Genomic DNA, 57,136 nt, shown 5'->3' with positions numbered 1-57,136 from the left:
ACGCCGGCGACCAAGACACCGGCGGTGCGCTCGAATTGAGCGTCGCCACCGGACCCGAGCGCGCCCCGCCCCGACAGCCACCCGCGCGCCGCCAGTCCGCCGCCGGCGAGCGCGAGCAGCGTCCCGAGCGGCCCGGCGACGACCCACCGCGTGGCGAGGTACCACAGCGCATATCCGTTCGATCGAAGCGCCAGTTCGGGCGTGTACTCCTCGCTGTGGCCGAGGATCCGGCGCTCGCCGAATCCGGGGCCGTCCATCGGCGCGAACGCCTCGTAGGGGAAGGTCAGCGGGGAGCCGGTCATCCGGAGGTTGTACGCGAGGGTGACGCCGACGAACAGCGTCCCGAACAGGGCGGTGAGGCCGTGGCGACGGACCGTGCCGGGGAGCCGGAGCGACGGACTCCCGACGTCCCGGACCGCGACGACCTCTCGGGTCGCGACGACCGCCCTGACCGCGGCGACGGTCCGGACGAGCGCGTGCAGGATGAACGGCGCCGCGAACAGCACCGCCGTGTACGGCCGGGCGAAGAAGGCGAGCCCGATCGCGACGCCCGCGAGCCCCGCGAGCGGGAGCGACCGGTCGCGGACGCTCCGGAGGTACGCGACCGCGAACAGGAGGTTCAGGAACGTCGTCGGCGCGTACGGGAGGAACACCGAGGAGGTGACGAGCGCCAGCGGCGAGGCGACGAAGCAGACGGCGGCGGCGAGACCCACCCGCCGCTCGAATATCGTCGACCCGAGCAGGTACACGAGCGCCGCGTTACCGGCGGCGACCGCCGCGAGCGTCACCCGCGGCTCGCCGAACAGCGCCATCGAGACGGCGTACATCGCGGCGGGGACGGGGTTATACTTCGGGTAGAGCCGCCCGCCGTCCTCGATGAAGAACCACGGCTGGACGGCGTCGGCCAGCGCGCCGGCGTGGATCTCGAGCTGGCCGGAGAGCAGCAGCGCGGCCTGCGTGAGGTACACCGCCTCGTCGTGGTTGACGGAGTGGTAGCGGAACAGCGTCGCGGCGACGAGGAAGGTGACCGCCCCCGTCGCGGCGGTGAGGAGGGCGGCCGCCAGCGTCAGGCGGTCCGCCTCGGCCAGCCGGACGCGGGCGCCGCTCGCGAGGCGGCGGGCGAGCCGGCGGGGACGGCGGAGGGCCGGAGGAGAGGCCACGGGCGGCGGCGCGGACCTACACCTCGACGCCGGCCTCGCGCATGAGGTCGATCGTCGGTTCGAGGTCGGACAGCTGCGTCAGGTCGATGTCGGGGACGTCGAGCTCGTCGATCGAGGGGAGGTCCCCGATCGGCTCCACGTCGGGGATGAGGGGGTACTCGAACGTCGTCCGGGCGAAGTAGTCCTGCGCCTCGGCCGACAGCAGGTGGCGGACGAAGTTCTGGGCGAGGGTCGCGTCGCTCGCCGTGTCGATGACCGCGGCGCCGGCGACGTTGAACACCGCGCCGGCGTCGCCGCTCGTGAACGCGGTGCCGATCGACGCGTCGGGGTTGCCGTCGAGGACGCGCTGAATGTAGTAGTGGTTCGTGAACGCCGCGTCGATCTCGCCGTCGGCGATCGCCTGACAGGCGGCGAACTCGTCGGGGTAGCTGCTGATGCCTGACTCGACGACAGACTCCAGCCAGTCGAGCGTCGCCTCCTCGCCCTCGATGAGCCGCATCGCGGTGACGAAGGCCTGACAGGAGCCGTACGAGGGCGCCCAGCCGAGGGTGCCGGCGAACTCCTCCGGGTAGGCCATGACGTCGTCGGGGAGGTCCCCCTCGGAGAACTCCTCGGTGTTGTACGGAACGGTGCGGGCGCGACCGGACGTGCCGATCCACTGCTCGGTGCGGAACTCCGATCGGATCATATCGGTGATCTCCGAGGGAAGCGCCTGCGTGCGTCCCTCGTCGGCCAGCGCGCCGAGCGACCCGGCGTTCACCGAGTAGAACACGTCGGCCGGCGACCCGTCGCCCTCGTTGGCGATCTGGTTGACGAGGTCGGTGGAGCCGCCGTACCTGACGGTCAGGTCGAAGCCGTCGTACTGGTCGTCGATGTACTCAACGAGCTCGCCGACGAGGAACTCCCCGCGGCCGGAGTAGACCGTGAGCTCGCCCTCCAGGTCGGGCATCTCGGCGATGGGGGTGCCGCCGGGGGCCCCGCGCCCCGCGCGGCCGGAGCCGATCTGTCCGATCGACCCCTCGGCGTCGCCGTCGCCGTCGTCGCCGCCCATGCAACCCGCGATCCCGGCCGCGCCGAGGGCGCCCGTCGCCGCGAGGAACCGCCGGCGGTCCACGTCGTCTGAGAAGTGGTGAGTCATGTGTTTTAGGCTAACCTAAATCGACTTAGTGGTGTCGGTTCAGTCGTCCGCGACCGCCGGCGCCCGGCGGATCGCGTCGAGGCAGTCGAGCCAGTCGCGCATGTGTTCGCCGACGTGGGTGAAGAACGCACCGTTCCGGTACTCCTCGAACTCGCCGTCGGCCAGTCGGTCGGCCATCGCGGCGTACACGGCGGCGTAGTCGCCGGCGTCCGCCCCCGCGTCGTCGATGAGCTCCCAGAGGTGCTCGTTCAGCTCCAGCCCGGCGACCTCGTTGTGGAGGTCGTCGAACGTCGAGCGGGCGGCCTTGTTGTGCTCGCAGAGGGGCCGGCCGTTGTAGATCCGCTTGCCGAGCACGTCGCAGGCGCGCTTGAGGAACACGCCGCTCCAGATGTCGTCGAAGCGGCCCACGTCCCACTCGTTGTCGTCCATCGGGAGCTGGTAGAACGCGGGGATCACCTCGCGGCGGAACGCGAGGTTCATCGAGCAGACGGTGAGGTAGTTGCCGCGCGCGGCGACGAAGTCCCCGCCGAAGTCGTCGGCGGTCGTCCGGGTCTGCGCCTGGCCCTCCAAGTCGCCGTCCATCAGGATCCGGACCGCGTCGAGGTCGGGGACGTTCGTCCACAGTCCCTGCGAGGCGACGACCTCGCCCGCCTCGATCTCGGCCGTGCCCGTTTCGACCGTCTCGTCCATCGCCGAGTACGGGTAGCCGCGGGGGTAGAGCCCGTGCTCGTCGGCGTTCTGATAGAGGACGTTCACCCAGCTCTCGTCGGAGCCGACGGACTCGATCGAACCCTCGAACGCGAGGTTCTCCATGTGGCGCCCGAAGTAGTCCTCGTCGTCGTGCGGGAGCGTGTCGTCGTCGATGAACAGGCCGTACTCGAAGGCGTCGTCGGCCCACATGTAGAGCAGTCCGAAGCTCGTCTCGGCGTGGCTGGCGGCCGGGACGACGTGGCCGTACTCCGCGACGCCGTTGGCCTCGTACCACTCCTCGCGGCGGCTGCCGTCGAACACTTCGCCGGAGACGTCGAGGTCGTCCAGCATCGCGCGCATCTCGTCGACGTCACAGAAGTCCTCGGTGACGAGCACGAAGTGGAGCCGGGAGACGTCGAACCCGTGCTCTCGGGCGTTCGCGACGTACTCGCGGAGGCACTCGTACTCTCGGATCGTAGGGACGATCACACAGATGTCCCCGCTCGCGGCGGCTGAGCGGCGTTTTTCCATACACCGAGGTTTTTAGGCTAACCTAAAAATCTGGCGGTCCGGCGCTCGGCGACTCTCCCTCGTCGGCCGCTTCCGGTCCGTCAGCGGGGATTCCCCCGTCGGCCTTCGCCGGGGGAGTCGGCTCGTCGCCCGTCGTCGGCCCGGCCGTCGGCGAGAGGCCGAGGGCGAGCGCCGCGACTCCGCCGCCGGCGAGCGTGACGGCGTTCTTCAGCGCGTGGTCGAGGATCGCCGCCGCGAGCGCCGTCTCGACGGGCAGCCCGGTCGCGCTCACGACGAGGCCGGTGAACGCCGCCTCGTACAGCCCGATCCCGCCCTGCGAGAGCGGGAGCACCTTCGCGAGGTTGCCGACGCTGACCGCGAGCGTCCCGACGACGAGCAGCGTCGGCGCCGGGACGATCCCACCGAGCCCGCCCACGAGCGCGGCGAGCACGAGCACCGCCGTGAGGACGTCGAGCGCCCAGATCCCGAGGCTCCAGAGGAACACCGCACCGAGGCGCCGGGGATCGGCGGCGACGACGCGGACGGACGCGCCGAACCGGACGGCGGCGTCGACGGCCCCCGCGAGTCGCGATCCGGATACGCGGTCGCGGAGCGCGCGGCCGAACCGCCGGTCGCTCCGGGCGACCGCGACGGTCGCGACCGAGAGCACCGCGGCGACGACCGCGATACCGGCCGCGGCCGCGAGCGCGGTCGACGGCGCGACGGCGCCGACGGACGCTCCCGACCCGGGCGACCGACCGGTCAGAAACAGGAGCGCGAGCGCGACGCCGCCCAGGGCGCCGATCGCCACGAGGTCGAACGCGCGCTCGACGGCCAGCGAGGCGACGCCGGTCGGGTACGGCACGTCCCGGCGCTCCTTGAGCAGGTACGCGCGGACGCCGTCCCCGGCCCGCGCCGGAACGGCGAGGTTCGCGGTCTGGCTGGCGAACACGGTCGCCGTGAGGAAGCCGGTCCGGCAGCGCCGGCCCATCGCCGCGAGCACGTCGCCGTACCGCCGCCCCCTGAGCGGCCACGAGAGCAGGTAGACGCCGAGCGCGGCGGCGAGGAGCGTCGTGTCCGCCGCCGTCACCGCGCCGACCACCGCGTCCGCGTCGAGGCTCCGAGCGATGATCGCCGCGCTGAGCCCGACGACGAAGAGCGTCCCGACGAGGGTGAGTCGCTTCCGCGAGAGCTCGGCGCGGAGCCGCGCCCGGAGGCCGGCCTCGGTCACGGGCGCGACCCCCGGCGTCGGGCCGTTCGGAACCGACCGGCTCTCTCACCGGTCCGCGGGCGTTCGAGGCGCCGTTCGACGGTCATGCGTTGATTTAGGTTGCCCTAAAACATATAACGCTGACGGTTCGGCGACCGTGTGCGACCGCCGCCACGGGACGGACCGGACCGCGTTCCCGCGAACTGCCGACTGCCGAAAAGCGCTTTTGTGCGTCTATCAAAATATCACACATGTCCGACTCCGTCCGAATGTGGCTCGTCGAGCGGACGTACTCCGACGACGAGCAGAACATGGTGATCCTCACTTACGCCACGCCCGACGGCAAACGCTACTTCCGGAAGGAGCGCGCCCTCACCTCCTTCACCGACGTCCGGGACACCACCGCCGCGGTCGACGCCGACCCGGAGAACGTCGGGAGCGTCGACGACCCCGCCGAACGCGAGCGGTACGCGGCCGAGGCCGACCGCATGGCGGCGGCTCACGCTCCGGACGACGTGATCTGACCGCCGCGATCCGACCGACGCGGCCGCGCTTAAGTCCGTCCGGCGCGAAGTCCCGTCGATGCGGGCCACCTTGGAAACCCTCGCGGCCGCCGCGCTCGTCGGAGTCGTGCAGGGCGCACTGCGCCTCGTCGGCCTCGCCGGGCTCCTCGCGCTGTCGACCCCGCTCTCGCTGGCGCCCTGGACGGTCGTCACCAGCGTATACGCGCACGGGTCGGTCGGCCACCTGCTGGCGAACGGCCTCGCGCTGCTCCTCGTCGGCCCCCTCGTCGAGCGCCGGACGACGCGACTGCGGTTCCACGCGTTCGTGGTGACGACCGGGGCGGTCGCCGGGATCGCGCAGGTGATGCTCGGCGGGCTGATCGGTCCGCCGACCGCCGTGTTGGGGCTGAGCGGCGCCGTCTTCGCGCTCGGCGGCTACCTTCTCGCCGGCAACGTCGTGACCGCGACGCTGTTCGACCGACTGCGGCTCCCGCCGCGCGCGCAGTTCGCGCTGTTCGGGCTCGCCGCCGTCGCGCTCACCGCGACGACCGCGGCGCCCGGCGTCGCGCTGATCGCTCACGCCGTCGGCGCGTTCTGCGGCCTCCTCTCGGGACGAGCCGGACTGCTGGACGTTCGGTGACGCGAGTGGAGAGGAGACCGCGGCGCCGTCGCTGACGGCGGTAGAAAATGCGGAGAGAGCGAAATACGCCCTAGCGCTTAGTCTTCGAGAACGATCTCGATGCTGACGTCGTTCGGCACTTGGACGCGCATGAGCTGGCGGAGCGCGCGTTCGTCGGCGTCGATGTCGATCAGACGCTTGTGGACGCGCATCTCCCAGTGCTCCCACGTCGCCGTCCCCTCACCGTCCGGGGACTTTCGCGACGGGATCTCGAGCGTCTTCGTCGGCAGCGGGATCGGGCCCGACAGGGCGACCCCCGTCGAGTCCGCGATCTCGCGGACGTCGTCGCAGATGTCGTCGAGGTCCTCGGGGCTCGTGCCGGCGAGGCGGACGCGTGCCTGCTGCATCGATTATCGCTCGTTGACTTCGAGCACCTTGCCGGCCGCGATGGTCTGACCCATGTCGCGGATGGCGAAGCTGCCGAGTTCCGGGATCTCGCCGGACGGCTCGATGCTGAGCGGCTTTTGCGGGCGCACGGTGACGACCGCGGCGTCGCCGGACTTGATGAAGTCCGGGTTCTCCTCGGCGACCTCACCGGACGACGGGTCGATCTTCTGGTCGATCGACTCGATCGTACAGGCGACCTGCGCCGTGTGGGCGTGGAAGACGGGCGTGTACCCGGCCGTGATGACCGACGGGTGCTGCATGACGACGACCTGCGCCTTGAACGTCTCGGCGACGCTCGGCGGGTCGTCGGCGGGGCCACAGACGTCGCCGCGACGGATGTCGTCCTTGCCGATGCCGCGGACGTTGAACCCGACGTTGTCGCCGGGCTCGGCCTTGGGCACCTCTTCGTGGTGCATCTCGACCGTCTTCACCTCGCCGCCCACGTCGGACGGCTGGAAGGAGACGTTGTCGCCGGTGTTGAGGATCCCGGTCTCGACGCGTCCCACGGGGACGGTCCCGATACCAGAGATGGTGTACACGTCCTGGATGGGGAGTCGGAGCGGCGCGTCCGTCGGCGGCTCGGACTCCGGCAGGTCGTTGAGCGACTCCAGCAGGGTGGGGCCGTCGTACCAGGGAGTGTTCTCGGAGTCCTCGGAGACGTTGTCGCCCTCGAACGCGGAGATCGGCACGAATGTCGTGTCGTCGGTCGCGAAGCGGACCTGGTTGAGCAGGTTCTTGACCTCCTCGATGACCTCGTTGTAGGTGGACTCCTGGTAGTCGACCAGGTCCATCTTGTTGACGCCGATGATGAGCTCGTTGATGCCCAGCGTGCGGGCCAGGAACACGTGCTCTCGGGTCTGGGGCGCGACGCCGTCGTCGGCCGCGACGACGAGCACCGCGTTGTCGGCCTGCGAGGCGCCCGTGATCATGTTCTTCACGAAGTCACGGTGGCCCGGGCAGTCGACGATGGTGAAGTAGTAGTTGTCCGTGTCGAACTCCTGGTGGGCGATGTCGATCGTGACGCCGCGCTCGCGCTCCTCGGCGAGGTTGTCCATCACGTAGGCGAACTCGAAGCCGCCCTTGCCCTTCTCTTCGGCTTCCTCGCGGTGCTGCTCGATTACGTGCTCGGGGACGCTCCCCGTCTCGAAGAGGAGGCGACCCACGAGCGTACTCTTGCCGTGGTCGACGTGGCCGATAATGGCCAGGTTCTGGTGCGGTTTGTCACTCATGGGGTAATCACGCGCTAAGGCGCTCTGTGAGTAAGTTTCGGTTGATTCCACTAAAACGGTTTCGATACGGTTCACAGACCATCGCGACGCAGTCAGGCGATTCTCGACAACGCGGGGCACGTCAGCGGGACACACGGTAGGGGTCCCGGTCACGCGGTTCGACTGCGAGAGGGTCGGTCGTCCCCCGAAACGGGGTGAAAATCGCTACTCCAGTCGCCCGACGTCCCCGAGCACCGCGCTGGCGGTCTCCGGGCCGCCGGCGCCGCGTCCCGAGATGTTGAGCCGACCCGCGTGCGAGGTCTCGATCTGGACGATGTTCTGGGTGCCCGAGACCGCGAGCGTCCCGTTCTCGGGGACGAGCCGCGGGGCGACCCGGACCGTCTCGCCGGTCGCCTCGCCGATGAGCCGGACCGTCCGGCCGTCCTCGGCAGCGAGCCGGAGCGCCGAGCCGGGGACGTCGCGGATCCCGGAGACGTCGGCGTCCTCGAGCGTGAACTCGCGAGCGTCGGCCGGGTCGTCGGCCGCGCCGAACGAGAGCACGTTCGCGAGGATGACGCACTTCAGCGCCGCGTCGGTCCCGTCGACGTCGAAGGAGGGGTCCGCCTCGGCGACGCCGAGGTCCTGCGCCTCCGCGAGCACGTGCTCGTAGTCGAGCCCCTCGGCGGCCATCCGCGTGAGGATGAAGTTCGCGGTCCCGTTGAGCACGCCGCGCACCGCCGTGACGTGGCCGGGCTCGATGTCCTCGACGGTCGAGACCGCCGGAATCGCGCCGCCGACTGTGGCCTCGAACCGGATCTCGCCCGCGCTGTCGGCGACGGCCGCCCGCAGGTCGCCGAAGCGCTCCGCGACCGGGCCCTTGTTCGCGAGCACGGCGTGGCGGTCGCGCTCCAGGGCGCGAGTCACGTGCGAGAAGCCGGGCTCGGCGTCGCCCAGCGTCGTCGGCGTCGCCTCGACGAGGACGTCGTAGTCGGCCGCCAGCGCGTCCGCGGGGTCGGCGTCGCCGACGATCCCCCGCTCCGCCTTCCGGGCCACCACGGCGTCGGGGTCGACGCCGGCGTCCCGGCCGCCCGTCCCGTCCGCGACGACCGCCGTCGAGGAGTCCGCGACGGCGACGACCTCGTGGCCGTACTCGCTCGCGAGATCGACGACGGAGCGCCCGACCGCGCCCGCGCCGATGACGGCGAGTCTCACGCCTCCACCCCCGTGAGCGGCTCGACCAGGCGCAGCTCCTTCTCCTCGGCCAGCTCCCGGACCGCCGCGAGCGCGGCCTCCGTCTCGCCGGCGCGGGCCTCCAGGCGGAGCCGAGCGCTCGACGCCTCCTCGGTCCCCTGCGGCGCCGCGAGCGACACGTCGGCGACCGACGCCGACGCGCAGGCCTCGATCCGGGAGAGCGTGTCGGAGAGGTCGGTGTCGATGAGGTGGCCGAACAGGAGCAGCGTCACCTCCTCGGCGTACCGCTCCGTCCCCGCCTGCATCACGTTCACGCCCTCGCTCCGGAGCGCCTCGACGATCCCCTCGAAGCGCTCTTGCGTCGCCTCGAAGTCGACCTCGACCGGGATTCGGCCCCGGGGCGTCTTGTTCCCCCGCTCGTGGTAGATCGAGAGGAGGTTCCCGCCGTTGTCGGCGATCGGCCGGAGGGCGGCGAGCAGCTGTCCGGGCTCGTCGACGAGTTCGAGCCGCACCGTGTGCGTCGACGGCGTCGCCGAGGCGTGCCCCCCGTCGGGGCTGGCGTCGTCGTCCGCCGCCTCCTCGGGAGCGCCGTCGCGGTCGTCGCTCACGCCGCCACCTCCGTGCGGCGCGCCGAGGCGGGTGGAGCAATTACTCCTGCGATCGCGATCCGGCACGGTCCTGTCGGCGACGCGGAGCGGTCGCTTGGTGGCTCCGTCGCGATGCGCCGAGCGGGAGTCGTGCCCGTCTGCATACCCGAAAGGAGTCGGGGGATCGGGTATAAGCCTTCGGCGATGGCAGGCGTTGCCTCGCCCGCCTCCGTGTGAACGAACCGCACGGGGGCGGCGGGGACGGTTCGACGGGGAGAGACGTGTTCGGTCGAGATCCGCGGGTACGGTGGGCGTTTCAGTCTCGAAACAGGCAAAAGACATTTTCGGACAGCAGCGGTACCGTCCGCGCTGATGCCCTCCACCGACAGAGAATCGGGTCCGACCGCCACCGACAGGCGACCGGTTCTGAAGTACGTCGCGCTCGCAATCGCGGGATTGATCGGGGCGGATCTGGCGATGGAAACGACCGGATCGCCGGACGAATCGCCCTCGTGGGGCCCTCCCGTCGAGGGCGGGCACGGAGACTGGGCGATCATCGACGAGGACACCGATCGGTTCGCCGGCGAGGGCGTCGACGCGACCCTCGTACTGACGGTGCAGGGACCGAACGACGGCTCCGACCGGTTCCACGACGGCGGGCTCCGCATCGTCAGCTACGAGGCGACCGTGGACGACGACAGTCGGGACTGGAACTACGCCCTCGGACGACCGCGCCTCTCGCTCCGTCTCAGACTGAACGGGGACGGTTCGGGAACGGCCTTCTTCTCGAACGCCAACGCCTACGGGGACACGACGGACGGGGACGTGTCCGGACGCACCGAGATCCGCCACGCGTTCGAGCCGGGGAGCGGCCGAGGAGCCGTGAATCCGATCCTGAACTACTCGGGGCCCGCCGACGGCGACGGGACCGGAGCGACCGCGACGATGGAGTCGAACGTTACCGTTCCGGTACGGAAAACGTGGCTACGGGGGATCGGCGGTCGGATCGAGGTCGGGACCCTCCGGTGCGAGATAACCGAGACGGTCACCTTCGTCGGGTGACTGCGGCCGCGAGAATCCGATCCGGATTCGGCGAGACGGCTCTCTCGGTCGCGAGGAAACGCCGCAAAATCGAAGAAGACCGCCAAACCGAAGAAGACCCCTTAACCGAAGAAAACCGCGACCGCGGGCCGACCGACGCTTAGAAGTAGTCGATCGACTGCGGCAGTTCCAGCTTCATCCCCTTGCGCTCGCGGATCTCCATTATCTTCTCGCGCTGGAGGTTGTCGACGAGGACGCGGAAGCCCGCGTTCTCGGTGTTCCACGAGGCGCGACCCTCGGTGGCCGAGCGGATGTCGGAGGAGAAGCCGATCATCTCCTCGACGGGCGCGATGCCCTCGACGACCATCAGGTCGCCCTCCTGGTACATGTCGTCGACGCGGCCGCGGCGGCCCTGGATCTCGCCGGACGCCGCGCCCATGTGCTCCGAGGGGACGTCGATCCGGACGTCCTGAATCGGCTCGAGCAGGCGGACCTCGCCGTCGATCAGCGCGCGGTGGACCGCGTCGCGGACGGCGGGGATGACCTGCGCGGGCCCGCGGTGGATGGTGTCCTCGTGGAGCTTCGCGTCGTGCAGGCGGAACAGCGACCCCTGGACCGGCTCGGCGGCGAGCGGGCCGTCGTCGAGCGCCTCCTGGAGGCCCTCTAAGACGAGTTCCATCGTCTCGTTGAGGTGCTGAATCCCCTTCGTGTCGTCGATGAGGATGTTCGTCCGGTGGATGTCCTCGACGTTCTGGGAGGTGTCCTTGTCCATGCCGGCCTCCTGCAGCGCCTCGCGGCGCTCCAGTTCGGGCATGTCCATCGAGACCTCGCCGAGCTGGATGGCGTCGACGATGTCTTGATCCATCGGCTGGACGGTGATGTAGAACTTGTTGTGGCGGTTCGGCGAGACCCCCTCGACCTCGCGGGACGCCTCTTGGGGCTGCTCGCGGAAGACGACGATCGGCTCGCCGGTGATGACCGGGATCCCTTGGTTGTCGCGGATCCGCTGGGTGATCACTTCGAGGTGGAGCTCGCCCTGCCCGCTGATGAGGTGCTCGCCCGTGTCCTCGTTGATCTCGATCTGGATCGTCGGGTCCTCCTTCGCGACCTGCTGAAGCGTCTCGATGAGCTTCGGCAGGTCGTCCATGTTCTGCGCCTCGACGGACTTCGTGATGACCGGCTCGGAGATGTGCTCGATCGACTCGAACGGCGTCATCTCGACGGAGGAGACCGTGGAGCCGGCGATGGCGTCTCGCAGCCCGGTGACGGACGCGATGTTACCGGCCGGGACGTGCTCCACCTCCTCGCGCTCCGACCCCATGAAGAGGCCGACGCTCTGGATGCGGTTCTTGCCCGCGGTGCCGGAGACGTACAGCTCCTGGCCCTTCTCCAGCGTGCCGGAGAAGACGCGGCCCGTCGCGATCTCGCCCGCGTGCGGGTCCATCGAGATGTCGGTGACCATGAAGACGACCTCGCCGTCCTCGTCGACCATCCGCATCGTGTCGGCCAGCTCGGAGTCGGCGTCACCGCGCCAGATGCGCGGGACACGACGGGGCTGTGCGTCGACCGGGTTCGGGAAGTGCTCGCAGACCATGTCGAGCACGACGTTCGACAGCGGCGTGCGCTCGTGGAGCTCGTCGCGTTTGTCGGCCTTCTCGAGGTCCATGATGTCGCCGAAGTCCATACCGGTCCGCTGCATCGACGGCATCGAGACGCCCCACTTGTACAGCGCGGAGCCGAAGCCGACGGTGCCGCCCTCGACGGAGACGGTCCAGTCCTCGGGGATGTCGTCCATGTTCTCGGCCATCCCGCGAATGAGCTCGTTGACGTCGGCGATGACGGACATCAGCCGCTCCTGCATCTCCTGGGGCCCCTCTTGGAGCTCGGAGATGAGGCGGTCGACCTTGTTGATGAACAGCGCCGGCTTCACGCCCTCGCGAAGCGCCTGCCGGAGCACCGTCTCGGTCTGGGGCATCGCGCCCTCGACGGCGTCGACGACGACCAGTGCGCCGTCGACCGCGCGCATCGCGCGGGTGACGTCGCCCCCGAAGTCGACGTGGCCGGGCGTGTCGATGAGGTTGACGAGGTGGTTCGTGTCCTCGTACTCGTGCGTCATCGAGACGTTCGCCGCGTCGATGGTGATACCGCGCTCCTGCTCGTCCTCCTTCGTGTCCATCGCGAGCTGTTCGCCCGCGGTGTCCTGGGAGATCATGCCGGCGCCGGCCAGCAGATTGTCGGAGAGGGTCGTCTTGCCGTGGTCGACGTGGGCGGCGATGGCGATGTTCCGGATGTTCTCCGGGCTGTCCATCAGCCGCTCGCACTCTTGAACGATCTTCTTGCGTCGGCCCATTATACCGTTCGTTACCGACAGCAGGGTCAAAAGGGTAGTGTTTCTCCGCGGCCGTTTCGGCGGTAGTCACCCCCGATCGCCGGCGATTTCGTGTCGATCGCTCGCATGGTTCGGGCGTGACGGAAGCCGACGACCGCCGTGCGGCCGCGACCGTCTCCACGCGGATTTAAGTGCCCGGTGCGGAACCGGGGCGTATGAACGAGACGCTCTCGCGGCTCGCCGACACCGGCGTCGTCGCGGTGCTGCGCGGAGTCGAGGCCGACCAGCTCATCGGGATCACGGAGGCGCTCCGCGAGGGCGGGGTCACCGCCGTCGAGATCACCGCGGACACGCCCGGCGTCGCCGAGAAGCTCCGCGAAGTGACGGGGTCGTTCGGCGACGAGGTGGTCGTCGGTACCGGTACCGTCCTGGACAGCGAGACCGCCCGAACCACGCTGATGGCCGGCGCGGAGTTCGTCGTCTCGCCGAGCCTCCACGAGGACGTGATCGAGACCTGCAACCGCTACGGCGCCGTGACCGCGCCCGGCGTGATGACCCCGACGGAGGCGATCCGCGGCTACGAGGCCGGCGCCGACTTCGTGAAGGTGTTCCCCGCGAAGACCGTCGGCCCGGCCCACCTCGGAGCGATGAAGGGGCCGCTCGGCCAGATCCCGATGATGCCGACCGGGGGCGTCAGCCCGGACAACGCCGGCGACTACGTCGAGGCGGGCGCGTTCGCGGTCGGCGCCGGCGGCGCCCTCGTCGACTACGACGCGGCCGAGCGCGGCGACTACGACGAGATCACCGAGACCGCCCGAGAGTTCACGCAAGTCGTCGAGGAGGCGCGGAGCGACGGCTGAGGAGCGGACCGGTTCCTCGGTCCAGTTCAGTGACATGCCATACCATGCCTGCCGAACAAGTGTGCGGAGACGCAAATACAGATGACTTCCACCCCGCCCGCTCGGCGAGAGGCACACTCACTTGGAAGTCACCCGAGAACCCTGCCGATGTCATCCCCCGGTCCGCCGCCGGGAGCCCCCCTTCCCGGCGGGACCGGACGCGTGCCGTTGCGTCCCGCGCTGCGGCGGCACGCGTGCCGCGGCCGCGACCGTCACATGAAGTCCGCGATACCGGACTGCTTGTTCGTGTCGTCTTCGAAGATCGATTCGAGCGACTCCTCTAACACCTTCAGTCGCTGTTTCGTGTAGGGCCGGCAGCCGAACCGGTCGGCGACCTCGATGGCGGTGTCGACGTACTTGTTCACCGACCCCTGGTGGACGGTGAGGTTCACGCGCCCGCCGCACTCGCGGCAGTCGCCCGAGAGGGGCATCCGACGGTACTTCTCGCCGCAGTCGAGACACCGCGTCTCCTGCCGCGAGAACGCGCGGAGGTTCCCGATGATGTCCGGCAGGAAGTGGTACTCGATGACCCGCTCGGCCACGTCGGTCTCGTCGACCGCGCGGATCTTCCGAGCGAGCGCCAGCTGCGCGTCCATCTTCTCCATCATGTCGCCGAGCGTCTTGTACGCCGACAGGTCCGGCCCCATCGCGATGTCCGTCGTGTCGTGAGTGTGGTCGAACCCGTGGTACTCCTCGTCGGTCCCGAGCGTGTCCTCGCCGAGCTGGATCCGATCCTCCAGCTCCTCCGGGTCCGTCAGCTCGAGCGTCGCCTCGTAGAACTCGCGCGGGTACTCGCGCACGATGTCCATGTTGTGCGCCTCGTCGTCGATCTCCGAGGGATCGATCCGCGAGGACATCACGAGCGGCGCGTCCATGCGCCCCCCGCGCTGGTCCGGCAGAAATTCTTTCGAGAAGTTGAGAAGTCCGTCCATCAGGAGCATCACGCAATCCTCGTCGCCGTCGCATTGATCGACCGACAGATCGTTCGCGACTAACGAGTGCGTGTCCTCAACGGTGAGACAGTAGACGTGGTCGGTGTCGCTCTCGACGGTGTCTATCTCGGCGATGGCTTCGGTACCGTAATCGCCGGCACCGCCATCCGACACCGTCGAAGCGTACGGTTCGACGGATGAGACGTTCTCGGCCAATCGGTCCGCTTTCCGGGAGAGGTGGAACCCGGCGACTTCGGCAAAACGGACGGCGTCACGCGAAGACACGCTGAGCACGTACGTCTGTGCGTTCAGTCGGGGGTCGTCCTCGTCATAGAACTCCGGGAACTTGTCGTGGAGGCGCACTCGATCCGGTCGATCGACGGTCGCGTGGATACCGAGTCGTCTGAGCAGGCCGAGCAGGTCCTCGCGAAGTTCTTCGCTCACGGTCGTCGCCGTGATCCGAAGCGAGCCCTCGTCGACGCCGCCGTCGCCGCTGAAGTAGCCGCGGAGATACGCGCCGACGATCGACTCGGAAGCGTCGAAAATCGGATCCGGGACGCGTTTGGTGCGCGCGTACACCCCCCCGTCGAGGACGGAGTCGAAGAACGCGCGAAGGAGGCGACCGGAGACCGTCACTTTCGCGTGGTTCTCTTCGTACGGGTCGGTGCCGAACTCCTCGCGCAGGACGTCGAGGAAGAACGCTCTCGCCTCGGTCTCGGTCCCACAGATCGTCGTCTGGTGAATCGTTCCCTTCGGCGTCTCCTGTTCGCGAGCGAATCCCTCGGCGGCGTAGTAGCCGAGCAGCGTCGCCACGCGGTCGTTGAGTTCGACGAACCGATCGATCTCGGTTCGGTCGCGTTTCATGCCGAGCGTCGCGTCCTCTGGGACGAACTCGAGGAGTTCTTCTGTCGAAGCGAAACAGCGCCGGAGATACGACACTGGGAAGCTCTCGCGGTACAGGTAGTTGCTCAGCGTTTTCTTGTTCGTGTCGAACACCTCGGTCATGCTCTGGAGGGGGTAGAACCGTCCGTCCCAGTCGTCCGCGAACGCGTCCTCGAAGAGTTCGTACATTCGGTCTTTATCCAGTCCCTTCACCATGAGCCGGTCCGTCGGAACCGCGTCGGACTCAAGGAACTCGCCGAGCAGATCGAAGCGCCGAGAGCCTCGCTCGCCGCCGTCACTCCCGACAGAGTCCGGAACGACCACCCTGTCAGACGGAGCGAGGTCCCGCGCCTCCGTGCCGACGATTTCGTCCCGATCGGCGTCGTACACGTGAACCCCGTGATCCGGCGTGACGGTTATGCTTCGGCCGGTCTCTGTTCGAATCCGCACGAGGTGATCCGGGGCCGGGTGTTTGCTGACCGCCTCGATCGGGCGGGAGACCCTGTCACCGTCAGAGGTTAGGGCAGGCGCGTGCAGGTCGCCGTCGACGCCTTCTAGCTTCCCGATCGCCGTCCCGAAGTCGTCGAACTCCACGTCCGACTGCCCGAGATACGCCTCGACAAACTCCGCGATGGTGTCGTAGCGGAGGTGTCCCGTCTCGTCCTCGTACCAGAGCTTCGTCTCCGGGTGGAAGCAGTTCCGCCGTTTCGCGGCGTGAAAGTACGGATGAGCGTATCCGACCGCGGCCGAGGTAAATCCTACCACTCTCCCGACAGTAGCCGCGCTCGTGTGCGGCGCCATCCCGAAGACGAGCTCGCCGACGAGGTCGTCGCGCTCGTTCACCTCGTAGAAGCGGGGGAGGCCGTAGAACTGCTCGAGGAGGTCGTCGACGAAGTCCGCGGTCCGCAGCATGTGCTCGGCGGCGCCGTCGGAGAGGACGATGTCCTGCACCCGGAGCTCCACGAGCTGGTCGTCGTGGCGCAGGGGCTCGCCGTCGATGTCGGTCTCGTAGCCGATCTCCCGGAGGTGGTCGGCGGTGACGTCCAGCTCCTCGGGCCGGACCGACGTGACCGGGAGGTCCGTCATGTCGTACCTGACGGTGCCGTCCTTGAACGACGTGACGCCGTTCTTCGCGCGGAGGATTCCCTTCTCCATCGGCTCCGGCGTCTTGTTCCGCGAGGTGAGCCCCTGGACTCCCTTGAGGATCTCGAAGGAGGCCTCGCGCTCGCCGACGGTCTCCAGCGCGGAGCGATATGCGTCGTTTACGTCGACCTCTTGATACGTCGCCGCCCGCACCTCCCACTCGCAGCGCGGGCACTCGACGCGGCCGGCCTCGTCGGGCTCGCAGACGGTCCCGCAGTCGTTGCACTCGTAGTGGGGCTCGGTGTGGACCTCGCAGTCCGGACACCGGGCCTTGTAGGTGTGCTCGCCGCAGTCGGGGCAGACCCGGTCCGACACCTGGAGCTCCAGCCGGCCGCGGTGGCCCGAGTCGTCCATCACGCTCGCGGCCTCGGCGACGTCGCGCTGGGGGCCGCCGGCCTCGTTGATCGGGAACAGCGTGTGGACCGCCGGGGAGAGGTCGCGGCTCTCCGACTTCTCGGGGCGACCCATCCGGTTGCCGATCCGAGTGGGCGCGCGCTCCCGTATCTCGAACGGCGCGACCTCGTTGACGGCTTTCACCGCGTTCTCGCCGCCGTCCCACTCGCGGGCCGCCGCCGAGAGGTCCCCGTCGTCCCACGTCTTCCGGAGGCCGTCGTCGACCCCGAGCGACCGCGCGAGCGGGCGCCACGTCGGGATTCGGAGGGCGTCGGGCGTCGCGGCGTGCTCGACCAGCAGCGCCTCCAACGCCGTCCGCGTCGCCTCCGTGCACTCGATCGCGAGGACGCCCTCGACCACGTCGCCGTCGGCGACCGCCTCGGCGAGGGCCTCGAACGCCGCGACCGACACGTCGTGCCAGAGGTAGGTGTACTCCGGGTGGAGCGGGCAGTCGTACTCGCGCGCCCACTCGAGCGCCTCGTCGGCGTCGGGGCGTTCGAGGTCGACGTGGGGGTCGTCCGCCATCGCCTGTACGTCGGCGCCGGCGTCGGCGAACTCCTTCACCCACCACTCGTACACGTAGGAGGCGGGCGCGAGCGGGTGGTTGTTCTCGACGAACTCCCCGTAGTTGACGAGGTACTCGCCGAGGTCGAGCACCTTCTCGACGCCGTTGCGGACCTCCTTCGCCTCCTCCGGGTCGTCGATGCGTCGGACCTCGCCGTTGGCGAGCCGGACCGTCGGCCCCTCGATGGAGTCGACGGGGACGACCCCGTGGGCCTTGCCCGGGCGCTCCGTCTTGATCTGCGTCCCGGCCGCGAGGAAGTCGTCGACGAGGTGCATCGTCGCCGGGTGGACCCCGCCGGTCGCGAACCCGTGGTTTCTCGCGCGACCGTACCGGAGCCGGAACCCGCCCGCCTCGCTCGGGTGGGTGAACACCGGGCGGCCCGCGATCAGGTCCCGGAGGAACTTCTGGGAGGGTTTCGCCCGGGGCGGACCGTCGGGTTCGTCTCCCGCCGTTTCGACGCCTCCCTCGTCGCTCTCGGCGTCGCTGTCGTCGCCCTCCCCTCCCGATTCGCCGTCCGGGGCCTCCGAACCGTCGTCCGCCGATGCGTCGGCGTCGCTCTCGCCGGAGCCGTCTTTCCCGATCGTCCCGTCGATCAGGTCCTGGAGCCACGGCCAGTCGACCTCGTCGAGGTCGCGGGTGTACCGCTGTATCTTCGGGGCCTTCAGGGCGATCCCCTCGGCGGCGACGAGGCACATCCCGCCGCGCGCCGAGTTCGTGTCGACCCGTTCGAGGTCGCGGAAGCCGGAGACCTCCTCGTCGCTCGTCGCCTCCCCGTCGAGCATGATGGGGATGTGCTCCGCGATGAACTTCGACTCCTTGTCCTTCGGCGTGTACTGGAGCCCGGTCTCCTTGTCGTAGAGGGCGATCTCCTCGGCGTAGCGCTCGACCTCCACGTCGCGCGGCTTGTACTCGTCGATGCCCAGCAGCGACCGGGCGTAGTCGGCGACGAGGACGGAAAGCGCCTGCGCGGTCCCGCCCGCCGACCGGATCGGCCCGGCGTAATAGACGTTGACGAACTCGGTGCCGTCGTCGTTCTCCAGCAGTTCGACGCGGTCGATCCCCTCGATCGGCGCGGCGACGACGCCCTCGGTGAGGAGAGCGACCGCGGTCCGGACCGCGCCCTCGACTTTCCCGGCGCGGGAGTCGTAGTCGCCGACCGTCCCCTCGACGAAGTCGGTGACGAGTTCCAGCGCCGCCTCCTCGCGGGACATCTCACCTTCCAGCTCGCGGACGCGCTCCGCGACGCCGTCGATGCCGAGGATGTTCTCGACCCGGTCGGCCATGTCGCGAGCGACGGGGATCTCTACCTCGGGCTCCGGGTCGTACCCCTGTCCCTTCGCCGTCTCCGCGAGCGCCAGCGCCTCGTCGAGCCTGTCTTCGATCCGGGCGAAGTACCGCTCGTCGTCTGGCCTCATCGCCGCGAGACCCGCCTCACAGCCATAAGTCGAGGTCGGTGACCGCGTCGTGGGACCGCTCCAGCGGCTCGTCGAACGCCCGCAGGTGACACTCGCCCGCCCAGACCGTCCCGGAGTCGAGGTGCCCGGCGAGCGCCTGTCCGCTCGGCCGCGACAGCACGGCGTGGGTGTGCGCGAACACCTCGCCGTCGAGCAGCGAGACGTTCCCGACGCAGGCGGCGACCTCCAGCGGCTCGTCGAAGGTCACGGACTGGTACTCGGTGTCCTCCTGGTCGTAGAACCAGACGTCCGCGTCCTGCACGGCGCCGAGCGCCGTGAACCAGCCCGCCTCGACGTCTTCCGCGCGGGCGAGGTCCTCGATCTCCTCTCGCCAGTCGGCGCCGGTCTCGAATCGAGCCACGTACTCCGCCGTCGTCTCGACTTCCCGGTGGTGCATAGGAACCGTCCACGATGGCCGGGGGCAAAAAGGCTTCAGTCGCGGTGCGCCTAACCGGTCCTGAGAAAGTTGATATAGCGATATCCGATTTATTCACAAGCGATGGCGCTACGGCGAGCAATGGAGAGGCGAGCCGCTCCGGCGTCGAAATCGCGAGAAGAGGGAGAGTCGAGAGGTGCCAGGACCGGCTTCAGAACGGGGCCTGCGGGCCTTCGTCGTCGCCGCCGTCGTCGGTCGTCTCACCGGGGAACGACGGGGACATGCCGTCGCTGCTGGTGCCGCCGAGGTCGCCGTCGGCGCCGGAGTCCATGCCGGTGTCGGCGTGGACCGTCTCGATCTCCGGGATCTCCTTGACCATCCGGGACTTGATCGCCTGGATCGTCATCGGCGAGATACCGCAGCCGGAGCAGGCGCCCCCGAGCTGGATCGTGACCTCGCCGTTCTCGCGGTCGAGGTGGCTGATCGCGGCGCTCCCGCCGTGCATCTGAATCTGCGGGAAGTTGCGCCGCAGGAAGTTCGTGATCCGCTCGCGAAGCTCGTTTTCCGCGTCGGCTGTGTCCGTACTCATGCCAGCGATTTGGCGGTCGGCGGGCTTATGCCTTTGGTTCGATCGGACTCGAACCGCGAGAACCGACGTCTCGAACGACGAGCCGGCCGCGATCGCTACTCCGGCCGGTCGACCTGAAACGTCCGGTGGAGCTCCGTTTCGATCCGCTCGACGTACTCGTCTAGCGTCTCCTCGAACGTCTCGTCGTCGACGAGGACGCCCTCCATCCGATCGCGCGGGTTCTCGGGGAGTTCGACGTAGAACTCGCCGTCCTCGTAGAACGGCTCGGACTCGTTGAGGATCGTCTGGTCGATCCCGTGGATCAGCTGGGAGTCGCGGCGCTCGTTCATGTGGTTGAACGCGTTCTTGTACGCGCGCTGGAGCTCCTGGAAGTAGTGGGCGTACTTGTCCTCGAACTTCTCGGGATCGAACTCGTCGGCCATACCTGATCGAACGGTACGGCGAGGAAAAAGCCGGTCGATCGCGGTCGGGAACCGACGAACGCCAAGGAGAGACGGCTCAGGTGCCGGAAACAGGTCGGTTCCTGAGAGCGGCGAATCGAGGGTCGACCACGTGGTAAATTCCATGATGCTATATCAAAATAGCACAGAGAGGGATGCCGTTCAATCGGGGTCGGACGTGCCGCGCTGGAAACGGCGTTCGGCCGAGGACGACGGTGCCGCGCTGAAAACGGCGTCCGCGACGGCGACTACCGCAGCCGGCCGAGCAGCCGGTAGTCGCGGTCGGGCTCGTACCGCCGGAACAGCAGGCTGTTCGTCAGCACGCTCACGCTGGAGAGCGCCATCGCCCCCGCGGCCAGCGCGGGCTGAAGCAGGCCGAGCGAGGCCAGCGGAATCATCAGCGTGTTGTAGCCGAGCGCCCACACGAGGTTTTGTTTGATCTTCTGGAGGGTCGCGTCCGAGACGCGGATCGCCTTCACCACGTCGAGCGGGTCGTCGCGCATCAGCGTCACGTCCGCGGCCTCGATCGCCACGTCGGTACCGCTCCCGATGGCGGTGCCGACGTGCGCGACCGCGAGCGCCGGCGCGTCGTTGACGCCGTCGCCGACCATCATCGCCTGCCGGCCCTCGTCTTGGATCGCCTCGACGGCGTCGGACTTGTCCTCGGGCAGGACGCCCGCCCGGACGTTCTCGGGGTCGATACCCACCCGTTCGGCGACGGCGCGGGCGGTGCGCTCGTTGTCGCCGGTGATCATCATCACGTCGATGCCGCGGTCGCGGAGGGCCGCCACGGCGTCGGCGGCGCTCGGTTTGACCGTGTCGGCGTCGGCGACGACGCCGATCAGGTCACCGCCGTTCGTGCCAGCGGGCACGCGAGCGACGAGCATCGCCGTCTTCCCCTCGCCTTCGAGGCGCTCCATCGTCTCGGCGGCGGACGAGGCGTCGACCCCCTCGTCGGCCAGTAGCTTGCGGTTTCCGACGAGGACCGACTCGCCCTCGACGGTCGCGCGCACCCCGTGACCGGGGACGTTCTCGAAGTCGTCCGGCTCGGGGACCTCCAGGCCGCGCTCGCGGGCGCCCTCGACGATGGCGCGGGCGAGCGGGTGCTCGCTGCCGCGCTCGGCGATCGCGGCGGTCCGGAGCACCTCGCGTTCCGCGTCGCGGTCGCCGTCGGAGTCCCCGAGGTCGTCGTCGGGGTCGACGTGCCGCGCCGCGCCGCCGTCGGGGACGGGCTCCCCGTCGCGGTCGAACGCGACCACGTCAGTCAGCTCCATCGCGCCCTCGGTGAGCGTCCCGGTCTTGTCGAAGACGACGGTGTCGACGTCCTTGGCGCGTTCGAGCACGTCGCCGCCCTTGAACAGGACGCCGTGGCCGGCGCCGATGGTGGTGCCGACCATCGTCGCGGCGGGCGTCGCCAGCCCGAGCGCGCAGGGGCAGGCGATGAGCACCGCGGAGGCGAACACGACGATCGCGAACTCGGAGATCGAGACGGCGCCGCCCGCGACCGCCGGGCCGCCCGCGACGAGCCCCCACAGCGGGAGCGCGTTCACGAACCCGGCAAGCGTCTCGGGGAAGAGGAACCAGACGATCCCCCACAGCAGGGCGTTGACGATGACCGCCGGGACGAAGTAGGCGGAGATGCGGTCGGCGAGGTTCTGGATCTCGGGCTGGCGCGACTGCGCCTCTTTGACGGTCCGGACGATCCCCTGCAAGGCGGTGTCGGCGCCGACCTTGGTCGCCTCGACCACGAGCACGCCGTTCTCGTTGATCGTCGAGCCGATCACCTCGTCGCCCTCGCCCTTCTCGACCGGGACGGACTCGCCGGTCACCATCGACTCGTCGACCGCGCTCTGCCCGTCGACGACGACGCCGTCGGTCGGGACCTTCTCGCCCGGGCGGACCTTCATCCGGTCGCCGACCACGACCTCGTCGACGGGGACCTCCCGCTCGGTCCCGTCCTCGTCGACGGCTTCGCCGTCTGCATGCGGCGTCTCCGACGCCGCTCTGTCGACGAGGGTGGCCCGATCGGCCTCCATCTCCAAGAGCTTCCGGAGCGCCTCGCCGGCCTGCCCCTTCGAGCGGGCCTCGAGGTAGTTACCGAGCGTGATGAACACGAGGATGAGCGCCGCCGTGTCGAAGTAGAGGCTCCCGGCGACGAGCCCGGCGAGGACCGCGACCGAGTAGGCGTACGCGGTCGTGGAGCCGAGCGCGATCAGCACGTCCATGTTGGCGCGCCCGTTCGTCACCAGCGCCTTGTAGGAGTTCTCGTAGAACGGGCGCCCCAAGACGGCCTGCACCGGCGTCGCGAGCAGGAACTGCACCCAGCCGATCCGGACGCCGAAGACGGTCTCCGGGAACAGCGCCCCGTCGAGCAGGAGGTGATCGGCCATGAACAGCAGCAGCGGCGCCGCGAGCGCCGCCCCGAAGAGGGTCAGGCGGAGCTGTCTGCTGATCTCCTCTTCGCGGGCCGCGTCGCGGGCGTCCTGCCCGGCGTCGCCGCTCTCGCTCGCTTCCCCTCCGGACGCTCTCGCGTCGCCGTCGGCGCCGCCCTCGCGAACCGGCGAGTACCCCGCCGACTCGATCGCGTCGTAGAGGTCGGAGCGCGAGGCGTCCGCGGGGTTGTACCTGATCTGCGCCTCGTCGGTCGCGTAGTTCACCGTCGCCTCGATCACGCCGGGCGTCGATTCGAGGGCCTCCGCGTTGGCCTCCGCGCAGTTCGCACAGGACATGTCCGCGATCGCCACGGTGACGGTCTCGCTGACCGCGCCGTAGCCGGCCGACTCGATCGCCGCGTAGATCTCGCCGAGCGACGCCTCCTCGGGGTCGTACTCGACGGCGCTCTCGTCGGTGGCGTAGTTGGCGTTCGCCGAGACCACCCCGTCGAGGTCCGCGAGGGCGTCCTCGATCGTCGCCGAGCAGTTGGCGCAGGACATGCCCGTGACGTTCAGGTGGGCTGTTCTCGTTGGCATGTCTACTACTACGTGTCCCTCCCTTAGGCGGTTTTCTGCTTCGATATCGGGGGTTTAGCCGGGTCGAAATCTTCGGTTCCAAAGCGACCGTCGCGGACGAGAGATCGGAGAGACGAGAAAACAGGACGAGCGAGGCTATCGATTTAAAAGGAAGGCGGTGGCGCGTGCCTGCGAGCGGCCGCCACCGGCGGCCGCGAGCCAGCACGTGCGAGGGAGTCGCGAACGAAGTGAGCGACGAGGCTGGGGAGGCGTGAGGTGCGGTGCTGTGCGGGGCGGGATTCAAAGGGGCAGTCGCGAGGACGGCGCAGGCGACGTAAGCACTGGAGGGAGTGAGCGAAGCGAACGACCGAAGCGCGCAGCGAGCGTGCGCCGTCCTCGCGGCTGGGGCTTTGGCGGTATTCTCCGCAAATCCGGGATCAACGGAGTAAAACCGAGCGGCTGGGGCTTTGGAGGTGTTCCCCGCCGATACGGCGTCAACCGTTTATAAACGATCAGCTCGGTCGATGCAGGCGTTCACCGACGATCCGCGGTCACCCGCTCATGCACCCTATCACGCCCCTTCCTCCAGCCGCTGGTATCGCTCTCGGAACCGCGACAGGCAGGACGGGCAACAGAAGTGATAGACGTCGCCGTCGATTCGGGCCGTCTCGCCCTCGCTATCGACGGTGTTGGAACACTCCGCGCAGGTCAGCGCGAACTCCACGCCCTCGATCGACGGCGTCCACTCGAACTCGTCGACCAGCGTGACCGCGTACTCCTCGACGGCGACCCCCTCGAACAGCCCCTGCACCCACTCTCGGACGTTCCGCCCCTCGACCCGACCGTACACGCGCAGATCGCCCTCGGCCGTGACGAACACGTGCTCGACGGCGTCGGCCTCGCGGACGCGGTCCCGCGCCGCGCCGAGCGCCTCGGGGCGGTTCGGCGGCAGCTCCACGTCGATCAGCACGGGGACGCCGGCCCGCAGTTTCGTGCGGTCGACGTCGACCGTGAACCCCTCGATGACGCCGGTCTCCTGCAGCCGCGTGACGCGGTCCGAGACCGCCGGCCCCGAGAGCCCCACGCGGTCACCGATCTCGCTGTACGGGCGCCGGGCGTCCTCGGCCAGCAGCGAGAGGATCTCCAAGTCCGTCTCGTCGAGGTCTCTCATGTCGCGAGAGACGGCCTCGCGATACAAGACAGTTACCCGGATTCGCTTCGGATTCCGAAGTCAGAATGAACAGATATCCCCGGTCGCGAAGCGACAAGCGAAAAACGTCTCCCACACGTACGAGCGGGTACCATGAGCCGAACGCTCACCGTCGAAGGGATGTCGTGTGACCACTGCGAGCAGAGCGTCGAGGAAGCGCTGGAGGGCGTCGCCGGCGTCGAAGGAGCGACCGCCGACCGCGAGAGCGCGTCCGCGACCGTCGAGGGCGACGCGGATCCGGACGCGCTCGTGGCCGCGGTGAGCGAGGCGGGCTACGACGCGTCTCCCTGAAACGGAACCGCGCGATCGGCGTCCGCTCGGACGCCTCGCTCCTACCGGTTCAGCGTGTGGATCGCCTGTCCGCGGGCGTTCTCCGCGGCCTCCATCACCGCCTCCGCGAGCGTGGGGTGCGTGTGGACCGTCGCCGCCACGTCCTCCAGCGTCGCGCCCATCTCGATGGCGAGCGCGACCTCGGCGACCAGCTCGGAGGCCTCCGGCCCGACGATCTGCCCGCCGAGCAGGAAGCCGGTCTCCCCGTCGGCGACGATCCGGACGAACCCCTCGGTGTGACCCGTCGTCATCGCGCGGCCGGAGGCGTTGAACGGCATCTCGCCGACGACCGGGTCGAACCCCTCCGCCTCGGCCTCGCTCTCGGTCAGTCCCACCGTCCCGATCTCAGGGTCGGTGAAGACGGCCGCGGGGATCGCCTGCTGGTCGAGCGCGGCCGGCTCGCCGGCGATCACCTCGGCGGCGACGATCCCCTCCTTCGAGGCCGCGTGCGCGAGCATCGGCTCGCCCGCCACGTCGCCGACGGCGTGGACGTGGTCGACCGCGCTCCGCGTCCGGTCGTCCGTCTCGATGAACCCGCGGTCGTCCGTCTCGATCCCGGCGTTCTCCGGGTCGAGCCCGTCGGTGACGGGTCGGCGGCCGACCGCGACGAGGATCTTGTCGACGCCGTACCTCGACTCCTCGCCCTCGTCCGTCTCCGTGTGGAGGAGGTAGCCGCCGTCGGCGGCCTCCGACCACTCGCTCGCGCCCTCGCCGAAGCCGAACTCGACGCCGAGCTCCTCGACGCGCTTGCGGACGATCCGCTTCACGTCGTCCTCGTACGGGTCGAGGATGTCGTCCAGCATCTCGACGACCGTCACGTCGGCGCCGAGCTTCGCGTACGCGGTCGCCAGCTCCATCCCGATGTAGCCGCCGCCGACGATCCCGAGCCGGTCCGGGACCGTGTCGGCGTCGAGCGCGTCGGCGGAGGTCCAGACGTGGTCCTCGGCGAAGTCGAAGCCGGGGATCTGGATCGGGCGGGAGCCCGTGGCGACGACCGCGTGCTCGAACTCGATCGACTCGGAGCCCTGCCCCTCGCCGCCGTGGGCGACGCGGGCCGTGTGCTCGTCGACGAAGGAGGCGGTCCCGGGCACGAGGTTGACGCCGTTCGCCTTACAGAGCTTCTCGACGCCGCTCGTCAGCTGATCGACCACGCCGTCCTTCCACTCGACCATCTTCCCCATGTCGACGGCGGGGTCCGCGTGGACGCCCATGAACTCCGCGTTGCCCGCCTCGTGAGCGAGCCCGCTCCCCGTGATCAGCGCCTTCGAGGGGATACAGCCGCGGTTCAGACAGGCGCCGCCGTACGCGTCGCGCTCGACGAGCGTCGTGTCGAGCCCCTCCTGTGCGGCGCGGATGGCGGCGACGTAGCCGCCCGGTCCGCCGCCGATCACCAGTACCTCCGTTCCGGTTGCGATGTCTCCGACGACCATTATTGAGTCAACAGCAGCAGCGGTTGTTCAAGGTGTTCCATTACGGTGTTCGCGAACTCGGCCGCCACCGCGCCGTCGACGACGCGGTGGTCGATCGACAGCGACAGCGGTAACGTCGGCGCCGGGACGACCTCGCCGTCGCGGACGACGGGGCGCTCCTCGATGGCGCCGAGCCCGAGGATCGCGGTCTCTGGGTAGTTGATGATCGGCGTGGCGAACTCGCCGCCGATGGCGCCGAAGTTGGTGACGCTGAACGTGCTCCCCTTCATCTCGGCGGGCTTGAGCTTGCGATCGCGGGCGCGGGAGGCGAGGTCGCGAACCTCCGCGGCCAGTTCGAAGATCCCCTTCTCGTCGACGTCGTCGACGACGGGGACCATCAGCCCGGCGTCGGTCGCGACCGCGATCCCGAGGTTGTACTCCTTTTTCAAAACGATCTCTCCGTCGTCTTCGCGCAGTTCGCTGTTGAGATAGGGGTGCTCTTCCAGCCCCGCGACGATCGCCTTCATCACGAACGGCATGTAGGTGAGCTTCACCTCCTCGGCGTCCGCCTTCGGCTTCAGCTCCTCGCGCGCCTCCATGAGGGCGTCGACCTCGGCGGTGTCGTGGTGGGTGACGTGCGGCGCGGTGAACTTCGACCGCTCCATCTGCTCCCCGATGGTGCGGCGCACGCCCCGGTAGGGAACGGTCTCGTCGCCGGCGGACGCGCCCGTCTCGGTCGCGGCGGCGGCCCGGTCGGCGGCGGTATCGCTCGCGGCGGGCTCCGCGCCCGCGTCGACGTCGACCGGTTCGGGCGTGGGTTCCGGTTCGGCCGTCTCCGACTCCGGGGCGTCCGCGTACGCCTGCACGTCCTCGCCCGTGACGAACGCCTCGCCGTCGCGGGTCTCGTCGGTCGGCACGTCGTCGATGTCGACGTCGAGGTCGCGGGCGAGCTTCCGGGTCGCCGGCGTCGCGAGCGTCGTGTCGCGACCGGCCGGCTCGGGCGCCGACCCGGCATCGGCGGTCACCGAGGGCTCGGCGGTGCCCCCCTCGCCGCGCTTGCGCACGGCGGACTTCCGGTCGCCGGAGTCGACATCTGTCGGGGTCGGCGCGGGCCGCGGTTCGGGCGCGTCGCCGCCGCCGCTCGCGGCGTCTTCGTCGGCTGCCTCGGCGTGCGCTCTCACGTCGGCCTCGGTGACGCGGCCGCCGGGACCGCTCCCGTCGACGGCCGCGACGTCGACGCCCAGCTCGCGGGCGAGCCGACGGGCCGACGGCGGCGCGAACGTCCGGCCGGACGAGGTCGCCGGCGCCGACTCGTCTGCCGGCGCCGACTCGTCTGCCGCCTCCGACTCGTCTGCCGCTTCCGGTTCGCTCGCGTCGGGGCTCGTCTCGTCGACGGCCCCCTCGTCGGCGGAGCCGGAGTCGTCCGCGTCCGCCTCCGCGCCGTCAACGCGGAACGAGATGATCACGTCGCCGACCGGGACCATCTCCCCCTCCTCGACGAACAGCTCCTCGACGGTCCCGTCGTAGCTCGACGGGACCTCGACGAGCGCCTTGTCGGTCTCGACCTCCGCGACCGGCTGGTCCTCCTCGACGCGGTCGCCGGGGGCGACGAGCCACGACACCAACTCGCCCTCCGCGACGCCCTCGCCGACGTCCGGCAGTCTGAACTCCTCGACCGTCATGCGTCGACCTCCGGGACTGTCATGTGGTGGATCTCCGCGGGAGCCATCTTAAAACTCGACCGCCTCCAGAATGCCGTCCTCGATCCGCGCCGCGGTCGGGAGGTAGTAGTCCTCCAGCGCGTACAGCGGGTAGGGCACGTCGAATCCGGTGACGCGCTTCACGGGCGCCTCCTGGTACAACAGCGCCTCCTCCTGGATGATCGCCGTGATCTCGCCGGCGAGCCCGCCCGTCTTCGGCGCCTCGTGGACGACGGCCGCGCGACCGGTGCGCTCGAACGCGTCGACGATCGCCTCGCGGTCCAGCGGAGAGACGGTGCGGAGGTCGACGACCTCGCACTCGATCCCCTCCTCGGCGAGGCTCTCGGCGGCCTCCAGCGTCGGACGCGTCATGGCGCCGTAGGTGAACACCGCCACGTCGTCGCCCTCGCGGCGGGTCGCGGCCTCGCCGAGGGGCACCGTGTACGGCTCCTCGGGCACCTCGTCGCGGAAGGCGCGGTAGATGAGCTTCGGTTCGAGGAAGACGACCGGGTCGGGGTCGCGGATCGACGCCGCGAGCAGGCCCTTCGCGTCGTACGGCGTCGAGGGGATGGCGACCTTGAGGCCGGCCTCGTGGGCGTAGAACGCCTCCTTCGACTCCGAGTGGTGCTCCGGCGCGCGGATCCCGCCGCCGTAGGGGGCGCGGAGGGTCATCGGGAGGGTGAACCGGCCCCGGCTCCGGGCGCGGAACCGCGCCATGTGGGAGACGATCTGATCGAAGCCGGGGTACATGAACCCGGAGAACTGGATCTCCGGGACCGGGCGGAGCCCCATCGCGGCCATGCCGACCGCGCAGCCGACGATACCCGACTCCGCCAGCGGGGTGTCGACGACGCGGTCGCCGCCGAACTCGTCGTAGAGGCCCTCGGTCGCCCGGAAGACGCCGCCGTTCTTCCCGACGTCCTGCCCGAGCACGAGGACGTCGTCGTCCTCGCGCATCTCGCTGTACAACCCGTCACGTACCGCCTGTACGACGGTGAGGTTCTGTGTGTCGCTCATTTACTCCTCCAGGAACGCTTCGTCGCCGCGCGTCTCCCGCAACGCCGCGAACTCCTCGTACTGCCGCTCCAGCTCGGGCGGGAGCTCCGCGTACGCGTGCTCGAACAGCTCGCTCGGGTCCGGCCGCGCGGCCGCCTCCGCCGCGTCGATCGCGTCGGCGACGCGCTCCTCGATCGCGGCCTCGATCTCCGCGACCCGCTCGTCGTCGAGGATCCCCTCCGAGCGGAGGTACGCCTCCAGCCGCGGGATCGGGTCCTTCGCCTTCCAGCGCTCGACCTCGTCGTCGTCGCGGTAGACGGTGGGGTCGTCGGCGGTCGTGTGCGCGCCGAACCGGTACTGCACCGCCTCGATCAGCGTCGGGCGCGGCCGGTCCGTCTCCGGGTCGCGCGCCTTCTCCAGTGCGGCCGTCGTGACGCCGTACACCGCCAGCGGGTCCATCCCGTCGACCTGCACGCCGTCGATCCCGTACGCCTCCGCCTTCTGCGCCAGCGTCGCGCTCCGGGTCTGCCGCTCGCGGGGCACGGAGATCGCCCACTGGTTGTTGTTACAGAAGAAGACGGTCGGCGTGTCGAACACGCCGGCGAAGTTGACGCCCTCGTGGAAGTCGCCCTCGCTGGTCGCGCCGTCGCCGAAGTAACAGAGGAAGGCCTCGTCGCTCCCGCGGAGCTTCGCGGCCCACGCCGCGCCCGTGGCGTGGGGCACCTGCGACGCGATGGGGACGGCGACCGGGAAGACGTTGACGTCCGCCGGCGCCTTGTTGCCGGACTCGTGGCCCATCCAGTAGAGGAGGGTCTGTTTCAGCGGGAGCCCGTGGACCAGGGCCGCGCCGTGCTCGCGGTACGAGGGAACGATCCAGTCGTCTTCGGCGAGCGCCGTCGCGGAACCGATCTGAGCCCCCTCTTGTCCCGACAGCGGCGGGTACGTCCCCATCCGCCCCTGTCGCTGGAGGCTCACCGCCCGGCCGTCGAAGTGACGCGCGAGCCGCATGTGCCGGTACATCTCGACGAGTTCCCCGTCGTCGAGATCGGGGACGTCGCCGACGACCTCGCCGTCCTCGTCGATCACGCGGACCGGGTCGTCGTACGCCCTGTCGAATACGCTCACCGTGGAACCCACCTGTTCATGTCAGAACGGTTCGCCGCCCGGGTAATATCGTTTTCGTACATAGTTTATTATAATCAGAAATCGGTGGGCGCGCTGAGAAACTGTCCATCAGATTCCCAGAGAACCGGACGTTTTTGAACAAATCTCGTCAGGGCCGGCAATATTTTCGTCGACTCGGCGGTTTCCACGAACAGTAACGGACAAACGGGAAGGTTTTCCGAGAGATCGACGCCGCGGCTCGGCGGGATCGGTCGGGGCGAAGACGGCGGCCGGAGGCGACGCCGCGGCTCGGCGGGATCGATCGGAGCGGAACCGGCGGCCGTCGGGGCGGCAGATCACCCGAGCCGGAAGGAGGGTTCGTCGCGCTCGCCGCGGTCGTCGCGCTCACCGTCGAGGTCCTCTAGGTGGATCACGTCCTCCCCGTCGTCGTCGAGCCGCTCGCGGAGGTGATTGACGTACCGCTTGTACTCGTCCAGCTGTTCGCGGAGGTGGTCGGCCTCCAGCTCCAGCCGCTCGTGCTCGCGGATGAAGCTCTTCGGGACCTCGACGCGCGGGGGGAACGACTCGCCGGGCTCGCCCGCGCTCTTGAGCTCCGCCTCCGGGACGGCGCGGACCTGTCCGTCGTGGGCAACGAGCGTGTCCACGTAATCCCGGAACACCGCCGACAGCGAGATGTCCCGCTCCTCGGCGATGTCTCGGAGCGCCTCGAACGCGTCCTCGTTGACGCGGAACGAGATCGTCTTGTTCTTGTTGCCCATTGCCGGAACGGTGGTCGCGCTATCTACTTAAGCGTTTGTCAGACGGTGCCACAAAAAGGGGAAATAGCGGGCGTTACGGACCTAAAGCGCCCGATCGGTCCGTCTGGGCGGTCGGCCGCCGCCGGTCAGGGCTCCGGCGTTCCGGCCGGATCCGTCGCGTCGCCGGCGGTGTCGCCGTCGGCGCGGTCCTCGTCCGCGGCGTCGCCGGCGAGTTCGTCGCCCTCGTCGAGGTCCTCCAGCGCCGACAGCGCGGCGGCCTTGTACGTCTGGGGGTCGAGGTCGTACTCCTCGCGGGCCATCCGCGCGTACTCGTTCCCGTCGTCGTCGAACGCGGCGACGCGCTCGATCGTCCGCGTGGCCGTCTCGGCGACCCAGCGGTCGCGGGTGGCGGCGTCGACCTCGGTGATCGACTCGGGGCGGACGGAGACCCGGACGGTGCCGTCGTCGGTCTCGTACGTCCGGGGTTTCCCCACGACTGCGACGTAGGCGGGCGGCTCCAGGTCGCGGAGCTTGGAGGCGGCCTCGGGCTGGTACTGGCCGGCGTACACGAAGAACGTGCCCGTCGGATCGACGATGCGGCCGCGCCAGTACTCGCTGTCCTCGCCGACGTCCTCCTTCTCGGTGAGGGTGCCGACGAAGAACACGCGGTTCGAGGACTCGCCCGTCGGGAGGAGCGCGTAGACGGGGGCGCGCTCGTCGTCGGACTCGGTGAACGTGTAGCCGGCGTCGTTGAACTCGCTCGCGAACACGCGCCGGGCGACCTCTCGGGTGGGTGCGGATTGACTCATGTTAGATCGACCTCGCTTCGATCAGCGCGCTCTCGACGTCCACGGCACCGGGGTCCTCCATCTCGTCGACCAGGACGTACCGGCCGAAGGTGGGGCCGGTGACGCGGTAGTACCGTCCGAGCACGTCGTCGGCCATCTCCTCGGCGACGACAGTCGTGTCGAGCGCGTCCATCGCCATGTCCTTGGCCTCCTCGAGTCCCATGCCGGTGAGCTTCTCGGTGGCCTCGCGGTCGAAGATGACCTCGGTGACGGTCTCGCCGTCGTCGAGGACGCCCTTGATCCGGAGGTCGAACTCGCCCTCGACCTGGCCGTGCTCGGAGCACCGGCCGTTCTGGAGGACGCGCGTGCAGTCGTCCTCGGGACAGCGCTTGATCAGCCCGGAGCCGGACTGGATGTCGACCAAGGCGCCCTCGACGGTGTCGGCGTTGTCGCCGACCTCGATCTCCTCGTCGATCTCGGTAATTTGAGTCGTCCGGTTGAGCTTCACCGAGTAGCTGCCCTCGTACTCGTCGGTGACGACGTTCGAGAGCTCGTACGCCTGCCCCTCCGTCAGCTCGGGCAGGTCGGAGGTCTCGAAGGCGACGAACTTGATCGTGCCCGACTCGTCGCCGAGGAGCCCGACCTGCGAGATCGAGTCGCTGCGGGGCTCCCAGAGGTCGACGAGCGTCACGCGCAGGTCGACCCACTGCTCGTCCTCGTCGATCTCGTCGACCAAGACGGACTCGCTGCCGCCGCGGCCGAGCTCGCCGCGCTCCATCCCGGCGTCTTCGAGGTAGCTGTTGGTGACGCTCCGGCGCGCCTCGTCGAGGGGGACGCGGTACTCGTTGACGAGGTTCTCCAGCCGCTCCTCGACCTCGTCGGCGTCCACGTCTAAGTGGTCCGAGAACTGTTCCGCTATCGCTTCCGCTTCCTGTCGCAGTTCGCTCATGGGGTGTCTCCGCCTCCGGTCTTGTTTCAATGGGAGGCGTACGGCGATTGGTTCCTCACGGTATTAAAAATCCCGCAACCACGGTGAAAGTGGTCGTCTCCGACGCGCTGACGGGCCGCTTCCGGCGGTTTCGCGGTTTCGACGGCCGGCCGCGTCAGACGCCCGTACGCCACGCGCGGGCTTCGTTTCAAGTGGAACGATACCGCGTGAAGCGTCCGCACGTATCAGGGTCGAATGAAAATAAACGATGGCGGTGGCGCGCCGGTGAGCGCCCGTGAGGGCGCGAACCGAGCGCGAGGGAGTCAGTCGCCGGAGCGAAGCGACGGCGACTGACGAGGCTGGGGAGGCGCGAGGCTGCGGTGCGGTTGCGGTGCGGGGCGGGACTCAAAGGGGCAGCCGTGAGGTGCACGGAGGCGTTCACGAGAGCTCCGCTCTCGTGAGCCAATCAGAACGCGGAGCGTTCTGATGACGACGCAAGCACCGCAGGAACGAGCGGAGCGAGTGACGAGGAGCGCAGCGAGCGTGCGTGCACCTCACGGCTGGGGCTTCGGACGTGTTCGCTCTAGATCTACAGTCGATTATTTATAAGCGGGAGACTGGGACTTCTAAGGAGTCCACCGCGACGGCGACGATTTACGAACCCCTCACGACGGGTCCGCCGCCCGCGGACCGATCAACCTCGCATTCGCCAACGGACCTATATCCGACGCGCCGGTACGGTCCCTATGGACGACCGACTCGAACGCGTCATCCGCCAGCAGCTCCGCAAGGCGGGCAAGCAGTTCGAGGAGGCGCGGCGGGCGTACACCGAGGGAAAGGACGACCCCGACGACGACACCGCGGGGGCGGAGCGGTACGACCTCCCGACCGACGAGGACGGACGGGCGCGGATCGTCTGTCGGCGGCACGCCGAGCGGCGGGCGGTCGCCGTCGACGCCGAGGGGCGCCCCTCGTGTTTCGACGCGGGCCACCCCGACTGCGAGGGCTGCGCGGAGGACGTGCGCGACGGCTTCGTCGAGACCTGGTGAGGCCGGTCGCGGCCGGTGCGAGGGAGGGCGAACCGCGCCGGCCCCCACCCGAAGGCGTTTTTATGCGGACACCCTCGAAGCGGCCATGAAGCGAGCGACGGTGGTCGTCGGACTCCTCGTCGTCGTCGCGGTCGGGTTGGCGCTCTCCGGCGCCTTCGCCGGACCGCCCGCGGGGGAACCGTCGGCGACGGTCCCGGAGGAGTCGCTCATCGCGGTCGACGGCGACTACCGGCTGTGGCCGTACACGAGCCGGAGCGCGTCGGTCGAGGGGCGGACGCTCGCGATCAACGTCGTGGTGCACGCCGACGCGGAGACGACGCGCGCGGCGATCGAGGGGGGAACCGAGGCCGACTGGGAGGAGACCGAGGGGATCGAGTCGGAGACGACCGCCGACGCCGAGCGGGTGCGGGCGTTCGTCGAGCGCGACTGGGCCGACGCCCGCAGCTCGACGCGGTACGGCTACGTCGAGGGACCCGCCGGCGGGGTCTGGCTGACGGAGACGTTCGAGCTCCACGACGGGGCGTACCTCGGCGTTCGCGACCACGTTCGGGCGTACGAGTCCCCGGACGGTGAGTACACCGCGATACAGGCCCACGAGGAGTACTACGACTGGTTCCGGCTCCGCCACACGGTCCCCGGGATCGACGACCCGGCGGTCCGGCTGGAAGACGAGTTCATCCACGGGCGGGTCGACGCCGAGGTGCGCCGGGAGCACCGCGGGATCGAGGGCGGGTGGAGCGACGGCTGGCTGTCGGTGATCGAGCTGGCGTCACTCGTGACCGTCGCGGGCGCACTGCTCGGGCGCCGGACCCGGGCGGCGGCCGTCGACCTCGCGCGGCGGGCCCGACGGGAGGCGACGAAACACGCCGACGCCGCGGTGCTCGGGGCCGCTCTCGGCGCCGTCGTCGTCGGCGTGCGGGCCGCCGGCGTCGGGCTGGAACTCGCGTATCCGAGCGTTCCCCCGAAGGCGATCGCCGGCCCGCTGTACCTCGTCCTCGCGGGCGGGGTGCCGGCGCTCGTAGTCGCGCGGTCGCGCGAGTGCGACCCGGCGGCGGTCGCGCTCGCCGTCGCCGCCGGGCTCGGGACCGGGTTCGTGCTCGACTTCGCCGCGCTCGGCGTCGCGGTGCCGCCCGCCCTCGTCGTCCACCGGATCGCGCTGCTTGCGGCGGTCGGGGTGGTCGCCGTCGGGCGCGCGGCGGACGATCGACCCGTCCTCGTCGCGGGCCTCCTCGCGTGGGCGGTCGGACTGGCGCTCCCGCTCGCGGACGTGATCTGAAGCGATCGAGGTCTGAAGCGATCGAGGTCTGAAGCGATCGAGGCCGAAATCGGGGCTGACTCCCCGAATCGGCCGGTCGGTGCGGTACGAGGCCACCACAGAAGAGATATAGGCGGGCGACGAAAGAGTGAGGGACGAATGAACCGCCACGTCAGCCGGCGGGAGGCGCTCGCGGGGATCGGTCTGGGGGCTCTGAGCGCCGGCTGTCTCGGTCGAACCCGCAACATCGCGGGGCGCAACAGGCCCTCCCAGCTCACGCTGCAGATCGACACGGCGCCGGCCGACAGGGACCCGAACGCGATCCGGATCGCCAGGCACCTCGCCGAGAACCTGAACGCCGTGGGGGTCGACGCCCGGATCAACACCCTGAGCCGGACCGACCTCTGGCGGAAGGTACTCATCAACCAGGGCTTCGACATCTACGTCGGGCAGTTCCTGGAGTCGGAGCCGTTCGACCCGGACGCGATGTACGCGTTCACCCATTCGCGGTTCGTCGCCGAGGCCGGCCGCCAGAACCCGTTCGGATTTACCGACATCAACGGCGTCGACGACCAGCTCGAACGCCAGCGACGGGTCGAAGGGCGAGAGCGACGCGACGCGGTGGCCGAGCTCCAGCGCTCGCTCTGCGAGCTGCAGCCGTTCACCGTCGTCGCGTTTCCGGACCCGCTCAGCGCGGTCCGCGAGGATCGGTTCGAGGGGTGGACGAACCGACAGCCGCTGTCGCCCGGCGCGCTCCTGCGACTGGACCGCGCGGAGACGACGGACGGAACGGCTGACGACGGCGACGCCGGGACCGCCGAGAACGCCACCGCGGAGGAGGAGACCGCGGACGAGGAAACCGCCGACGGCGACGCCGTCCTTCGGCTCGTCACGACCGACGATCAGATCACGGAGAACTGGAACCCGATCGCGGCCGAGTACCGACGCGACGGGACCTTCACGTCGCTGCTGTACGACCAACTCGCGCTCGTCGACCGCGGGGAGGTCATCCCCTGGCTCGCGTCGGGCTGGGAACGGGTCGACGAGGAGACGGTCGTCGTCGACCTCCGAGACGCCCGGTGGCACGACGGCGAGCCGGTGACCGCGGGCGACGTGGCGTTCACCTACGAGTTCCTCCGCGACACCTCGATGGGGTCCCTCGATACGGAGGTTCCGACGCCGCGGTTCCGCGGCCGGAGCTCGGTCGTCCGGTCGGCGACGGTCGTCGGCGACGGGCGGGTCGAGCTCGCGATCGACGACGTGAACGACGCGGTCGCGGTCCGGGCGCTCCAGGTCCCGATCCTGCCGGAACACGTCTGGTCGGAGCGGACCGACGTCGCGACGATCGCCGGCTTCGAGTTCGACGTGGAGACGACCGAGGCGGTGGTGTCGAACAACGGGGACCCGGTCGGGAGCGGGCCGATACGGTTCGCCGAGGCGACGGCGGAGGAATCGGTCGTCTTCGATCGGAACCCGGACCACTTCCTCGCCCGCGCGGACTCGACGCGGGACGAGGCCGATCCCGCGGCGGGAGTCCCGGAGCGGTTCCGCGGGAAGCCGGCGTTCGAGCGCCTGCGGATCGAGGTGTCGCCGTCGGACATCGCCGCGGTGGCGGCGGTCGGCGACGGGCTCGCGGACGCGACCGTTTCGAACCTCGGCCCGGACGCGGTGCCTCGGATCGGGCGGGACGCCGACACGCGGCTCGTGACCGGGCGCTCCGGCGGGTTCTACCACGTGGGATACAACGCGCGGCGGGCACCCCTGTCGAACCCGCGCTTCCGGGCCGTGATCGCGTCGCTGATCGACAAGGAGACGCTGATCGACGAGGCGTTCGACGGGTACGCCCGACCGGCGGCGTCGCCGCTCGCGGCCTCCTCCGAGTGGGTGCCGACCGATCTCTCGTGGGACGACAGGGAGACGGATCCCGTGTACCCGTTCGTCGGGGAGTCGGGGTCTATCGACACCGACGAGGCGAAGGAGCTGTTCCGCGACGCGGGGTACCGGTTCGACGAGGGAGGACGCCTGCTGTCCAGGGGGGAATGACCTGGCTCGCGTCGGTCCTCGGCTCGCTCGCGCTGTGGGTGGGCGGCGGGATACTCGTCGCCGCGGCGGTAATAATCGGGCCGAGTCGAATCCGTGGGCTTCGGGACGACGTCGCGTCGCGCCTGTCGGACGCGCGGCGGGAGTTCGCCGCGCTCTGCGCGGTGCTGCTCGCGAGCGCGGTCGGCCGGAGCTCGCTCCAGACGGTCTCGGAGCTGTTCGGGCTGCGACTGACGGGACTGATCTACGCGGTCGAGGGGAACTTCGTCGAGTGGATACAGCAGACGTACGCCACGCCCGAGCTGACGATGTACTTCTCGTCGGTGTACGTGTACGGATACGCGTTCCTGCTCTCGTTCCCCTTCCTCGCGTACATCGCGCTTCCGCGGACGAAGACGCTGCGGCGGCTGCTCGTCGCGTACGCCCTCAACTACGCGATCGGGCTCGCGCTCTACACGGTCGTGTTCGCGCACGGCCCGCGGAATCTGGACGTCGGGACGTCGCTGCTTTTCACGTACAACCCCGAGTTCACGGCGCTGACGAGCGAGGTGAACGAGGCCGCGAACGTCTTTCCCTCGCTTCACACGTCGCTGTCGGTGACCGTCGCGGCGTTCGCCGTCATGACGCGCGATGAGTACCCGCTGTGGACGCCGGTCGCCGTGTGGATCTCGACGTCGGTGGTGATCGCGACGATGTACCTCGGGATACACTGGCTCACCGACGTGATCGGCGGGATCGCGCTCGCGCTCGGCTCCGTCTACCTCTCGTGCCGGATCGTCGGCGAGGAGGAGGAGGCCGACGGCGAGATCAGCGGCGACACCGCCGCCGTCGACGCGTAGCTCAGGCGCCCTCGACGAGCCGTTCGAGCTGTTCCGGCGGCACCGCGCCGCGGGCCGCGTGCCCGTCGAAGGCGAACGTCGGCACGCCGGTGATCCCCCGCTGCCGCGCCGCGTCGAACAGCTCGGTCACGCGCTCGCGGAGGTCGTCGTCGCCGAGCGCGACGTCGACCGCGTCGGCGTCGAGCCCCTCGACGTCCTCCGCGATGTCGACGAGCACCTCGCGGTCGCCGATGTCGCGTCCCTCCCGCCACAGCGCCGCGAACACCGCGTCGTCGAAGGCGGGCCACGCCTCGGGGGCGGTCTCTTTCACGTGCACGGAGACGAGCTGGGCGGGCAGCGAGTCGACGTCGGTCGCGATCTCCTGAGCCATGTCGACGCCGTACTGCTCCTGGAGCCGCCGGACGTTCTCGCGGGCCTGCGCGTAGTACTCGTCGCCCTTCCCGTCGTCGACCTCGTGGTCGACGGTGCCGTCGGGGTTCCGCTTGCCGGCACGGAGGTCGAACGGGTGCCAGTCGACCGCGAGCGGCTCCTCGCGCGTCTCCCGGTACTCGGCGAGCGACCGCCGCCCGAGGTAGCAGAACGGGCAGACGTAGTCGGAGTAGACGGTGATCGACTCGGTCGGGTCGTCGGCCGGATCGCCGCCGGCCGCGTCGTCGGAGTGAGCGTTCGACATACCCCCGGTTCGACGGCGAACGGCAAAGGGCGTTCGGCGGCGGCGATCGCCACGACTTAATATTACCAAGTGGTACAACCAGTATATGGCACGCGATCGCGACCCCGTCTCCCCGCCGGTCGCGCTGACGATCGCCGGCAGCGACGCCGGCGGCGGGGCGGGGATCCAGGCGGACCTGAAAGCGATGACGGCCCACGGCGTCTTCGGGACCGCGGTCGTGACGGCCACGACGGCGCAGAACACCCGGGGCGTCGAGGACGTCCACGTCGTTCCGGCCGACCACGTGGCGAGCCAGTACGACGCCGTGATCGAGGACTTCGACGTCGGCGCGGTGAAGACGGGGATGCTGGCCACGGCGCCGATCGTCGAGACCGCGGCCGGGCTGCTCGCCCGCTGTTCGGCCCCGGTCGTCGTCGACCCGGTGATGGTCGCGGCGACCGGCGACCGGCTGCTCTCGCCGGCCGCCGAGGAGGCCTACGAGGGGGTTATCGAGCGCGCGACGCTCGTCACCCCGAACGCCGACGAGGCGGCGGTCCTCGTCGACGAGCCGGTCGAGACGCCGGCGGACGCCGAGGCGGCCGGGCGGGAGCTCGTCGCCCGCGGGGCCGGCGCCGCGCTCGTGAAGGGCGGACACCTGAGCGGTGACGGCGATCGGGTCGTCGACACGCTCGTGATCGGCGGCCGAGGGGAGGGTGACGAGGCGGGCGACGGCGACGAGGCGGGCGACGACGACGAGGCGGGGACCGACCCGACCGTCGTCCGCATCGAGAACCCCCGCGTGGCGACCGACGCGACGCACGGCTCCGGCTGCGCGCTGTCGAGCGCGATCGCGGCCCGGCTGGCGCGCGGCGAACCCCTGCGCGGGGCCGTCGCGGACGCGGTCGACGAGATGGGAACGGCGATCCGCCGCGGCTACGACGTGGGCGACGGGCCGGGCGCGGTGAACCCGACGGCGTTCGACGACGGTCGGTGAGTCGAACGCGCCGTCGACGGTCGACCGGAGGCGCTCAGATGAAGTTGAGCGGGAGCATCAGCACGACGCCGAGCGCGATCCCGCCCGCGAGCACGGGCTTCCCGCCGCGGGGGAGCGCCGCGCCGGTCTCGAGCGCCTCCGGGATGAACTCGGTGGCGACGAGGTAGATCATCGCGCCGGCGGCGAAGCCGAAGCCGTACGGGAGGAACTCGCGGGCGTACCGGACGAACGCGAAGGCGAGGACCGCGCCGATCGGTTGCGGGAGGCTGGAGAACACCGACCACCAGACCATCTTCCACTTCGAGACGCCCATCGCCCGCAGCGGGATCGAGATCGCGGTCCCCTCGGGGACGTTGTGGATCGAGATCGCGACCGTCATGAACACGGCGAGCAGCGGCACGGCGAAGCCGAACAGCGAGGCCCCGCCCGCCAGCCCGAGGTCCGCGAACGAGACGCCGACGGCGACCCCCTCGGGGAAGCTGTGGACGGTCAGCACGCCGAGGATCAACACGAGCTTCTTGAAGTCCGCCTCCTCGTACTCTCGCGGGTCGATGTCGGCGTCCAACAGCACGTCGTGCGCGACGACGACCAGGACGACGCCCGCGGCCAGGCCGATCCCGATCTCGACCGGCGTCCCCTCGGCGAGCCCCTCCCGGACGAGCCCGAACAGCGACGCGGAGAGCATGATCCCCGAGGAGAACCCCCACAGCGCCACGTTCCCTCGGTCGCTGATCGAGTCGAAAAAGAAGAACGGCAGCGCGCCGATCCCGGTCGCGAGGGCCGTGATCAGCCCGGCGACGAAGACGAACGCGAACGCGTCGAGCGCGACCATGCGTTTGCGGAGAACTTCGTCAGTCCGGTACATAACCCCGCCGACGAAACCCGGAGTCCGGGAGCGTTCATCCGATACCGCGAACGAGACCGGCGAGCAGCAGGATCAGGAACAGCGCGAGGAACAACAGCAGCACCCCGAGCTTCGTCCCGGGCGGAGGCCGGCGAGCGCACGCCCCACCGCCGCGTTTCGGTTCGGACCCCCGCAGCCCGATCAGCGAACTCACGCTCACACCCCGGTCGGAGCGAACGCTGCGGCGTCAGAACCGGTCGTTTCAGACCCCTTCTCCGCAGGATCCGGAACGTTCCGCTTGAACGTCGGTTCGTCTCCCGTCGGCGCGAGCTCATCGTCCGTCTTCGGCTCGTCGTCCGGCGCGAGCTCGTCGTCCGTCTTCGGCTCGTCGTCCGGCGCGAGCTCATCGTCCGGACCCGATTCGGTCTCGGACGGCACGGTCTCGTTATCCGGAACCGATTCGGTCTCGGGCAGCGCAGTTTCGTTGCCCGAATCCGAAACGTTCCCCGAGTTCGAGGAGGTCTCGTTGCCCGGCGGCACCGAGACGGTCTCGTGAGCCGACGCGTTCGCGTTCACCGAGTTCTCCGTCGAGTTGTCCACGGGCACGGTCGTGGTCGACCCGTTCTCCACCGAGAGCGCCGACGTCCCGAGATCGCCGTCCGGCGACGCTTCGATCGGGGCGAACTCCCCGACCGTTTCGAACGTCGTCGTCACGGTCGCGTTCGACGTGAGCACGGCGAGCGTGAGGCCGCCGCCGAAGGCGACTCCCCACACCAGCACCGCGACGGCGACGAGGCCGACGAGGCCGCGGTTCACGGCCATCAGTCCACCTCCCCGGCGCGGTCCGGCTGTGACGGTGGGGTCGTCGACGGCGACTGACGCGCCCCGGACCCGTCCGTCACTGCCACCGATCCCGACGGATCGACCGGGTCAGTCGTTCCGTCGTCGCCCTCCGCTCCGCGCTCGGCCCCCTCCGCTCCGCGCTCGGCCCCCTCCGCTCCGCTCTCGGCGCTCGCCACGTAGTCGTCATCCGCCCCGTCGTCCGCGGTATCGCCGCTCTCCGCGCGGTCGATCGCCGTGTCGTCGTCCGCCGCCTCAGCGCTCGGTCGGTTCCGGTCGAGGACGCCGCTTGCCGGCACCCACGTCGCGAGCGCGCCGAGCAGCAGCGTCGCCGCCGCGACCGCGACCGCGATGGCCGCGGCGGTGCGGAGCTGGACCGCGACGTAGGCCGCGTACGGCGCGAACACCAGCAACACCGCCGCCGCCCCGCCGACCGCGTCGACGGAGACTCCCGTGGAACCGGTCGCGGCGGTCTCTGCTGGCGTCACGTCGGTTTCGGCGTTTTCGACGCCTGCTGCGTCGGTCCCGGCGGACGCCGCGGTGACGGGCGCCGCGGTGACGGGCGCCGCGGTCGCGTCCGCGCCGACGACTCCGTCGGCAGTCGAGTCAGGCGAGTTCGGCGCGTCAGGTGAGTTCGGCGCGTCCGACCCCCCGTCCGCCTCCTCGCGGCCGCGAACGATCGACCAGACCTCGGTGACCGCGAGCAGGCCGAACGGGAGCAGCACCAGTGCGACGAACCCGGCCGGCGTGCCCGCGAACTGGATCACGTACCCGATGTACGGGATCGTCAGCGCGACCACGCCGACGAGGTTCCCGGCGGGGACGAGCCCCGGGTCCGGCCCCTCGTTCGCGTCGCCCATCGTCTCGAAGGCGAGGGTCCCGCCCTCGCCGACGACGTCGATCACGCGGTGCGTCACCGGCACCTCGCTCGTGCCGCGCATGAACGTGATCACGTCGCCGTCGACGACCGTCGTCGGGTCGCGATCGGCGACGATCACCACGTCGCCCGGTGCGATGGCGGGCGTCATGCTCGCCGTGAGCACGACGAAGCTCTCGTCGGCGCCGACGATCTCCGGGGCCGCGTACACCGCGAACGGCGCGACGAGCGCTAGCAACAGGACGATCCCGAGTACGTTCGCCGCGCGTTTCGTCCGTGGTGATGTGAGTAGTTGTGTCATCAGTTCGCCTCCGTGCCGCATATCGGTCTCTCGTCAGTGGTCGTTCCGCCCGCGATCTCGAACTCGTCGTCGGGTCCGAACCGCATCCCGACCGCGAGCAGCTCCGAGCAGCTCACGTGGATCGGGGTCGTCGCTCCGCCCTCGACCCGTATCTCGACCTCCGGACCGAGTCTGTCCGTCTGGCCGCCGCCGTTTCCGTTGCCGTTGTTCCCGCTCCGAGTCACGTCGCTCCCGTCGAGGGTGAACACGTCTCCGTTGGCGACCGTGCCCTCGAAGAGCGTCCCGCCGGTGCCCCCCTTCGTCGAGACGACGGTGACCGACGGCTCGTCGTCGCCGCGGTAGCGGACGTCGAGCGTCGCGAGCGAGGCGTTCTCGTCGTCGCAGACGACGCAGTCGACCGTCTCGTCCTCGTCGGGGTCGTCGCCGTCGCCCGAATCGGAACAGACGAAGACGACGATGTTGCTGATCCCGTGTCGCTTGTCCTTGTCGGGTTTCAGGGGCGCGAACAAGATCTCGTCCGTCTCCGAAGAGGCCGGATCGATCTCGTAGGACTCGGTCTCTTGCCCGCCCTTGATCTCGACCTTACACATGTCCGGTCCGGGGTTCCCGTCGGCGTCTTGGAGGGTGAACTCGACGCCGACCGTCTCGGCGTTGCCCCCCTCGTCTTTCGTCTCGACCGCGGTGATAGCGATCTCGTGACCGTCCGCGCCCGCGGGGAGTTCGATCAGCGAGAGCGTGTCCCCGACCGCGACCGGCGAGTCGCCGGATTCCGCCTTCCCGAACTCGACGCACTCGGGGCAGTCGTCACCCGGCTCCTCACAGACCCGGTCGGCGAAGGGGTTCGACCCCGCCGCGTCCGCCTCGGAGACGTGGCGACACTGCTCGGCGTACAGCCGGAACCGAAGGTCGGTCGCGTCGTTCGCCGCCTCCTCGGGCGCGTCGCCAGGCATCCGCCAGGCCACCTCGACGGTAACGGGGTCCTCGGGGACGAGACAGTCCGCATCGATCCGCTCGCCCGCGACGAGGTCGCGCTCGACGTCGGCGAGGGCGCGGTAGCCGCCGGTCAGCGACGGTCCGTCGACGACAGAAATCTCGACTTCGAGGGCGCGCGCGAGCGCGCTGTCGTCCGGACAGTCGGTCGCGATCCAGACCCGGACGGGGTTCGTTCGCACGTCGATGTCGAACGTCTCGCGCCCGGGATTCCCCCGTCGTATCCCCGACACGTCGACCGCGAAGGTCCCGTCGGAGACCGCGTTGTTCACGACCAGCTTGACGGAGCCGGCGCCGAAGACGTTGTCCGGGAACGTCTCGCGGTCCGAGAGGTACGCGCCGGTCCCGAGGCCGCTCGCCATCCCGACGGCGCCGACGCCGCCGATGCTCGCGAGGAGCCGGCGCCGGCTCAGTCCGACCGTCGGGCCGCGCGAATCGGCAGCGACGCGGCCGTCGGAGTCGTCACGTCGGTCGGCGGTCATGTCGACTCCTCCTCGTCAAACGGGTTCGCGGCGTCCGCACCGCACGGGTCGACACCGAACGTGACGTCGAAGTCGACGCTGCCGCCCTTACCGGCGTTGCCGTCGCCGACCGGGAACGCCCAGTCGATCACCAAGCAGCGCCGATCGCTCGGCGTGAGGCAGTCACCGTCGAAGAGTCCGGGATCGATTAGGACCCCGTCGGCGAGGTCGGCGTCAGTCAGGTCGGCGAAACTCCCCGAGAAGATCAGCGTGCCGAACTCCGCGAAGGGACCGTCCGCGCCTTCGCAGCCGCCGACTCCGAGCAGCCCGTCGTCGTACCGAACGGTTACGCGGAGCCGGTCGGCGAGCGCCTGACTCGCCGGGTCGCTCCCGATATTGGGAGCCAAGCGCATCCACGCGCGGAGCCCCTCCTCGACGTCGTCTTCGACTCGTAGCCCGACGCTCACGGTGCCTTCGTCTCTGGGGAGCACGTCGTCGAGGTCGACGAGGCGGACGCCGGTGACGCCGTCGACGAAGTCGGTCGCGTCCGTCGGCCCGTCGACGACCACCGTCTCCGCCCCGGAGCCGTTGTACGTCGCCTGCCAGCCGACGAGCAGGCGGCGGCCGTCCGTCTGGGCGTACGTGTAGTCCGCGTAGTCGCTCCAGCTCCCCGTCGACCGGCCACGGGCCAGTCCGGTGGTCGCGAAGCCGACGGCTCCGATACCCAGGAGCGTCCGTCGCCGCGTCAGTTGTGTGTCTTTCGTTGTCATTGTGTGTCGTTGCGGCTTCGAACGGCCGTGTCGTCGATAGCCTCTCGTCTCACCGCTCTCTACCACCACCGCGCTCGTATGTATGCGCGACCTACCCAGTCCGGTCCGGTGACCGTACCCGACGGTACGGACGCCGTACCCGGCCCCAGTCGTCCGGTTTGACAGCCCCACCGACTCGCCCCGTCTGCTCGGCTGATCGGGCGACCCGGACGATCAGGCCGTCTGCTCGGGACCAGCGCCGTCGTTGTGCCGGCACTGCTCGGTGTAGAATCCGAGGTCGAAGCCGATGGAATCGGATTGGACCTCGTTGTCAACCGACGGCGGAAGCCACCACGCGAACCCGATGTAGTTCGTCGTGAGCGGCTGGTAGCACTCCCGGGCACTGCTGGCCTCCGGATCGTTGATCTCGTCGAAGGGAGTCGATTCGTCACCGTCGAGCGGAATCCCGTTGCCCGAGCTAAGATTCGTCAGCGTGTCCAGCAACGAGCCACGGAAGATGACTTCCTCGCCGCCGACCGTGGTGATGAAGCCCACGAGGTCATTGAGGATCTGGGTAGAGAGCCCGTCGGTGATATTGATCCAGTCACCGCACTGGACTTGCTCCGATATCGTCTTGAGTTCGTCCGCTCCCGTGGTATTTGGCGAAACCGCGAGCAAGCAAGCGTTCTCGTTGTCGATACGGTTGAGTGCGCTGGTGCGTTCTGCGGCTGACCCGTCGTCGTCCTCATCAGTGATGACGACGAGAATCTTCTTCGTACCCTGTCGCCACGTCAAGTTGTCCAGCGCGAACTCGATTGCTTCCGAAGCGTTCTCCGTCCCGCCCTCGATACTGAAGTTGAAATCCAGCTGACTGGAATCCGTCGTGATGTCTGTCGTTACGATGGTCGGGGTCGAATCTCCGTCATCGTTGTCCTCATACGCAATCAGTCCAAACGCCGTATCGAGGTTCGAGTTGTCGAGTTGGGTTGCGACGTTCCCGATGTTGTTCTCGAGGAATGTCGCCTCGTTTCCCATGCTCCCAGACCGGTCGTGTAGGAACGCGATGTCGACTTTTCCGGAACTGGTCTCCCCGCCGCTGCCGAGGACGTTGTCGCCGTCGTCATACCACAGGACGGTCTGAATCTCGCTCAGCAGCTCCACGTCAGAGCCGAGGATGTCCGAAACCGTGTCGCCGGCAGCGACATCGTACGACTCGTCCGCTGCCCCGGACTCGTCAGCGTCGCTCGCTTCGGGCTCCGTGTGTCCACCTTCCGCAGCGGTGGTTGGCTGGCCTTGGAACCACACGTAGCCGGGATTGTCACAGAGGTGGAAGCTCAGCGTGAGCTCACCGAAGTCTCCCGGTTTGACGTCCTGAAGATTGACGAGTGGGAGCGCGGACCCGTCACTGTACGTGTCCGCGTTGTCCGTCCGCAGCGCACCGGCCGCCGTCGGGTCGAGGTCCGCCGAGAGGTCCGCCCCATCGGTACAGACATCGCCGACCGCGACGTCGTTCGTGGTAGCGTCGAACGGGTCCTGGCTCCCGTCGCCATCCGTGTCAGGGTACGACTCGATCGCGGTGTTGTCCATGTACGCGTCGAGGTCCGCCGTCGCGACCCAGATGAGCGGATTTGCCGGGTCCGGAAGTGGTGTGTACGATGTCGTATCGTCTTCTGCTGGCATCGACCACCTCACGTTCAACCCGTTTGTCGGGTCCGCGAAACCGTAATACTGCGGGAAGGAGTAGTGTTCCTCCCAGTCGACTTTGAGGTCGAGAGCGCCCGCGGTGAGCGTGTTGTTGTTGAACGATTCGGTGTCGTTGAAGTACGCGGTCGTACCCAGTCCCGCACCCGCAGAGGCCACGCCGACCGCACCGAGGCCGGCCAAGAGCTTGCGCCGCGAGAGCCCGGTTGTGTCGTCATTCATCCTGTATCATCCCCGAAGGGAATCCCGACCGCGGTCGTGAACCGTCGCGTCGGCCGCCGGAAGCGCCGAGTCGGGAAGCAGGCGTGTCGCCTCAGTGGCGAGCAGATGGCCCGCTTGGAGTCTGTGTCTCAGCTTCGGTTCGGGGTCAGGCCGAGACCCCCGCGCCGTCGTTGTGGCGCTCCTGCTCGGTGTAGAAGCCGAGGTCAAAGGCGAGCGTGTCGCCCTGAATCACGTTGCCAACTTCGAAGGGCAGCACCCAATCCAGTCCGATACAGTACATCAGGCCGTTGCCTTCGAACGCGTCGCGGTCCGCGTCGGTCGCGGGCTCGGTCAGCTCGTTGTACATCGTGAGGATGTTGCCGTCGAGCGGGATGCCGTTCCCAGAAGACAGCGCCGCGAGCACGTTGTCGAGGCTGTCTTCCATGATGATCTTCTCGGCGACGAACTGACTGGCGAGGACACCGAACACCGTCGGGATCGCCACCGGGTCGTCGACATCGTAGAAGAACTGGGGATCGTTCCCCGGTGATGTCGCTGCACCGGCCATGTCCTGAAGGACGCTGTCGTTGGCACTGCCCACCGAGACGGTGTACAGGTCCGTCTCCGGGCCGGGCGAGGGGCTACGGGCGTCCGTCGCCGCGTCCTGCGGCGAGCTGAACTGCGTGGATCCGGTGCCGTTGAACGACTCGCCGTCCGAGAGCACGATGTTCACCGCTTTGGTCCCCGGCCGGCCGGCAGAGGCAAGCTCGTCCTGTGCGTCGTCGACACCTTCGCCGATGTAGGTGCCAGTTGCGATAGCGCCCGCGTTGCTGTTGGGGTCGGGGTCACCGTCGCCGTCGAACGGGTCGCTGATCAGGGGGTCGTCTCCTGCAGCGTCATTAACGCTCGTGACGACGTTAGCCAGCTTCTGTCGCAGGTCGCTTAGCGAGGCGTCGACAGCCGACAGGTCGCTGGTCATGTCTTGGAGGATGCCCGTACGCGGCTCGGCATCGTCGGTCTTCTCGCCGTCGAAGTAGGCGATCCCGACCTGCACGTCCGCGTTCTGTGCGTCGAGGTACTGGACGAACTCCTTGGCCGCGAGTTCGACGAGGTCGATCTTCGTCGTCTCAGGGAAATTATCGCCGTTGACTTGGATCGGGTCATCGCTGATGACGCCGCCGTACTCGCGGTACAGCATCGAGCCCGAGAAGTCGAGCGTCAGCATGATGTCGGCGGGCTCCGCCTCGTCGCGGACGTTGTCGCAGTCCGCGTCGTACCAGAGCGTCGCGTTGATGAACTGTGCGAGGTCGCCGCCGTCAGGGGTGTCGACCGCCAGTTCCGCGTCCGTGTTGACTCCCTCGCTCTCGGAGACGTTGTCCGCCTGCATCCAGACGTATCCGGGGTTGTCACAGAGGTGCAGCGAGAAGGTGATCTCACCTTCGTCGCCGGGTTTCACGTCGGACAGCTGGACCAGCGTGTTCATCTCGTCACCCGTCACGGGGTCAGTGCCGAAGGTGGCCTCGCTGATCGGCGGGATGTTCTCGCAGTCCAGGGTCGGGAGGTTCTCACCGGTGCTGTCCTCGTCGTCGGGGTCGAGGAAGTCGCTGTACTTGATCTGTCCGCCTTCGCCGTCCGGGATCGACTGCTCCCCGTCTTCGTCGTGGTCGGGGTGCGCGTTGACGAAGGTGTGGCCCTCGCCGTAGTCGTACGTCTGCTGCCAGTCGACGAGCAGGTCGAGCTCGCCGGCCGTGAGGGAGTTCCCCTCGAAGGTCTCCGTGTCGTTGAAGTACGCCGTGGTTCCGAGCCCCGCACCCGCAGAGGCCACGCCGACCGCACCGAGGCCGGCCAGCAGCTTGCGCCGCGAGAGGTCGAAATTGGTTGAATCGTTTGTCATTGTGTCTGTTGTCTGCCGTATGGGTAGTCACGACCTCCCGCGGCGACTACCGCGTCGCCGTGGGGCGGTTCGAGCTTTTCACGCCGATCTCACCGAGATCAGTTCGCGGTGGTGTTGGTGGAGTTGACCGGCGCCGAGTTGTTGAAGGGGTCCTCGTTGTGGCGGACCTGTTCGGTCTCGAAGACGAGATCGAACGACAGGCTGTCGCCCTGGATGACGTTGCCCACTTCGAACGGAACTTCGAGCAGGAGGCAGAACGAGTAGACGCCCTCGTTCGCCTCGTCGTTGATCGGCAGGAGATCCCCGTTGTCGTCCTTGATGAGGTAGCCCGCGTTGAGCTGGGCGTCCGCCTCGCGCGCGTTCGTGTAGTGAGCGTCGGCGTCGACGACGCCACCGACATCAGAGGGGGCGTAGTTGATACCGAGAGAGTTCGAGGCGTTGTTGAATACGGGGTCGAGCGTCGACAGCCCGGTCTTGTCGCCGCTGGTGTCGTCGTAGCTCTGCCACACAGTCGTGAGGAGGAACTCGCCGAGGTCGGCATCGTTGTCCGTGTCGCCCTCGACGGCCTGCTCGGGCTCGGGGTTCGCGCCGCCCGTCTCGGTGAAGTTCTCCGTGCGCACCTGCACGTAGCCGGGGTTGTCGCCGACTTCGATGTCGAAGCAGACGATCGCCCAGTCGCCGGGCTTCACGTCGTCGACGACGAGGCCCGCGGTGACGCCCTCGCCGTCGGCCGTCTCGGTCATGCCGACCACGCCTGCGCTGCTCCAGTACTCGTCCGCCGTGACGATCTCCGCGGTAACGCTCATGTCGAGCGTCCCGGCCGTGAGACTGTTGTTCTCGAAGGTTTCAGTGTCGCTGAAGTACGCCGTGGTGCCGAGTCCCGCACCCGCGGAGGCGACGCCGACCGCGCCGAGGCCGAGAAGCATCTTACGCCGCGAGAGTCCGATGTCGTTGGTTTCGGGTTTCATGATTGGTTGGTGTCCGACGCACCCCCACTCGGGAGCGGATCGGTTACTCCTCTATCAGCGAGCTATCGACCTAGTTACGAGCAGCCACGTCACTGTGGAATGCGAGATGCGATTCGGTGGAACGGGCCGTGTAACCGGCGGTCCGGAAGTCCTACTCGGGGCAAAAACGGCGGCACGAACACCCTACTTCGGGCGAAACGACGGTACGAACAGCGTGCCGTCACGGCGGCGACGCGAGGCCCGAACCGCGGTCGCAAGGACGCCGTACCGGGCGAGGGGCTATCGGTTTCGCCGAGACGGTTCGTCCCGTCGGCAACCGGGAGTCGGCGGTAGCTGGCCCATACATATCCCCTCGAAGGAAGATGTAACGTCAACGACCGATCTCCGTGCCGCGCGGAGCGTCGGACCCTCACTCATGAAACTCAGAACCGACGTCCTTCCGGCAGAACAGGTGTACGCCATCCTCGCGAACGAGCGCCGTCGGCGCGCCCTCGAGCAGCTCGGGAGCGTCGGCGGCGTGGTGACGGTCAACGAGCTGTCGACGCTGGTGGCGGGCCGCGAGACGGGCGAGAGCCCGCCGCCGAAGCGGTGCCGCGAGAGCGTGTACACCTCGCTCGTCCAGACGCACCTGCCGAAGCTGGAGGAGCTGGGTGTGGTCGAGTACGACCGGGAGACGCAGACGATCGAGCTGTCGCGGCACGCGCGGGACGTCGCCCTCTACACCGAGATCGTCGCGAAGGGCGGCGTGACGTGGTCGGAGCTGTACCGCGCGCTCGGCGTCGCATCGCTGACCGTCGTCCTCGCGGCGCTGCTCGGCGTCCCGCTCGTCTCCGCGGTCGACCCGGTCCTCTGGACGAGCCTCGCGCTCGGCGCGTTCGCCCTCACGGGCGCGTACCAGCTGTGGGTCAACCGCTTCTCCGTGCTCCGGCAGTTCCGGATCGGACGCAACGGCCTGCTGTCGCGGCGCCGGAGCTGAGACGAACGACGAATTCTGCGACCGTACCGATTCTATTTATAAACAAACGAACGCCGCGGTCGGCGCGCGCCGGCGAGCGGCCGCCCTCGGTGGCCGCGAGTCGCACACGCGAGGGAGTCGGTGGTCCTCCGCGTTGCTCCGGACCACCGACGAGGCTGGGGAGGTGAGAGGTGCGGTGCTGTGTGGGTGGGGCTCAAAGGGGCAGCCGTGAGGGGCGCGGAGGCGAAGCCAAGCACCGCAAGGAGGGAGCGAAGCGACTAACTGAGGAGCGCAGCGAGCGTGCGTGCCCCTCACGGCTGGGGCTTTGGAGGTGTTCACCGCCGATCCGCCGTCAACCATTTATAAGCGAGCGGCTGGAGCTTCTGCAGAATTCACCACGAAGCGACCGGTCACGACGTCTTATTCGGTCGCGAGCGACGGCGGTAGGTCCAGCTCGAACAGCCGCGCGTTGCAGGCGGCACAGCGCCCGGCGATCACGTCGTAGCTCGTACAGCAGGACTGGACGACGCGCTCCTCGAGATCCACGTGGCCCTCGCAGGCGGGGCACTCCTCGACGAACAGTCGGAGCGCGCCGAGCACGCCGCTCCGGGTCGCGAGCGGGAGGGCCGTCCAGTCGTCGAGCCGGTCGGTCAGCACGCGGTCGGCGGCGACGTCGGCGAGGAACGCGGCGCTGGACTCCCAGTGACCGAGGCGCTCGTCGCCGACGAACGCGAAGGCGGTCCCGCCGCGCCAGTCGAGCGAGAGCGAGTCGTCGTCGACGTCGGCGAGCGACGCGAGCGCCGCCAGGTCCGCGTCGACGTCGGAGTCGCTGCGAGCGTCGTCCCCCTCGGCACCGGCCTCGGCGGCAGCACTCGCGTCGATGTGCATCCCGTCGAGGGCGGCGCGCCACGTGGACGCGAACCACGGGGCGAACGCGAGGTCGGCCCCGTCGGGCGTCTCGACGAGGACCTCGGTCGACAGCAGGTACGACTCCGCGTCGACGTCGGTCGGCGGGGCGGCCGCCCTCCCCTTCCCGAAGAGCCGCAGGACGCGCTCGGGGAGGTACCGCTTGGTGAGTTCGGGCGTCCCCGGGACGAGGTAGCCGCGGAGCCAGATCGCCGCGAGGGAGGCGGCTAGGGCGAGCGCGGCGAGCCCCGGGCGACCGACGACCGCGAGCGCGGCGGCGACCGCGACCGCGACGGCGACGTTGACCGCGGTACAGGGGAGACAGCGGTTTTCGCCGGTGTACTCCGGGCGGCGAAGCCGGGCGAGGCGACCGAGACGGGTGTCGTGAGCGGGCGTCATGTCTAGACTGAGGCGCCGATCGGTCGTATGTATGGACGCCATACCGCCCGTCGCGAAAGGGCGGACGAACCGAACCAGACCAGAACCGGAGGCGAGTTACCAACAGGAAGAGATATGTTAGTTGGTGACAGTCACCAGTCAGAGATACTCTTCGAGAGATTAATGTCATCCCGACTCACCAAGCAGAAGGATGCGGCCCCGAGCGAGGGCACCGGGCCGTCGCGCGACGAGATATTCACGGCGTTGAGCAACCGCCGACGGCGGAACGTGATCGCCTATCTGAGAGAGCACGGGAACGACGCTCGCGTGAGAGACATCGCCGAGCAGCTGGCGGCGTGGGAGAACGAACTCGAGGTCAACGAGGTCACGTACAAACAGCGGAAGCGCGTCTACACCGCGCTCCACCAGTCGCACCTCCCGAAGCTGGCCGAGAACGGGTTCATCGCGTACGAGCCGGACAGGGGGATCGTCTCCCTCACCGAGCAGAGTCGACAGTTGGAGGTGTACCTCGAAGTCGTCTCCGAGAACGAGATCCTGTGGAGCGAGTACTACGTGGGCCTCGGCGTCGCCTGCGGGCTGCTCGCCGGGGCCGCGGCGATCGGGACCGTCCCGTTCGCCGACGTGTCGGGGTACGCGTACGCGGTCCTCTTCGCGGTGCTCTTCGCCGTCTCCGGCCTGATACACCGGACGGTGACGCGTCGCAACCGGGTCGGGTAGCGTCGCCGCTCGGCGCGACACCCGTAGGGTTTTAGCCGCCCACGGCGGGAGTACGGGTATATGGCAACGGGGATCGTCGGGGAGTTCCTCGATCTCAAGGCGGAGACGGACGCGGACGTCCTCGCGATGCAGTGCGGCGACTTCTACGAGTTCTTCGCGGACGACGCGGAGCTGGTCGCCGACGAGCTCGACCTGACGGTGTCACAGAAGTCATCGCACGGCTCGTCGTACCCGATGGCGGGCGTCCCGCTCTCGGAGCTGACGCCCTACGTGAAGGCGCTCGTCGAGCACGGCTACCGGGTCGCCGTCGCCGACCAGTACCAGACGGACGACGGCCACGCCCGCGAGATCACGCGGGTCGTCACGCCCGGTACCCTGCTGGAGACCGCCGACGACGACGCGCGGTACCTCGCGGCGGTCGTCCGCGAGGGCGACGGCGGCGGGGCGTCGGCCGCGGGGGAGACGAGCGACGAAGCTGACGGCCCCTACGGGCTCGCCCTCGCCGATGTCACCACGGGCCGATTCCTCGTCACCGAGGTCGGCGACGAGAGCGACCTCCGGGCGGAGCTGTACCGGTTCGATCCCGCGGAGGTGCTCCCCGGCCCCCGCGTCCGCAACGACGACCGGCTGCTCGGCGCGGTCAGGGAGGACCTCTCCGGGTCGGTGTCGCTGTTCGACGCGGAGGCGTTCGCGCCGGGGCGGGCGAAGCACGCGGTCCGCGAGCAGTTCGGCCGGGAGACCGCCGACAGCGTCGGGATCGACTCCGACCTCGCGCTGCGCGCGGCCGGCGCGACCCTCGGCTACGTCGAGGAGACGGGCGCCGGGGTGCTCGCGTCGATGACCCGGCTCACGGCGTACGGCGACGGCGACCACGTCGACGTCGACGCGACGACCCAGCGCAACCTCGAACTCACGGAGACGATGCGCGGCGATGGGGAGGGGTCGCTGTTCGAGACGATCGACCACACCGTCACCGCGGCCGGCGGGCGGCTCCTCCGGGAGTGGCTCACCCGACCGCGCCGGGACCGGGCGCGGCTGGACCGCCGGCTCGACGCGGTCGAGGCGCTGGCGTCGGCCGCCCTCGCGCGCGACCGCCTCCGCGAGACGCTCGGGGAGGCGTACGACCTCGAACGGCTCGCCGCGCGGGCGACGAGCGGGAGCGCGGACGCACGCGAACTCCTCTCGATGCGCGACACCCTCGCGCTGGTGCCGGCGATGGTCGACGCCGTCGAGGGGACCGCGCTCGCGGACTCGCCGGTCGCGGCGGTTCTGGAGGGCCTCGACCGCGACCGCGCCCGTGCGCTCCACGGCGAGCTCGCCGACGCGCTCGCGGACGACCCGCCGGAGGCGAAGACGCAGGGCGGGCTCCTCCGAGAGGGGTACGACGACGAGCTCGACGAGCTGATCGCGAGCCACGAGGAGGCCAAAGAGTGGCTCGACACCCTCGCGGAGCGGGAGAAGCGGCGGCACGGCCTCAGCCACGTCACGGTCGACCGCAACAAGACGGACGGCTACTACATCCAAGTCGGCAAATCGGTGGCCGACCAGGTGCCCGAGGGGTACCGGGAGATCAAGACGCTGAAGAACTCCAAGCGGTTCGTCACCGACGAGCTGGCGGAGCGGGAACGGGAGGTGCTCCGCTTGGAGGAGGCCCGCGGCGAGCTGGAGTACGAGCTGTTCGAGGAGCTGCGCGAGCGCGTCGCCGGCGACGCCGAGCTGCTGCAGGACGTCGGGCGGGCCCTCGCCGAGGTCGACGCGCTCGCGTCGCTCGCGACCCACGCCGCCGGCAACGACTGGACGCGCCCGGAGCTGACGGACGAGCGCCGGCTCGACGTGGAGGCCGGGCGCCACCCCGTCGTCGAGCGGACGACGGACTTCGTGCCGAACGACCTCCGGCTCGACGACGAGCGGGGCTTCCTGATCGTCACCGGGCCGAACATGAGCGGGAAGTCGACGTACATGCGGCAGGCGGCCCTGATCCAGCTGCTCGCGCAGGCGGGGTCGTTCGTCCCCGCGCGGGCGGCCACGGTCGGGCTCGTCGACGGGATCTACACCCGCGTCGGCGCGCTCGACGAGCTGGCGCAGGGGCGCTCGACGTTCATGGTCGAGATGCAGGAGCTGTCGAACATCCTCCACTCGGCGACCGCCGACTCCCTCGTCATCCTCGACGAGGTCGGCCGCGGGACCGCCACCTACGACGGGATCTCCATCGCGTGGGCCGCGACGGAGTATTTGCATAACGAGGTGCGCGCGCGGACTCTCTTCGCCACGCACTACCACGAGCTAACGGCGCTGGCGGACCACCTCCCCCGCGTCGCGAACGTCCACGTCGCCGTCGACGAGCGCGACGGCGAGGTGACGTTCCTGCGGACGGTCCGCGACGGCCCGACGAACCGGTCGTACGGAGTTCACGTCGCCGACCTCGCCGGGGTCCCCGAGCCGGTCGTCGGGCGCGCCGACGAGGTGCTCGACCGGCTCCGCGAGGAGAAGGCGATCGAGGCGAAGGGGTCGCGGGGCGGAGTCGGCGGGCGGGCAGACGGACCCGGAAGCGGCGGCACGGGGGACGGAGCCGGGGCCGGCGAGGGGACGAAGCAGGTCGTCTTCGACCTCTCGTCCGGGTCGTTCGCGGACGAGGGCGGCGCCGGGTCGACCGGGGCGGCCGCCGACGCCTCCGCCCCCGAAGAGGGCCGAAACGGAACGGGCCGGGAGCGGGCGTCGGACGACGCCGGAGGTGACGACGGGTCCGCCGGACGCCCCGAGACCGACGAATCCGCCGAACGCCCCGAGGGCGCCGAGAGCGCGGGGGCGGCGGGGGCCGACCGGCTCGACCCCGAGACCCGCGCCGTGATCGAGGAGCTGAGCGACGTCGACGTCGCGGAGACCGCGCCCGTGGAGCTGCTCGCGCGCGTGCAAGAGTGGCAGGATCGGCTCGACGAGAGCCGCTGACGACCCGCGGACCGGGTGCGTCTGACGTAAGAACTAATGTCCGACCTCGACGTGTAGTGTGTATGGGCATCATGAGCAAGATCCTCGGCGGGGGCGGCAACCGCTCCGTCGACGATTACGTCGAGCTCAACCTCGACGACTTCGCCGAGGCGCACGCCGAGACGGGGATGCAGGTACACATCGCGGAGATCGGTGACCAGGGCGACGTCATCCCGATCAAAGACGCCGTCTACGACGGCGATTTCGTCATCGCCGACATCACTCGTCACTCGACGTCGGACCGCACGATCGAACACATCATCGACGAGCTTCGCCAGGTCGCTCAAGAGGTCGACGGCGACATCGTGCAGAAGGGCGACGACCAGATCGTGGTCACGCCGACGGGCGTCTCGATCTCCCGGAAGAAGCTGTAACCGGGATTCGTCTCGGTCTCTGACTCTCTTCGGATATCTCGCCGCGGGCGCACGGTCCCCGCGATCGGCCGGTGCGTGGCCGAACCGTGTATTATATGCCCGTCTCCCGCCCACGTACGACCGAATGGACGAGCCGGTCCTGCTGACGGGCGCCGGCGGACGGGTGGGGCAGGCCATCCTCCGCGGCATCGGGGACGACTACGAGTGGCGACTCCTCGACAGGGAGCCGCTCCCGGCGGCGAAGGTGCCGGACGGGGTCACCGACGCCGACCGGTACGTCGCGGACATCACCGACGAGCGGGCGGTCCGGGAGGCCATGGAGGGCGTCGCCGCCGTGATCCACCTCGCCGGCGACCCGCGGAAGACGGCGCCGTGGGACTCCGTGCTCCGCAACAACATCGACGGGACGCAGGTCGTGATGCGCGCGGCCGTCGACGAGGGCGTCGACAAGTTCGCGTTCGCCTCCTCGAACCACGCCGTCGGCGGCTACGAGACCGACGACCGGACCCCGGACCTGTACCGCACGGACGACGACTACCGGCTGGACGGCACCGAGCTCCCCCGGCCCGGGAACCTGTACGGCGTCTCGAAGGCGACCGGCGAGGCGCTCGGGCGCCTCTACCACGACGAACACGGGATGAGCGTCGTCTGCGTCCGCATCGGGAACCTCACGAAGGACCACCCGCCGCGGGAGTACGAGCGCGGGCAGGCGATGTGGCTCTCGCACCGCGACTGCGCGCACCTGTTCGACCGGTGTCTGCGGGCCGACTACGGCTATGAGGTCGTCTACGGCATCTCGAACAACGACCGGCGCTACTACTCGATCGAGCGCGCCCGCGAGGCGCTCGGCTACGACCCCGCCGACAACTCCGCGGACTACACCTTCGAGGGCGAGCCGAAGGACGGGGCCTCGGAGTCGGACGGGGGCGACCCCGGCGATGGGATCGGTCCCGACGGCGGGACCGACCCCGCGGTCACCGGGGAGCCGAACTTCCCCTCGGACCCGGACACGCCGACCGACGGCGCCTAACCGAGTTCAAATTTAAAAGAGGTCGTCGACGTCGCGTCGCTTCCGCTCGGCCAGGTCCACGTGATCCGCGAGCCGCGCGGCCACCTGCGGCCGGGCGTCGGGCTCGCGGAGGAACGCGAAGAGGAGCTCCGCGAACCGCGTCCGCCCGGTGCCGCGCTCCTCGCGCGCCAGCGCCGCGGCCGCCTCGAACGTCCCCGAGTCGCCGTGGTCGACCGCCTCGGCGAGCGGGGGCGCCGCGAGCAGCGCGGCCGCGAGGTCCAAGTCCGCGAACCTCGGCACCGCGTCGCCGACCCGGATCGGCGGCGGCTCGCTGCGCTCGACCGTCTCCGGGTCGGTCGCAAGCCGTCGGCACCACTCCCGGACGGTCGCGACGTCGACGCCGCGAGTTCCGCCGCCGTCGCCGCGGGCCGCCTCCGCGTCGAGTCCGTCGAGGTACCGGACCGCGTTGGCGGCGCACCCGGTCGCGCCGGACCAGTTCCGCTCGCTCGCGTGGTGAGTGGCCGCCGCGGCCGCGATCAGCCCGTGGAGCAGGCGCTCGTCGTCGCCCTCGTCGAGCGGGAGCCACGCTGCCTCCCACGGGTCGTGCGCCGCGAGCGTGTGCCCCTCGTTAAATAGGGCGGCGCCGGCGGCGACGGCGG

Annotated in this window: 49 protein-coding genes (1 of these 49 cut by a window edge); 15 read left to right on the top strand and 34 right to left on the bottom strand. The window is 69.4% G+C overall.

The genetic code is table 11. The annotated features are described in order from the left end of the window. The 4 genes in view from DJ75_RS16235 to DJ75_RS16220 are tightly spaced (at most 39 nt apart) and all read right to left on the bottom strand, a layout consistent with a single transcriptional unit that may run on beyond the window. Positions 1–1,160, bottom strand: the 5' portion of a protein-coding gene (locus DJ75_RS16235; RefSeq protein WP_094525458.1) for a glycosyltransferase family 39 protein. The gene continues 1,075 nt to the left of window position 1, outside the view; 1,160 of the gene's 2,235 nt are visible here — the first part of the coding sequence; the start codon lies at positions 1,158–1,160; its stop codon lies off the left edge, out of view. 16 nt (positions 1,161–1,176) lie between these two features. Continuing rightward, positions 1,177–2,298 (bottom strand): extracellular solute-binding protein, encoded by a 1,122-nt coding sequence (locus DJ75_RS16230; protein WP_094525457.1) that lies wholly within the window; start codon positions 2,296–2,298, stop codon positions 1,177–1,179. 39 nt (positions 2,299–2,337) lie between these two features. Further along, positions 2,338–3,519: an alpha-1 4-glucan-protein synthase gene (locus DJ75_RS16225; RefSeq protein ID WP_094525456.1), complete on the bottom strand. Its 1,182-nt coding sequence runs from the start codon at positions 3,517–3,519 to the stop codon at positions 2,338–2,340. A 22-nt stretch (positions 3,520–3,541) separates the two neighbouring features. Continuing rightward, positions 3,542–4,729, bottom strand: a complete 1,188-nt coding sequence (locus DJ75_RS16220) for a lysylphosphatidylglycerol synthase transmembrane domain-containing protein (protein ID WP_094525455.1) — start codon at positions 4,727–4,729, stop codon at positions 3,542–3,544. 230 nt (positions 4,730–4,959) lie between these two features. Between DJ75_RS16220 and DJ75_RS16215 the strand changes: the two genes are divergently transcribed. Then, complete coding sequence (locus DJ75_RS16215; protein ID WP_094525454.1) at positions 4,960–5,232, top strand: hypothetical protein; 273 nt, start codon at positions 4,960–4,962, stop codon at positions 5,230–5,232. Between the two features lie 58 nt (positions 5,233–5,290). Next, the gene (locus DJ75_RS16210) at positions 5,291–5,851 is read left to right on the top strand and encodes a rhomboid family intramembrane serine protease (protein ID WP_094525453.1); all 561 of its coding nucleotides are present in this window, start codon (positions 5,291–5,293) and stop codon (positions 5,849–5,851) included. Between the two features lie 77 nt (positions 5,852–5,928). Here DJ75_RS16210 and rpsJ read toward each other — a convergent pair whose 3' ends face one another. The 4 genes from rpsJ to DJ75_RS16190 all read right to left on the bottom strand — a co-directional run bounded on the left by rpsJ (position 5,929) and on the right by DJ75_RS16190 (position 9,284). After that, the gene (gene rpsJ / locus DJ75_RS16205; protein WP_004048854.1) at positions 5,929–6,237 is read right to left on the bottom strand and encodes a 30S ribosomal protein S10; all 309 of its coding nucleotides are present in this window, start codon (positions 6,235–6,237) and stop codon (positions 5,929–5,931) included. Between the two features lie 3 nt (positions 6,238–6,240). Continuing rightward, the gene (tuf, locus tag DJ75_RS16200; RefSeq protein WP_094525452.1) at positions 6,241–7,506 is read right to left on the bottom strand and encodes a translation elongation factor EF-1 subunit alpha; all 1,266 of its coding nucleotides are present in this window, start codon (positions 7,504–7,506) and stop codon (positions 6,241–6,243) included. A gap of 204 nt (positions 7,507–7,710) precedes the next feature. Further along, positions 7,711–8,697, bottom strand: coding sequence for a homoserine dehydrogenase (locus DJ75_RS16195; protein WP_094525451.1), 987 nt, complete (start codon positions 8,695–8,697; stop codon positions 7,711–7,713). After that, positions 8,694–9,284: an ACT domain-containing protein gene (locus DJ75_RS16190; RefSeq protein WP_094525450.1), complete on the bottom strand. Its 591-nt coding sequence runs from the start codon at positions 9,282–9,284 to the stop codon at positions 8,694–8,696. Before DJ75_RS16190 ends, DJ75_RS16195 begins: the two co-directional genes overlap by 4 nt. 351 nt (positions 9,285–9,635) lie before the next feature. Here DJ75_RS16190 and DJ75_RS16185 point away from each other — a divergent pair, with 351 nt between their 5' ends. Then, complete coding sequence (locus DJ75_RS16185) at positions 9,636–10,325, top strand: hypothetical protein (RefSeq protein WP_094525449.1); 690 nt, start codon at positions 9,636–9,638, stop codon at positions 10,323–10,325. 139 nt (positions 10,326–10,464) lie between these two features. Here DJ75_RS16185 and DJ75_RS16180 read toward each other — a convergent pair whose 3' ends face one another. Next, positions 10,465–12,654: an elongation factor EF-2 gene (locus DJ75_RS16180; protein ID WP_094525448.1), complete on the bottom strand. Its 2,190-nt coding sequence runs from the start codon at positions 12,652–12,654 to the stop codon at positions 10,465–10,467. A gap of 194 nt (positions 12,655–12,848) precedes the next feature. On the opposite strand from DJ75_RS16180, the gene DJ75_RS16175 reads away from it, so the two are divergent. Next, positions 12,849–13,493 (top strand): bifunctional 4-hydroxy-2-oxoglutarate aldolase/2-dehydro-3-deoxy-phosphogluconate aldolase, encoded by a 645-nt coding sequence (locus DJ75_RS16175; protein WP_094525447.1) that lies wholly within the window; start codon positions 12,849–12,851, stop codon positions 13,491–13,493. Positions 13,494–13,744: 251 nt separating this feature from the next. Here DJ75_RS16175 and polC read toward each other — a convergent pair whose 3' ends face one another. From polC to DJ75_RS16145, 6 genes are all read right to left on the bottom strand, one after another. Continuing rightward, positions 13,745–18,862 carry a DNA polymerase II large subunit gene (gene polC / locus DJ75_RS16170; protein ID WP_094525446.1) on the bottom strand — a complete coding sequence of 1,706 codons (5,118 nt, stop codon included), beginning with the start codon at positions 18,860–18,862 and terminating at the stop codon, positions 13,745–13,747. Positions 18,863–18,878: 16 nt separating this feature from the next. Further along, entirely contained in the window at positions 18,879–19,298 is a 420-nt protein-coding gene (locus DJ75_RS16165; RefSeq protein ID WP_094525445.1) for a PPC domain-containing DNA-binding protein, read from the bottom strand. 190 nt (positions 19,299–19,488) lie between these two features. Continuing rightward, complete coding sequence (locus DJ75_RS16160) at positions 19,489–19,866, bottom strand: NifU family protein (RefSeq protein WP_094525444.1); 378 nt, start codon at positions 19,864–19,866, stop codon at positions 19,489–19,491. A gap of 95 nt (positions 19,867–19,961) precedes the next feature. Then, the gene (locus DJ75_RS16155; RefSeq protein WP_094525443.1) at positions 19,962–20,288 is read right to left on the bottom strand and encodes a DUF5783 family protein; all 327 of its coding nucleotides are present in this window, start codon (positions 20,286–20,288) and stop codon (positions 19,962–19,964) included. 266 nt (positions 20,289–20,554) lie between these two features. Beyond that, on the bottom strand, positions 20,555–23,275 hold the full coding sequence (locus tag DJ75_RS16150; protein ID WP_094525442.1) for a heavy metal translocating P-type ATPase: 2,721 nt from the start codon (positions 23,273–23,275) through the stop codon (positions 20,555–20,557). A 550-nt stretch (positions 23,276–23,825) separates the two neighbouring features. Continuing rightward, a complete protein-coding gene (locus tag DJ75_RS16145) occupies positions 23,826–24,425 on the bottom strand; it encodes an AsnC family transcriptional regulator (protein ID WP_094525441.1) in 600 nt (199 codons plus the stop codon). A 132-nt stretch (positions 24,426–24,557) separates the two neighbouring features. On the opposite strand from DJ75_RS16145, the gene DJ75_RS16140 reads away from it, so the two are divergent. Next, a complete protein-coding gene (locus tag DJ75_RS16140; protein ID WP_094525440.1) occupies positions 24,558–24,755 on the top strand; it encodes a heavy-metal-associated domain-containing protein in 198 nt (65 codons plus the stop codon). A gap of 41 nt (positions 24,756–24,796) precedes the next feature. Here the strand turns inward: DJ75_RS16140 and lpdA are convergent, their stop codons facing one another. From lpdA to DJ75_RS16105, 7 genes are all read right to left on the bottom strand, one after another. Then, positions 24,797–26,224, bottom strand: coding sequence for a dihydrolipoyl dehydrogenase (gene lpdA, locus DJ75_RS16135; RefSeq protein ID WP_094525439.1), 1,428 nt, complete (start codon positions 26,222–26,224; stop codon positions 24,797–24,799). Continuing rightward, on the bottom strand, positions 26,224–27,885 hold the full coding sequence (locus tag DJ75_RS16130; protein ID WP_094525438.1) for a 2-oxo acid dehydrogenase subunit E2: 1,662 nt from the start codon (positions 27,883–27,885) through the stop codon (positions 26,224–26,226). Before DJ75_RS16130 ends, lpdA begins: the two co-directional genes overlap by 1 nt. A gap of 48 nt (positions 27,886–27,933) precedes the next feature. Then, positions 27,934–28,920 carry an alpha-ketoacid dehydrogenase subunit beta gene (locus tag DJ75_RS16125; protein ID WP_094525437.1) on the bottom strand — a complete coding sequence of 329 codons (987 nt, stop codon included), beginning with the start codon at positions 28,918–28,920 and terminating at the stop codon, positions 27,934–27,936. Then, on the bottom strand, positions 28,921–30,024 hold the full coding sequence (gene pdhA, locus DJ75_RS16120) for a pyruvate dehydrogenase (acetyl-transferring) E1 component subunit alpha (protein WP_094525471.1): 1,104 nt from the start codon (positions 30,022–30,024) through the stop codon (positions 28,921–28,923). Positions 30,025–30,359: 335 nt separating this feature from the next. After that, entirely contained in the window at positions 30,360–30,782 is a 423-nt protein-coding gene (locus tag DJ75_RS16115; RefSeq protein ID WP_094525436.1) for a CopG family transcriptional regulator, read from the bottom strand. A gap of 125 nt (positions 30,783–30,907) precedes the next feature. Beyond that, positions 30,908–31,570 carry an RPA family protein gene (locus tag DJ75_RS16110; RefSeq protein ID WP_094525435.1) on the bottom strand — a complete coding sequence of 221 codons (663 nt, stop codon included), beginning with the start codon at positions 31,568–31,570 and terminating at the stop codon, positions 30,908–30,910. Between the two features lies 1 nt (position 31,571). Continuing rightward, a complete protein-coding gene (locus DJ75_RS16105) occupies positions 31,572–32,498 on the bottom strand; it encodes a replication factor A (protein ID WP_094525434.1) in 927 nt (308 codons plus the stop codon). A gap of 725 nt (positions 32,499–33,223) precedes the next feature. On the opposite strand from DJ75_RS16105, the gene DJ75_RS16100 reads away from it, so the two are divergent. The 4 genes from DJ75_RS16100 to DJ75_RS16085 all read left to right on the top strand — a co-directional run bounded on the left by DJ75_RS16100 (position 33,224) and on the right by DJ75_RS16085 (position 37,660). Further along, a complete protein-coding gene (locus DJ75_RS16100) occupies positions 33,224–33,526 on the top strand; it encodes a hypothetical protein (RefSeq protein WP_094525433.1) in 303 nt (100 codons plus the stop codon). A gap of 85 nt (positions 33,527–33,611) precedes the next feature. Beyond that, entirely contained in the window at positions 33,612–34,802 is a 1,191-nt protein-coding gene (locus tag DJ75_RS16095) for a hypothetical protein (RefSeq protein WP_094525432.1), read from the top strand. 138 nt (positions 34,803–34,940) lie between these two features. Then, the gene (locus DJ75_RS16090) at positions 34,941–36,824 is read left to right on the top strand and encodes an ABC transporter substrate-binding protein (protein ID WP_094525431.1); all 1,884 of its coding nucleotides are present in this window, start codon (positions 34,941–34,943) and stop codon (positions 36,822–36,824) included. Continuing rightward, a complete protein-coding gene (locus DJ75_RS16085; protein WP_094525430.1) occupies positions 36,821–37,660 on the top strand; it encodes a phosphatase PAP2 family protein in 840 nt (279 codons plus the stop codon). The genes DJ75_RS16090 and DJ75_RS16085 overlap by 4 nt, the downstream gene beginning before the upstream one ends. Position 37,661: 1 nt before the next feature. On the opposite strand, the gene DJ75_RS16080 is transcribed toward DJ75_RS16085, so the two are convergent. Next, positions 37,662–38,333, bottom strand: a complete 672-nt coding sequence (locus DJ75_RS16080) for a DsbA family protein (RefSeq protein WP_094525429.1) — start codon at positions 38,331–38,333, stop codon at positions 37,662–37,664. Positions 38,334–38,418: 85 nt separating this feature from the next. On the opposite strand from DJ75_RS16080, the gene thiD reads away from it, so the two are divergent. Continuing rightward, positions 38,419–39,306: a bifunctional hydroxymethylpyrimidine kinase/phosphomethylpyrimidine kinase gene (gene thiD / locus DJ75_RS16075; RefSeq protein ID WP_094525428.1), complete on the top strand. Its 888-nt coding sequence runs from the start codon at positions 38,419–38,421 to the stop codon at positions 39,304–39,306. Positions 39,307–39,340: 34 nt separating this feature from the next. Here the strand turns inward: thiD and DJ75_RS16070 are convergent, their stop codons facing one another. The 9 genes from DJ75_RS16070 to DJ75_RS16035 form a co-directional block, all read right to left on the bottom strand. Further along, positions 39,341–40,138, bottom strand: coding sequence for a ZIP family metal transporter (locus tag DJ75_RS16070; RefSeq protein ID WP_094525427.1), 798 nt, complete (start codon positions 40,136–40,138; stop codon positions 39,341–39,343). 67 nt (positions 40,139–40,205) lie between these two features. Next, positions 40,206–40,364 (bottom strand): hypothetical protein, encoded by a 159-nt coding sequence (locus DJ75_RS18790; protein ID WP_158217299.1) that lies wholly within the window; start codon positions 40,362–40,364, stop codon positions 40,206–40,208. Between the two features lie 2 nt (positions 40,365–40,366). Continuing rightward, positions 40,367–40,972: a hypothetical protein gene (locus tag DJ75_RS16065; RefSeq protein WP_094525426.1), complete on the bottom strand. Its 606-nt coding sequence runs from the start codon at positions 40,970–40,972 to the stop codon at positions 40,367–40,369. Next, the gene (locus tag DJ75_RS16060) at positions 40,972–42,168 is read right to left on the bottom strand and encodes a signal peptidase I (RefSeq protein WP_094525425.1); all 1,197 of its coding nucleotides are present in this window, start codon (positions 42,166–42,168) and stop codon (positions 40,972–40,974) included. The genes DJ75_RS16065 and DJ75_RS16060 overlap by 1 nt, the downstream gene beginning before the upstream one ends. Next, positions 42,168–43,640, bottom strand: a complete 1,473-nt coding sequence (locus DJ75_RS16055; RefSeq protein WP_141212069.1) for a SipW-dependent-type signal peptide-containing protein — start codon at positions 43,638–43,640, stop codon at positions 42,168–42,170. Before DJ75_RS16055 ends, DJ75_RS16060 begins: the two co-directional genes overlap by 1 nt. Then, positions 43,637–44,389 (bottom strand): hypothetical protein, encoded by a 753-nt coding sequence (locus DJ75_RS16050; RefSeq protein ID WP_094525424.1) that lies wholly within the window; start codon positions 44,387–44,389, stop codon positions 43,637–43,639. Before DJ75_RS16050 ends, DJ75_RS16055 begins: the two co-directional genes overlap by 4 nt. Before the next feature lie 213 nt (positions 44,390–44,602). Beyond that, a complete protein-coding gene (locus DJ75_RS16045) occupies positions 44,603–46,291 on the bottom strand; it encodes a VWA domain-containing protein (RefSeq protein WP_094525423.1) in 1,689 nt (562 codons plus the stop codon). A gap of 145 nt (positions 46,292–46,436) precedes the next feature. After that, on the bottom strand, positions 46,437–48,164 hold the full coding sequence (locus DJ75_RS16040; RefSeq protein WP_094525422.1) for a vWA domain-containing protein: 1,728 nt from the start codon (positions 48,162–48,164) through the stop codon (positions 46,437–46,439). Positions 48,165–48,262: 98 nt separating this feature from the next. After that, entirely contained in the window at positions 48,263–49,132 is an 870-nt protein-coding gene (locus DJ75_RS16035) for a TasA family protein (protein ID WP_094525421.1), read from the bottom strand. Positions 49,133–49,547: 415 nt separating this feature from the next. Here DJ75_RS16035 and DJ75_RS16030 point away from each other — a divergent pair, with 415 nt between their 5' ends. Further along, positions 49,548–50,108: a hypothetical protein gene (locus DJ75_RS16030; RefSeq protein ID WP_094525420.1), complete on the top strand. Its 561-nt coding sequence runs from the start codon at positions 49,548–49,550 to the stop codon at positions 50,106–50,108. Between the two features lie 399 nt (positions 50,109–50,507). Here DJ75_RS16030 and DJ75_RS16025 read toward each other — a convergent pair whose 3' ends face one another. Further along, positions 50,508–51,392 carry a hypothetical protein gene (locus DJ75_RS16025; RefSeq protein WP_094525419.1) on the bottom strand — a complete coding sequence of 295 codons (885 nt, stop codon included), beginning with the start codon at positions 51,390–51,392 and terminating at the stop codon, positions 50,508–50,510. 162 nt (positions 51,393–51,554) lie between these two features. Between DJ75_RS16025 and DJ75_RS16020 the strand changes: the two genes are divergently transcribed. The 4 genes from DJ75_RS16020 (at position 51,555) to azf (ending at position 56,498) form a co-directional block, all read left to right on the top strand. After that, positions 51,555–52,109, top strand: coding sequence for a hypothetical protein (locus DJ75_RS16020; RefSeq protein ID WP_094525418.1), 555 nt, complete (start codon positions 51,555–51,557; stop codon positions 52,107–52,109). Positions 52,110–52,169: 60 nt separating this feature from the next. Beyond that, positions 52,170–55,055 carry a DNA mismatch repair protein MutS gene (mutS, locus tag DJ75_RS16015; protein ID WP_094525417.1) on the top strand — a complete coding sequence of 962 codons (2,886 nt, stop codon included), beginning with the start codon at positions 52,170–52,172 and terminating at the stop codon, positions 55,053–55,055. A 62-nt stretch (positions 55,056–55,117) separates the two neighbouring features. Next, positions 55,118–55,468 carry a cell division protein SepF gene (sepF, locus tag DJ75_RS16010; RefSeq protein ID WP_094525416.1) on the top strand — a complete coding sequence of 117 codons (351 nt, stop codon included), beginning with the start codon at positions 55,118–55,120 and terminating at the stop codon, positions 55,466–55,468. A gap of 124 nt (positions 55,469–55,592) precedes the next feature. Further along, positions 55,593–56,498: an NAD-dependent glucose-6-phosphate dehydrogenase Azf gene (gene azf / locus DJ75_RS16005; protein ID WP_094525415.1), complete on the top strand. Its 906-nt coding sequence runs from the start codon at positions 55,593–55,595 to the stop codon at positions 56,496–56,498. A 12-nt stretch (positions 56,499–56,510) separates the two neighbouring features. On the opposite strand, the gene DJ75_RS16000 is transcribed toward azf, so the two are convergent. Continuing rightward, the coding region (locus DJ75_RS16000) for a DUF309 domain-containing protein (protein WP_094525414.1) at positions 56,511–57,136 on the bottom strand (626 nt) is incomplete at its 5' end.

The organism is Halorubrum sp. Eb13 (genome assembly GCF_002252895.1).
Taxonomy (GTDB): Archaea; Halobacteriota; Halobacteria; order Halobacteriales; family Haloferacaceae; genus Halorubrum.
This window is presented reverse-complemented; position numbering and strand designations above follow the sequence as displayed.

Coding starts and splice junctions, on each gene's coding strand:
- DJ75_RS16050 (WP_094525424.1), bottom strand. CDS start 44,389: ATGACAACGAAAGACACACAACTGACGCGGCGACGGACGCTCCTGGGT.
- thiD (WP_094525428.1), top strand. CDS start 38,419: ATGGCACGCGATCGCGACCCCGTCTCCCCGCCGGTCGCGCTGACGATC.
- DJ75_RS16035 (WP_094525421.1), bottom strand. CDS start 49,132: ATGAAACCCGAAACCAACGACATCGGACTCTCGCGGCGTAAGATGCTT.
- DJ75_RS16110 (WP_094525435.1), bottom strand. CDS start 31,570: ATGAGTCAATCCGCACCCACCCGAGAGGTCGCCCGGCGCGTGTTCGCG.
- DJ75_RS16040 (WP_094525422.1), bottom strand. CDS start 48,164: ATGACAAACGATTCAACCAATTTCGACCTCTCGCGGCGCAAGCTGCTG.
- DJ75_RS16020 (WP_094525418.1), top strand. CDS start 51,555: ATGTCATCCCGACTCACCAAGCAGAAGGATGCGGCCCCGAGCGAGGGC.
- DJ75_RS16175 (WP_094525447.1), top strand. CDS start 12,849: ATGAACGAGACGCTCTCGCGGCTCGCCGACACCGGCGTCGTCGCGGTG.
- DJ75_RS16090 (WP_094525431.1), top strand. CDS start 34,941: ATGAACCGCCACGTCAGCCGGCGGGAGGCGCTCGCGGGGATCGGTCTG.
- polC (WP_094525446.1), bottom strand. CDS start 18,862: ATGAGGCCAGACGACGAGCGGTACTTCGCCCGGATCGAAGACAGGCTC.
- DJ75_RS16145 (WP_094525441.1), bottom strand. CDS start 24,425: ATGAGAGACCTCGACGAGACGGACTTGGAGATCCTCTCGCTGCTGGCC.
- DJ75_RS16150 (WP_094525442.1), bottom strand. CDS start 23,275: ATGCCAACGAGAACAGCCCACCTGAACGTCACGGGCATGTCCTGCGCC.
- DJ75_RS16085 (WP_094525430.1), top strand. CDS start 36,821: ATGACCTGGCTCGCGTCGGTCCTCGGCTCGCTCGCGCTGTGGGTGGGC.
- DJ75_RS16185 (WP_094525449.1), top strand. CDS start 9,636: ATGCCCTCCACCGACAGAGAATCGGGTCCGACCGCCACCGACAGGCGA.
- mutS (WP_094525417.1), top strand. CDS start 52,170: ATGGCAACGGGGATCGTCGGGGAGTTCCTCGATCTCAAGGCGGAGACG.
- DJ75_RS16080 (WP_094525429.1), bottom strand. CDS start 38,333: ATGTCGAACGCTCACTCCGACGACGCGGCCGGCGGCGATCCGGCCGAC.
- DJ75_RS16155 (WP_094525443.1), bottom strand. CDS start 20,288: ATGGCCGACGAGTTCGATCCCGAGAAGTTCGAGGACAAGTACGCCCAC.
- sepF (WP_094525416.1), top strand. CDS start 55,118: ATGGGCATCATGAGCAAGATCCTCGGCGGGGGCGGCAACCGCTCCGTC.
- tuf (WP_094525452.1), bottom strand. CDS start 7,506: ATGAGTGACAAACCGCACCAGAACCTGGCCATTATCGGCCACGTCGAC.
- DJ75_RS16210 (WP_094525453.1), top strand. CDS start 5,291: ATGCGGGCCACCTTGGAAACCCTCGCGGCCGCCGCGCTCGTCGGAGTC.
- DJ75_RS16070 (WP_094525427.1), bottom strand. CDS start 40,138: ATGGTCGCGCTCGACGCGTTCGCGTTCGTCTTCGTCGCCGGGCTGATC.
- DJ75_RS16045 (WP_094525423.1), bottom strand. CDS start 46,291: ATGAATGACGACACAACCGGGCTCTCGCGGCGCAAGCTCTTGGCCGGC.
- DJ75_RS16105 (WP_094525434.1), bottom strand. CDS start 32,498: ATGAGCGAACTGCGACAGGAAGCGGAAGCGATAGCGGAACAGTTCTCG.
- DJ75_RS16060 (WP_094525425.1), bottom strand. CDS start 42,168: ATGACACAACTACTCACATCACCACGGACGAAACGCGCGGCGAACGTA.
- lpdA (WP_094525439.1), bottom strand. CDS start 26,224: ATGGTCGTCGGAGACATCGCAACCGGAACGGAGGTACTGGTGATCGGC.
- DJ75_RS16025 (WP_094525419.1), bottom strand. CDS start 51,392: ATGACGCCCGCTCACGACACCCGTCTCGGTCGCCTCGCCCGGCTTCGC.
- rpsJ (WP_004048854.1), bottom strand. CDS start 6,237: ATGCAGCAGGCACGCGTCCGCCTCGCCGGCACGAGCCCCGAGGACCTC.
- DJ75_RS16225 (WP_094525456.1), bottom strand. CDS start 3,519: ATGGAAAAACGCCGCTCAGCCGCCGCGAGCGGGGACATCTGTGTGATC.
- DJ75_RS16115 (WP_094525436.1), bottom strand. CDS start 30,782: ATGGGCAACAAGAACAAGACGATCTCGTTCCGCGTCAACGAGGACGCG.
- DJ75_RS16030 (WP_094525420.1), top strand. CDS start 49,548: ATGAAACTCAGAACCGACGTCCTTCCGGCAGAACAGGTGTACGCCATC.
- DJ75_RS16065 (WP_094525426.1), bottom strand. CDS start 40,972: ATGGCCGTGAACCGCGGCCTCGTCGGCCTCGTCGCCGTCGCGGTGCTG.
- DJ75_RS16100 (WP_094525433.1), top strand. CDS start 33,224: ATGGACGACCGACTCGAACGCGTCATCCGCCAGCAGCTCCGCAAGGCG.
- DJ75_RS16095 (WP_094525432.1), top strand. CDS start 33,612: ATGAAGCGAGCGACGGTGGTCGTCGGACTCCTCGTCGTCGTCGCGGTC.
- DJ75_RS16125 (WP_094525437.1), bottom strand. CDS start 28,920: ATGAGCGACACACAGAACCTCACCGTCGTACAGGCGGTACGTGACGGG.
- DJ75_RS16215 (WP_094525454.1), top strand. CDS start 4,960: ATGTCCGACTCCGTCCGAATGTGGCTCGTCGAGCGGACGTACTCCGAC.
- DJ75_RS16130 (WP_094525438.1), bottom strand. CDS start 27,885: ATGACGGTCGAGGAGTTCAGACTGCCGGACGTCGGCGAGGGCGTCGCG.
- DJ75_RS16165 (WP_094525445.1), bottom strand. CDS start 19,298: ATGCACCACCGGGAAGTCGAGACGACGGCGGAGTACGTGGCTCGATTC.
- azf (WP_094525415.1), top strand. CDS start 55,593: ATGGACGAGCCGGTCCTGCTGACGGGCGCCGGCGGACGGGTGGGGCAG.
- DJ75_RS16140 (WP_094525440.1), top strand. CDS start 24,558: ATGAGCCGAACGCTCACCGTCGAAGGGATGTCGTGTGACCACTGCGAG.
- DJ75_RS16055 (WP_141212069.1), bottom strand. CDS start 43,640: ATGACCGCCGACCGACGTGACGACTCCGACGGCCGCGTCGCTGCCGAT.
- DJ75_RS16230 (WP_094525457.1), bottom strand. CDS start 2,298: ATGACTCACCACTTCTCAGACGACGTGGACCGCCGGCGGTTCCTCGCG.
- DJ75_RS16180 (WP_094525448.1), bottom strand. CDS start 12,654: ATGGGCCGACGCAAGAAGATCGTTCAAGAGTGCGAGCGGCTGATGGAC.
- DJ75_RS16160 (WP_094525444.1), bottom strand. CDS start 19,866: ATGAGTACGGACACAGCCGACGCGGAAAACGAGCTTCGCGAGCGGATC.